Raw genomic sequence first — 56157 nt, forward strand, 5'->3', positions numbered from 1 at the left:
AAGAAGAAGCCTCCGGCCTTGGCCGTGTAGACCGGCAGCAGCGGCATGCCGACGACGTTCTTCTCGTTCCGGCCCGGACCCGCGTACTGCGTGTGCTTGTGGTAGAAGACCAGGATCAGGTGCGCCGCCACGAGGCCGAGCATGATGCCCGGCAGCAGCAGGATGTGGATCGAGTAGAACCGCGCCACGAAGTCGTGGCCCGGGAACTCGCCGCCGTAGAGGAAGTACGACAGGTACGTGCCGACGATCGGCACGGACAGGATCGCGCCCTCCATGAAGCGGACACCGGTGCCGGAGAGCAGGTCGTCCGGGAGCGAGTAACCGGTGAAGCCGGTGAACATGCCGCAGACGAACAGCGTGAAGCCGAACAGCCAGTTGACCTCACGCGGCTTGCGGAACGCGCCGGTGAAGAACACGCGCATCATGTGCACGAACATGCCGGCGAGGAAGATCAGCGCCGACCAGTGGTGGATCTGCCGGACGAGCAGACCACCGCGCACATCGAAGGAGATGTGCAGCGTCGAGCTGAACGCCTCCGACATCAGCTGACCCTGCAGCGGCACGTACGAGCCGTGGTAGACCACCTCGTTCATCGACGGGTGGAAGAACAGGGTCAGGTAGATGCCCGTGAGGATGATGATGGTGAAGCTGTAGAGGCAGACCTCACCCAACATGAACGACCAGTGGTCGGGGAAGACCTTCCGCATGTTGCTGCGGGACAGGGTGTAGAGCCCGACGCGGCCGTCGATCCAGTCGGCGACGCGCTGGCCGCCCGAGGCCTTCTCGCGCGAAGACTCAGTGGTGGTAGTACTCATCCGCGCTCCCAGAATGCAGGACCGACCGGCTCCTCGAAGTCGCCGAGCGCCTGGAGGTAACCCTCGTCGTTCACGCCGATGCGCAGCTGCGGCAGGGCGTGACCGGCGGGACCGAAGATGACTCGGGCCCCGTCGGTAAGGTCGAAGGTGGACTGGTGGCACGGGCACAGCACGTGGTGCGTCTGCTGCTCGTACAGCGAGATCGGGCAGCCGACGTGGGTGCAGATCTTCGAGAAGGCGACGATGCCCTCGTGCGACCAGTCGAGTTCCCGCTTGTCCTTGATGTTGTCCGGCTGCAGCCGGACGATCATCAGGGCCGCCTTCGCGATCTGGTTCTGGAAGTCCTCGTCGGTCTCCTCCAGGCCCTCGGGCTTGGCGAAGGTCAGCGAACCGACGGCGACGTCCTCGGGACGCAGCGGCTCGTTGGTGTTCATGTTGACGAGGAGCTTGCCCTTCGCCCACAGCGTGTGGCGCAGGGAGGTGCCGGGCAGCGGACCGAGGTCGCGCAGCAGCACGACACCGGCGAGCGGAACCACGGACAGCGCGCCGATCATCGTGTTGCGGATCAGCTTGCGCCGGCCGAGACCCGACTCCCGGGTGCCCAGCTGGAAGTCCTCGATGATCTTGGCCCGCGTCTCGGGATCGGCCTCGATCGCGTGCCGCTCGTCGGTGATCTCCACGTCGGACATCAGCGTGCGGGCCCAGTGGACCGCAGCCGCGCCGGTGCAGAACAGCGACAGCCCCAGGGTCAGACCCAGCGCGAAGTTCATCGCGCTGAGGTGACCGATCGGGAACACGAAGATCGACTTGTCCTTCGGGATCCCCACGTACGCGGCGATGAAGCCGACCGTGCCGATCATCGCCAGCGTGAACAGCATGGCGACCGTGCGCTCGGACCGCTTGGCGGCCCGCTCGTCGATGTCCTGGATCCGGTGCTCGTGCGGCGGCAGGCCCGGGTCCGCGAACGGGTTCTCCTCGTCCGCGACGGTTACCGCGACGTGCGCGTGGTCCTGCTCAGCGGGCAGGTTCTCTTCTGGAATGTCTTTGCTACTCATGACTTCTTGGCCTTTGCGGTCCGAGCGGCGATCCACACGGCGACCGCGATCAGCGCGCCGAGACCGAAGATCCAGGCGAACAGACCCTCGCTGACCGGCCCTACGCCGCCCAGCTCCAGCCCGCCGGGGTTCTCCGTCTTGTCGCCGTTGACCGCGTTCAGGTACGCGATGATGTCCTTCTTGTTCTTCGAGGACAGCGTGGTGTCCGGGAAGGACGGCATGTTCTGCGGGCCCGTCTGCATGGCCTCGTAGATGTGCTTCGGGTCGACGCCCTCAAGGCCCGGCGCGAACTTGCCGTTGGTGAGGGCACCACCCTTGCCGGTGAAGTTGTGGCACTGCGCGCAGTTGGTGCGGAACAGTTCGCCACCCTTGGCGATGTCCGCGCCGTCCGGGCCGTACTGCGCCTTCGTCGGCACGCTCGGGCCGGCGCCCAGCGACGCGATGTACGCGGCGAGCTGGTCGATCTGGGCCTGCGTGTACACGGGCTTCTTGCGCGGGATCTGGGCGCCCTGCGAGGTGGCCGCGGGCATACGGCCGGTGCCGACCTGGAAGTCGACCGCCGCAGCACCCACACCGACCAGGCTCGGCCCGTCGGAGGAGCCCTGGCCACCGGTGCCGTGGCAGCTGGCGCAGCCGACCTGGTAGAGCTTCTTGCCCTCCTTGATCGTCAGGGACTGGGCGGTTTCATCGGCCTGCGCCTTGCCCGCGGGTGCGAACACGGCGTACAGCCCCCCAGTGGCCGCCAGCGCGAAGAGTAGGACGACGACCGCCGCCAGCGGATGGCGTCGTCGTGCGGAGAGCTTTTTCACGGATTACCCCGGTGTCAGGATCTTCTGCGTCGATGCTTCTGGAATGGATCGGTGGCCGTCTGAGGCCCGCCGACTTACTTGATCAGGTAGATCGTGGCGAAGAGGCCGATCCAGACCACGTCGACGAAGTGCCAGTAGTAGGACACGACGATGGCGGCGGTCGCCTGCTCGTGCGTGAACCTCTTGGCCATGTAGGTGCGGCCGAGGACCAGCAGGAAGGCGATGAGACCGCCCGTCACGTGCAGGCCGTGGAAGCCGGTGGTCAGGTAGAACACCGAGCCGTACGGGTCGGAGGACAGGGAGATCCCGTCCTTCTTCACCAGCTCCGTGTACTCGTAGATCTGACCGCCGACGAAGATGGCACCCATGACGAAGGTGAGGATGAACCAGCCACGGAGCTTCTTCACGTCACCGCGCTCGGCCGCGAACACGCCGAGCTGGCAGGTGAGGGAGGAGAGCACCAGGATCGTGGTGTTCGTCGCGGAGAAGGGCACGTTGAGCGCGTGCGCCATCTCCTTCCAGTGATCCGGTCCGGTCACCGATCGGAGGGTGAAGTACATCGCGAAGAGGGCCGCGAAGAACATCAGCTCGGAACTCAGCCAGATGATGGTTCCGACGCTGGTGAGGTTCGGCCTGTTGACCGACGGGTGCGCGTGCCCGGTTTCTACTGTCGTTGCTGTCGCCACGACCGACATTATGTCGGTCGCTTATCTCGCGCTCACTCCGGGGGGTGCCGTTCGGAGTGTTGCTACCGTCCGAACCGGTGTTGACGTGGTGTTCATGGGAGTAACATCCGCCCCAAACGGCCCTGTCCGTACGACGCTGACGTCTCGGAGGAACAATGCAGCCGACCGCCACTGTGCTGGTCTACAGCGACGACTCCAACACCCGCGAGCAGGTACGGCTGGCCACCGGGCGCAGGCCCGCACCGGACGTGCCCCAGGTCGAGTTCGTGGAGTGCGCGACTCCGGGCGCCGTCGTCAGGGAGCTGGAGAAGGGCGGCATCGACGTCTGCGTCCTGGACGGCGAGGCCGTGCCCATGGGGGGCATGGGGGTGTGCCGGCAGATCAAGGACGAGGTGTTCAACTGCCCGCCGGTGCTTCTGCTCATCGGCCGGCCGCAGGATGCCTGGCTCGCCACGTGGAGCCGGGCCGACGCGGCGGTCACCCTGCCGGTGGAGCCGGTCGAGTTCGCCTCGGCACTGGCTTCCCTGCTGCGTCAGCAGCGGTTGCTGAGCGCCTGACAGCTCGGGGCGCGGGGGTTCGTTCCTCGCGCCCCTCAGCCTGCTACAGCGCTGCCGGCTGGAGGCGTAGCGCGTCCGTCGGGGCCGAGCCGTCCGGTTGGCCGTTGACGAGGGCCGAGCCGGAGAGCCACTTCTTCCAGTCGACGTTCCAGTCGCCGAAGCCGTTGCCGAAGGGCTCCATGGGGTCGCCGTTGGAGTTGACGACCTTGACAATGTCACCCTCATGGATGGTGTTGAAGAACCATCTGGCGTTCTCGGTGCTCATGCCCGTGCAGCCGTGGCTGACGTTCGCGTAGCCCTGGGCGCCGGTGGACCAGGGGGCGGCGTGCACGAACTCGCCGGACCAGGTGACCCGGCTGGCGTAGTAGACCGGCAGGTCGTAGGAGTCGGAGCTGCCCTCCGCGATGCCGATCGTGGTGCTGCGCATGCGTACGAAGTACTGCTTGGCCAGGACCACCTTGACGCCGGTGCGGGTCTCGAAGCCGGGCTTGCCGGTGGTGACGGGGAGCTGCCTGATCGCCTCGTCGTCCTTGTAGACCGTCATCTTGTGCGCCGAGGCGTCCGTGACGGCCACGATCTTGTCGCCCGTGGTGAGCTTCAGCGGCTTGGAGGCGCCGCCCCACAGCCGGTCGCTGATTTTGATCCCGTCCAGGTTGCTGTGCACCTGGATGGTCGCGTGGGTGGGCCAGTACTCCTGGGGCCGGTAGTGGAGTTCCTTGTCGCTCACCCAGTACCAGGAGCCCTCCACGGCCGGCGTCGAGTCCACTCTCAGGGCGCGTTCCACGACGGCCCGCTGCGCCTTGCCCTTGATTTCCTGGTTCAGTTGGGCGGTGATGGGCTGTCCGACGCCGTACTGGCCCGCGTCCGGCCCGAACGTGACGTTCAGGCGCTTCTGGGCGGTCGGCTTGCTGGTGTCGAAGCTGAGGACCTCACGGCCGGGCGCACCATCGTCGTCCTCCGTGCTCACCCGCACCGTGTAATGGGCGTTGGCGGCCAGCGGGGAGGTGCTGTGCCACTGGCTGCCGTCGGCGGAGAGTTCGCCCGCCACATAGCGCCCAGTGGCGTCCTGGGCGGTGACGTCCGTGATACGGCCCTCACCGTCGGAGGTGATCTCCAGAGGCTTGTCCGGGTCGGCCCGCTTCCCCGCACCGGTGGGGCCGTTGAACGAGATCTGGCCCGCTGCGTCGTACGGCTTGGCCGACAGGGGATTGCCGTCCGAACCGCAGGCGGTGACGCCCGCGCCGAGGGCGGTCACCAGCAGGGCGCAGCTGACGACGGTGCGGGTCCGCGGAGAGTGATTCATATGATCACGCTATGAGGCGTTGACATTATGAGCGCGTCATGTAACCCGAACGAGGGACGGACGCTGCGGCAAAGGGCTGGCGACGGCAGAGGCCGGAAACGGCAAGAGCCAGCAAAAGGCAAGAGCCCGGACGCTCCATCAGGAGGGTCCGGGCTCTTGGTGCGCTCGGCGCGTGTCACCCGCTGCCGGGTGTGCTACTGGGTGCGGTTCTCACCGTGGTAGTACTCGAACACCCAGCCGAACAGGCCCAGCACGATGAACGGGGCGGAGAAGTAGATCAGCCACCAGCCGACCGCGACGCTGAGGAAGGCGATCGCACCGCCGAAGCCCAGCATGAGCGGCTGCCAGCTGTGCGGGCTGAAGAAGCCCAGCTCGCCCGCGTCGTCCGCGACGTCGGCCTCCTTGTCGTCCTGTGCACCCGCGTCGACCCGCCGGGCCGTGAAGCCCAGGTAGAAGCCGATCATGATGCTCAGGCCGAAGGCCATGAAGAGCGCAGTGGTACCGGCCGGCTCCTTCGACCACACGCCGTAGGCGACCGCCATGGCGAGGATGAAGACGCTCAGCCACATGAACATCCGGCCCTGGATCTTCACTTGCCGGCCTCCTTGCCGCCCGTAAGTGCGTCACCGGCGAAGGCCTGCTGCTCAAGCACAGCCAGCTGCGGGTGGTGCAGGTCGAACGCCGGGGATTCGCTGCGGATCCGCGGCAGGGTGAGGAAGTTGTGCCGCGGCGGCGGGCAAGAGGTCGCCCACTCCAGCGAGCGGCCGTAGCCCCACGGGTCGTCCACGGCGACCGGCTTGCCGTACTTGGCCGTCTTCCACACGTTGTAGAGGAACGGCAGGATCGACATGCCGAGCACGAACGAGCTGATCGAGGAGACCGTGTTCAGGGCGGTGAAGCCGTCGGCCGCCAGGTAGTCGGCGTAACGACGCGGCATGCCCTCGGCACCCAGCCAGTGCTGGACCAGGAAGGTGCCGTGGAAGCCGAAGAACAGCGTCCAGAACGTGATCTTGCCGAGGCGCTCGTCGAGCATCTTGCCGGTCATCTTCGGCCACCAGAAGTGGAAGCCGGAGAACATCGCGAACACGACCGTACCGAACACCACGTAGTGGAAGTGGGCCACCACGAAGTACGAGTCGGAGACGTGGAAGTCCATCGGCGGCGAGGCCAGGATGACACCGGTCAGACCACCGAAGGTGAAGGTGATGAGGAAGCCCATCGCCCACAGCATCGGCGTCTCGAAGGACAGCGAGCCCTTCCACATGGTGCCGATCCAGTTGAAGATCTTCACACCGGTCGGGACCGCGATCAGGAACGTCATGAAGGAGAAGAACGGCAGCAGCACGCCACCGGTGACGTACATGTGGTGCGCCCACACGGTCACCGACAGACCCGCGATCGCGATGGTGGCCGCGATCAGGTTCATGTAACCGAAGATCGGGCGGCGGCTGAAGACCGGGATGACTTCACTGATGATGCCGAAGAACGGCAGGGCGATGATGTACACCTCTGGATGGCCGAAGAACCAGAAGAGGTGTTGCCACAGTAGTGAGCCACCGTTGGCTGGGTCGAACACATGGGCACCGAACTTGCGGTCCGCCTCCAGGGCGAACAGCGCGGCGGCCAGCACCGGGAAGGCGAGCAGGACCAGCACACCGGTCAGCAGCACGTTCCAGGTGAAGATCGGCATGCGGAACATGGTCATGCCCGGCGCGCGCATGCAGATGATCGTGGTGATGAAGTTGACCGAGCCGAGGATCGTGCCGAAGCCGGAGAAGGCCAGACCCATGATCCACATGTCGGAGCCGATACCCGGGCTGCGGACCGCGTCCGACAGCGGGGAGTAGGCGAACCAGCCGAAGTCGGCCGCACCCTGCGGGGTGACGAAGCCGCCCACCGCGATCGTCGAGCCGAACAGGTAGAGCCAGTAGGCGAACATGTTCAGCCGCGGGAACGCCACGTCGGGCGCACCGATCTGAAGCGGCATGATCCAGTTCGCGAAGCCGGCGAACAGCGGCGTCGCGAACATCAGCAGCATCACGGTGCCGTGCATCGTGAACGCCTGGTTGAACTGCTCGTTCGACATGATCTGCAGGCCCGGACGGGCCAGCTCGGCGCGCATGAGCAGCGCCATCACGCCGCCGATCAGGAAGAACGCGAACGACGTGACGAGGTACATCGTCCCGATCGTCTTGTGGTCGGTGGTCGTCAGCCACTTCACCACGACATTGCCGGGCTGCTTGCGCCTGACCGGCAGCTCGTTCTCGTACGAGGCCTCAGCTGCCGCGGCACCCTGGGGTTCGTTGAGGATGCTCACAGGTTGTTCGTCTCCCGGTTCTTCTCGTGGCTCGTCTGCGCGATGCCGGCGGGAATGTAACCGGTCTGCCCCTTCTTGGCGAGGTCCTTGAGGTGCTGCTCGTAGCGCTCGGGGGAGACGACCTTCACGTTGAACAGCATCCGGGAGTGGTCGACACCGCAGAGCTCCGCGCACTTGCCGAGGAAGGTGCCCTCACGGTTGGGGGTCACCTGGAAGGCGTTGGTGTGGCCCGGGATGACGTCCTGCTTCATCAGGAACGGCACCACCCAGAAGGAGTGGATGACGTCACGCGAGGTGAGGATGAAGCGGACCGTCTTGCCCTTGGGGAGCCACAGGGTCGGACCGGGGTTGCCGGTCTGCGGGTTCCGCGTGCCCGGCGTGCCGACGTCGTAGACGCCACCGGCGTTCGCCGGGAACTCCTTCAGGAACCGGTCCGGAATGGCGGCCAGGTTCTTGTCGGTCTTGGCGTCACCCGTGGAACCGGGGACGTTCTCGACGTAGTTGAAGCCCCAGCTCCACTGGAAGCCGACCACGTTGACCGTGACGTCGGGCTTCTTGTCGGTGAGGCTGAGGAGCTTCGACTCGTCCCGGGCCGTGAAGTAGAAGAGCACCGAGATGATGATGATCGGGACCACCGTGTAGAGGGCCTCGATCGGCATGTTGTACCGGGTCTGCCGGGGGACCTCGACCTTGGTACGGCTGCGCCGGTGGAAGACGACGCTCCACAGGATCAGGCCCCACACCAGCACGCCGGTGGCGAGCGCGGCAGCCCAGGAGCCCTGCCACAGGGAGAGGATCCGCGGAGCCTCTTCCGTGGTCGGGGTGGGCATGCCAAGGCGGGGGAAGTCCTTGGATGTGCAACCGGTTGCGGTCGCCAGGACCAGGCCCGCGGTCAGTGCCTGCAGCAGCTTCCGCCGCATCGGGCGCCGCGGCGAGCGGTCGGAGCCGTTGGGACTCACGTAGCGCCTTCCCGAGAGTCTCGCCCGCGCGGTTGGCTGCGGCCTGCCTTCTCGCTGGTCGGTCGCCGCCCTGCGTCGGGCAGGGGTTTGGATGTTTATGCGGACCAAACCCTAGCCGACGCTCTCCGGGGGTTCGCGGGGAGGGGGGCATACGCGCCGCGTCTCACTCCGTAGGAGTGGGATTGGGCGCCTAATAGCTTGGGTTGTCGCGGTTTGCGCTGCGGGTGCGGGTGGGTTGTGGCTGGTCGCGCCCACGCGGCGGAGCCGCATGTCAGACACAGCCCCGCGCCCCTCGGGGAGTTGCAGGGTAGATACGACTTACCGTTGCTGTGTGTCCTACTTCGACGCTGCCTCCGCCGCCCCCCTCCATCCCGTCGCCCGTCAGGCGCTGTTGGCCTCTCTGGATGACGGGTGGGCTGATCCCGCTCGGCTGTACCGGGAGGGGCGTAAGGCGCGGATGCTGCTGGATGCGGCTCGTGAGGCGGCTGCTGAGGCTGTGGGGTGTCGGGCGGACGAGGTGGTGTTCACCTCCTCCGGGACCCGGGCCGTGCACACGGGGATCGCGGGGGCGTTGGCGGGGCGGCGGCGGGTCGGGCGTCACCTGATCGTGTCAGCCGTCGAGCACTCCTCCGTACTCCATTCCGCCGAAACGCACGAGGCGGCCGGCGGCACGGTCACCCAAGTGGGCGTCAACCGGGCGGGAGCGGTGGATCCCTCGGCCTACGCCGCTGAGCTCCGGCAGGACACCGCGCTGGCCTGTCTGCAGTCGGCCAACCACGAGGTGGGCACCGTGCAGCCGGTGGCCGAGGTGGCCGAGGCGTGCCGGGCGGCCGGGGTGCCGCTGCTGGTGGACGCGGCGCAGTCGCTGGGGTGGGGGCCGGTCGAGGGTGACTGGTCGTTGCTCACGGGCAGTGCGCACAAGTGGGGCGGGCCGTCCGGGGTCGGGCTGCTCGTCGTACGCAAGGGCGTGCGGTTCGCGGCCCAAGGGCCGGTGGACGAGCGGGAGTCGGGGCGGGCCCCCGGGTTCGAGAACCTTCCGGCCATCGTGGCCGCCGTGGCGTCGCTGCGGGCGGTGCGCGCCGAGGCGGCCCAGGAGGCGGTACGGCTGCGGGAGCTGACGGCGCGGATCCGGGCGCGGGTGCCGGAGCTGGTGGCGGACGTGGAGGTCGTGGGTGACCCCGAGCGCCGGCTGCCCGGGATCGTCACCTTCTCCTGTCTCTATGTCGACGGAGAGGCGCTGCTGCACGAGCTGGACCGGGAGGGCTTCTCCGTCTCGTCCGGCTCGTCGTGCACGAGCAGCACGCTGATGCCCAGCCATGTGCTGAAGGCGATGGGAGTGCTGAGCGAGGGCAACGTCCGGGTGTCGCTGCCGGCCGGGGTGGCCGGGGAGGACGTGGAGCGCTTCCTGGAGGTGCTGCCGGGGACGGTGGCAGGGGTCCGGGAGAAGCTGGGGGCACCGGCTCCCGCGACGGAGGTGCGGGCGCGGGAGCTGGTCGTCGACTCGCTCGGCAAGCGCTGCCCGATCCCGGTCATCGAGCTGGCCAAGGTGATCGGGGATGTGCCGGTGGGCGGCACGGTCCGGGTCCTCTCCGACGACGAGGCGGCCCGCCTGGACATCCCGGCTTGGTGCGAGATGCGGGGGCAGGAGTACGTCGGAGAGGAACCGGCGGAACGGGGTACGGCGTACGTGGTACGCCGGGTGAGCTGACTCAGCCGAGGTGCGCCCGGACCTCCCGGGCCGCGTCGTCCCCGTAGGCCTTCGTGAACCGGTCCATGAAGTGCGCCCGGCGCAGCCGGTACTCCTGCGTGCCCACGGTCTCGATGACGAGCGTCGCCAGCATGCAGCCGACCTGTGCGGCGCGCTCCAGCGAGACGCCCCACGCCAGGCCCGAGAGGAACCCGGCGCGGAAGGCGTCGCCGACACCCGTGGGGTCGGCCTTGCGCTCCTCGTCCGGGCAGCCGACCTCGATCGGGTCCTCGCCGACCCGCTCGATGCGCACGCCCCGCGCACCGAGGGTGGTGACGCGGTGGCCGACCTTGGCGAGGATCTCGGTGTCGCTCAGGCCGGTCTTGGTCTCGATGAGGCCCTTCTCGTACTCGTTGGAGAAGAGGTAGGTCGCGCCCTCCAGCAGGATCCGGATCTCCTCGCCCTCCATGCGGGCGATCTGCTGGGAGAAGTCCGCGGCGAAGGAGATGTTCCGGGAGCGGCACTCCTCCGTGTGGCGGAGCATCGCCTCGGGGTCGTCGGCGCCGATGAGGACCAGGTCGAGACCGCCCACGCGGTCGGCGACGGTCTTCAGCTCGATCTGCCGGGCCTCGCTCATGGCGCCGGTGTAGAAGGAGCCGATCTGGTTGTGGTCGGAGTCGGTCGTGCACACGAAGCGGGCGGTGTGCAGGGTCTCCGAGATGCGGACCGACTCGGTGTCCACGCCGTGCCGGTCGAGCCAGGCGCGGTACTCGTCGAAGTCGAAGCCGGCGGCGCCGACCAGGATCGGCCGCGTGCCGAGCTGGCCCATGCCGAAGGCGATGTTCGCGCCTACGCCACCCCGGCGCACGTCCAGATTGTCGACCAGGAACGAGAGCGAGACCGTGTGCAGCTGGTCCGCGACGAACTGGTCGGCGAAGCGGCCGGGGAAGGTCATCAGGTGGTCGGTTGCGATGGAGCCGGTGACTGCGATGCGCACGGCGGACATTCTCCTGCGGGGAGGCGGGATTGACAGTTCACGCTACCCGCTCGGCGCGGGCTGCTGAAGCCGACAAAACTACCCGATAGTAGATCTTTCTTCGCGCACCCTGGCGTGTCTACGGTTCCGTCATGACGAACCTCAAGGTCGACTCAACCGCTCCGGCCGGCTTCGCCGGCGACTTCGAGGGCGATCTCGCCTCGCTGCGCTGCGACTGCGCCCGGATGGCTCCGCACTGGAAGGTGCCCGAGCACGCCGAGGCCCGGCCGGTGCCGCCGTCGCTGATCCACGGCGTGTCCGTGCCGGCGCGCTCCGCCCGGCTGCTGGACGCTATGTCGGACTACGGCGACTGACGCGGGAGCGCGTCCACCGGGAACCGTGCGCTCCCCTGCCGCGTCCCATCGCCGTCCCCCGTGAGGGGAGGCGGGACACGACCAGGCGAGGAGCGAAGCTGTGAACACCGAGCGACCCGAGAACGACGACGCTGCCGGGGCGGCCGAGAGCGCGGCCCCGGCGGACGGCGGCCCGGGCGAGGACGCGGGTCGGCGGTCCCGGCGCCACTCCGCCCTGGTCGTCGTCTCCGTCGCGGCGGCCGTGCTGCTGGTCGGCGGCAGCGGCGCGTACCTCGCCGCGAGCGGCGGCGGGGACGGCCGTACGAACCGCTCGGCGCCGGGGGACGGCGGCACTCCCCCGCCGCTCACCCTGGACGGCTGGGTGCCCGGGGCGCCGTACGGCGTGAAGTACGTGGCCGCGGGTGAGCTGCCGGCCGGTCCGGGTTCGGCGGCCGTCTACGCGCCCGCAGGTGAAGTCGGCAAGGCCGCGGTGGCCCGGCTGGCCAGGGCGCTCGGCGTCGCGGGGACTCCGGTGGCCGAGGGCGGGCTCTGGCGGGTCGGACACCCCGGGGACGGGCCGAGCCTCCAGGTGAACCGGGACGCACCCGGGAGCTGGACGTTCAGCCGGTACGCCCCCGGCACCGACGACTGCCGCAAGATCACCGTCTGCACGCACGACCCGGCCAACCCGGCCGGCCGCACCGTGAGCGCGGCGGCGGCGAAGAAGGCTGCGGCGCCCGTGCTGAAGGCGCTGGGGCAGGACGACGCGAAGATCGACGCGAGCCGGCTCATGGGCGCCCAGCGCGTGGTCGACGCCGATCCGGTGGTGGGCGGGCTGCCCACGTACGGCTGGACGACCGGGCTGATGGTGGACCGGCAGGGCGAGGTGGTCGGCGGCCACGGTCTGCTGAAGGCGCCGGTGAAGGGGGACACGTACCCGGTCCTGGGCGCGAAGAAGACGCTCGAACTGATGAACGCGGCCCCGAAGAGCGACCACCGGATGGGCATCGGCGGCTGCGCCGCCCCCGTGCCGCTGCAGGACCGGCTGGAGAAGCCGTGCGGCGCGTCCAAGGCGGGTACGGCCTCCACGGTCACGGTCGGCAAGGCGGTGTTCGGGCTGGCCGCGCACTCGGTCCACGGGCGGCAGACGCTGGTGCCGTCCTGGCTGTTCGACGTACGGGGGTCACAGTCCGGGGCGCTGGGCGCCTCCACGGTGACGTATCCGGCCGTCGACCCGAAGTACCTCGCGCACGCGCACGCGTCCGCGCCGGCGCCCGGGCCGACCTCGGGGCCGAAGCACGGGGAGGTGCGGCGGGACGTGAAGGCGGACGCCTACTCGGCCGACGGCCGGGAGCTGACCGTGCGCTTCTCGGGCGGGGTGTGCGAGCGCTACAAGGCTTCGGCGAAGGAGAGCGCCGGCCAGGTGACCGTCACGGTCACCGAGACCTCCCGGCCGGGCACGATCTGCGCCTTGGTCGCCGTGCTCTATGTGCAGACCGTACGGCTGGACGCGCCGCTCGACGGCCGGCAGGTGATCGGTACGGACGGCAGGCAGATCCCGAAGGCGGCGCCCAGGGCTCCGCGGGTCCCGCGCTAGAGGCCGACAGCCGGAAGCCGGTGCATACGGCAGAGGCGGCGGCCCCCCTCGCGGGGGCCGCCGCCTCTTGCGTCAGGCCTTGGCCGACTTAGCTGAAGGAGTCGCCGCAGGCGCAGGAGCCGGTCGCGTTCGGGTTGTCGATCGTGAAGCCCTGCTTCTCGATGGTGTCCACGAAGTCGACGGTGGCGCCGCCCAGGTACGGAGCGCTCATGCGGTCGGTGACGACCTTGACCCCGCCGAAGTCCTTCTCCACGTCGCCGTCGAGCGAGCGCTCGTCGAAGAAGAGCTGGTAGCGCAGGCCGGAGCAGCCGCCGGGCTGAACGGCGACGCGCAGCGCGAGGTCGTCACGGCCTTCCTGGTCGAGCAGGGCCTTGACCTTGGCCGCGGCGGCGTCGGTCAGGATGATGCCGTCGGTGACGGTGCTGGTCTCGTCCGATACGGACATCTACATCTCTCCCGGGTTGTACGGAGACTGCTTGCCGACGAGTGCAACCGGCGCTTCCGCGGATTCATTCCGGGCCGGGCCATCGCGTAGGCGCGTTCTTGCTTCTTTCTTCATGCTCGCACATGCCGGACCAGGGGCACAGTGACCCCGGGAGCGCCATCGACGAACGGGCGGCGGGATTCATGTCACATCGACGCTATGGCCGTCGTCAAACTGACGTGAAGCAGATATGATAGATAGCGTCAGTTAGACGAAAAGTAGAAAGGGTGCGTGTCGTGACGACCACCGCCCAGAGCCAGGACCTCGACGTTCAGCCGACTCCCCTCGCCCTGCTGCTGCTCGGCCGCGAGGCCGACCCGAAGAGCGAGCGGGGCGTCGAGTGCCCCGGCGACCTGCCCTCGCCGTCCGACCCCGACCTGGTCGCGCGCGCCCGTGCCGCCAAGGAGAAGCTCGGCGACAAGGTCTTCGTGCTCGGCCACCACTACCAGCGCGACGAGGTCATCCAGTTCGCCGATGTCACGGGCGACTCCTTCAAGCTGGCCCGGGACGCGGCAGCACGCCCGGAGGCCGAGTACATCGTCTTCTGCGGTGTGCACTTCATGGCCGAGTCGGCGGACATCCTGACGTCCGACGACCAGAAGGTCGTGCTGCCCGACCTCGCCGCCGGCTGCTCGATGGCCGACATGGCGACGGCCGAGCAGGTCGCGGAGTGCTGGGACGTGCTGACCGAGGCGGGCGTCGCCGACCGGGTGGTCCCGGTCTCGTACATGAACTCCTCCGCCGACATCAAGGCGTTCACCGGCAAGCACGGCGGCACCATCTGCACCTCGTCCAACGCCAAGCGCGCCCTGGACTGGGCCTTCGAGCAGGGGGAGCCCTCGACAACAAAGGTCCTGTTCCTGCCGGACCAGCACCTGGGCCGCAACACCGCCGTCCGTGACATGGGGATGTCCCTGGACGACTGCGTGGTCTACAACCCGCACAAGCCGAACGGCGGGCTGACCGCCGAGGAGCTGCGGGCCGCGAAGATGATCCTGTGGCGCGGGCACTGCTCGGTCCACGGCCGCTTCAGCCTGGACTCGGTCAACGACGTGCGCGAGCGCATCCCCGGCGTGAACGTCCTCGTCCACCCCGAGTGCAAGCACGAGGTCGTGGCCGCCGCGGACTACGTCGGCTCGACCGAGTACATCATCAAGGCCCTGGAGGCCGCCCCGGCCGGCTCGAAGTGGGCCATCGGCACGGAGCTGAACCTGGTCCGCCGCCTGGCGAACCGTTTCGCACCCGAGGGCAAGGAGATCGTCTTCCTCGACAAGACGGTCTGCTTCTGCTCCACCATGAACCGCATCGACCTCCCCCACCTGGTCTGGGCCCTGGAGTCCCTGGCCGAGGGCAAGCTCGTCAACCGCATCGAGGTCGACAAGGAGACCGAGGCGTTCGCGAAGCTCGCGCTGGAGCGGATGCTGGCGCTGCCGTAGCCTGCGCGCCTTCCGACGGAAGCTGCCCGGTCCGCGCACCCACACGCGGACCGGGCCTTTCGTGCTGACGGCCGCGCTCAGTCCACCCGCGGGCGCACCAGCCCCGACTCGTACGCGATCACGACCAGCTGGGCCCGGTCCCGCGCGCCCAGCTTGCCCATGGCCCGGTTGACGTGCGTCTTCACGGTCAGCGGGCTGACCTCTAGGCGCTCGGCGATCTCGTCGTTGGAGTGGCCGCCGGCGACGTGGACGAGGACCTCGCGCTCCCGGCCGGTGAGCGCCTCCAGCCGCGCCGAGCGGGCGGTGTCGTGGCCGTCGCCGTCGTCGCCCCGGGCCAGGAAGCGGGCGATCAGGCCCTTGGTGGCGGCCGGGGAGAGCAGGGCCTCGCCCGCCGCGGCGACCCGGATGGCGTTGAGCAGCTCCTCCGGTTCGCTGCCCTTGCCGAGGAAGCCGGAGGCACCCGCGCGCAGCGCCTCGACGACGTAGTCGTCGACCTCGAAGGTGGTCAGGATGACCACGCGGACCTGGCCGAGGGACGGGTCGGCGCTGATCAGGCGGGTGGCGGCGAGGCCGTCGGTGCCGGGCATCCGGATGTCCATGAGGACGACGTCCGCGCCCTGCTCCTTGGCCAGGCGGACCGCCTCGGCGCCGTCGCAGGCCTCCCCGACCACCTCCATGTCCGGCTCGGAGTCGACCAGCACCCGGAACGCGCTGCGCAGCAGTGTCTGGTCGTCGGCGAGCAGGACACGGATCGTCATGCGGGCTCCCCCTGGGCCGTCGTACGGGTCGTGACCGGCAGGATCGCATGGACGCGGAAGCCGCCGCCGAACCGGGGCCCGGTGGTCAGGGTGCCGCCGAGGGCGGCGACCCGCTCCCGCATGCCGAGCAGCCCGTGCCCGCCGCCGGCCTCCGGTTCACCGCCCGCGCCCGAGCCGTCGTCCAGGACCGTGACCTCGATGTCCGGTCCGACGCGTACGACGCTGACCTCGGCCTTCGCCTCCGGGCCCGCGTGCTTGCGCACGTTGGTGAGGGCCTCCTGGATGATCCGGTAGGCGGCCAGGTCGGCGGCGGCCGGGAGTGCGGTGCCCTGGTCGGCGCGGGCCACCTCGACGGGCAGGCCCGCGCTGCGGAAGGTGCCGACGAGTTCCTCCAGACGGGCGAGGCCCGGGGCGGGTTCGGTGGGGGCCGCGGGGTCGCCGGACTGGCGGAGCAGGCCGACGGTGGCCCGGAGTTCGTTCAGCGCGGAACGGCTGGCCTCGCGGACGTGGGCGAGGGCCTCCTTGGCCTGGTCGGGCCGCTTGTCCATGACGTGGGCGGCGACTCCGGCCTGCACGTTGACCAGGGCGATGTGGTGGGCGACGACGTCGTGCAGATCGCGGGCGATGCGCAGCCGCTCCTCGGCGACCCGGCGGCGCGCCTCCTCCTCGCGGGTGCGCTCGGCGCGTTCGGCGCGCTCCCGCATGGCCTGGACGACCGCGCGGCGGCTGCGCACGGCGTCCCCGGCGGTGGCGCCGATGCCGGTCCAGGCGAGCACGCCGAGGTTCTCCTGGGCGTACCAGGGCAGCGGACCGCCGAGCATGGCGGCGGTGGTCAGCACGGTCATGGTGAGCAGCCCGACCCAGAAGGTGGTGGTGCGGTCGGTGGCCGAGGCGACCGTGTACAGGGCGACGACGGCCGACATCGCGACCGGGGCGCGCGGATCGCCGGTGACGCACTCGATGAAGGAGACGGTGCCGGTGACGACGAGGACGGCCATGCAGGCACGGCGGCGCAGGACGAGCGCCGCGGCGCCGATGGCCATCAGCAGGATGCTGAACGGGGCCGGGGTGCGCATGACCCAGGTGACACCGTTCTCGCCCCGGGGATCCACGAAGGACCCGGCGACCATGCACACCAGGACGCCCGCGGCGACGGCGGCGTCCAGCGCGAGCGGGTGGGCCTTCAGACCGCACCGGGCGCGTTCGAGAGTGCTCACGCAGGGAACAGTACGGGGCGCCGGCGGTTGCCGGAATCGGCCGAGATGGACCTCGTACCTCGCCCCGGGCCGAGCCGGCTCAGCCCGGGATCAGTCCGTCGTCGCTGAGCATCTCCCGGACCTGGGCCAGGGAGGCGTCAGAGGCCGGGAGGATCAGTTCCGAGGGTTCCAGCGCGTCGTCCGGCAGCGGGGTGCCGAGCCGCCGGACGGCGTCCAGGAGCGTACCGAGCGTGCGCCGGAAGCCTGCCTCGTCGCCGCCCTCCATCTCCGCCAGCAGCTCGTCATCCAGCTTGTTCAGCTCGGCGAAGTGGGCGTCGTCCAGCCTCACCTGGCCTTCGCCCATGATCCGTACGATCACGTCGGCCTCCTCGGCTCGGGTCCCGGCGCCGGGCTACTGCTTGTCGAAGCGCGGGGTGTCCTGCGGCTGCTGCTGGGACTGCGCCTGGCCGGTGCCGCCCTCAATGGCCTGCTGCGGGGCGCCTCCGGCCAGCTCGGCCTTCATGCGCTGCAGCTCCAGCTCTACATCCGTACCACCGGAGATCCGGTCCAGCTCGGCGGCGATGTCGTCCTTGGCCATGCCGGAGGGATCGTCCAGGGCGCCGGAGGCGAGCAGCTCGTCGATGGCGCCGGCCCGGGCCTGGAGCTGGGCGGTCTTGTCCTCGGCGCGCTGGATGGCGAGACCGACGTCGCCCATCTCCTCCGAGATGCCGGAGAAGGCCTCGCCGATACGGGTCTGGGCCTGGGCGGCGGTGTAGGTGGCCTTGATGGTCTCCTTCTTCGTGCGGAAGGCGTCCACCTTGGCCTGGAGGCGCTGGGCGGCCAGGGTGAGCTTCTCCTCCTCGCCCTGGAGCGTCGCGTGCTGCGACTCCAGGTCCGTGACCTGCTGCTGCAGGGCGGCACGGCGGGACAGCGCCTCGCGGGCCAGGTCCTCGCGGCCCAGCGCGAGCGCCTTGCGGCCCTGGTCCTCCAGCTTGGAGGACTGCTGCTGCAACTGGTTGAGCTGGAGTTCCAGGCGCTTGCGGGAGGTGGCCACGTCGGCCACGCCGCGGCGCACCTTCTGGAGCAGCTCCAGCTGCTTCTGGTACGAGTAATCCAGGGTCTCGCGCGGGTCCTCGGCCCGGTCAAGGGCCTTGTTCGCCTTCGCGCGGAAGATCATCCCCATACGCTTCATGACACCGCTCATGGGCTTCGCGCGCCCCCTTCTGACGGACTCCAGCTCACAGATCCTGCGACAGAACCCACAGTACGGGCCCTGACTCCATTACCGCACTGTTCGGGGAGTGATGCGCTCATCCCCGAGGACGACTGCGGCCGGTGCGGCTCCGGCCCAGGGAGTAGGTGGTCCCCCTGCCGGAACGTCCCCTCTGTCCCCCTCCGCACGTCTGTACAGACGCCCGGTGTTGCCGGATCGTTCCCCGGCCGGCTGGGGTCCATGCCGGTGCAGCCCGTACCCTTGGGTTTTGTGTTCCGTAGCCGTGCCAAGGAAGAGAAGGCCCCCGCCGACAAGGCGCAGGTGACCGACTCCAAGCAGCCCCGTGACCCGCAGGCCAAGAAGGGCAGGCCCACGCCCAAGCGCAGTGAGGCCCAGGCCCAGCGCCGCAGTGTCGCCAGCACCCCGACGAACCGCAAGGACGCCGCCAAGCGCCAGCGCGAGGAGCGCCGCCAGGCGCTTGCCCGCCAGCGCGAGGCGCTGGCCAGCGGCGACGAGCGGTACCTGCCGGCCCGTGACAAGGGCCCGGTCCGCCGGTTCGCCCGGGACTGGGTCGACTCGCGGTTCAACGTGGCGGAGTTCTTCCTGCCGCTCGCCGTGGTGATCCTCGTGCTGACCGTCGTGCGGGTGCCCGCCATCCAGACGGTCGCGCTGCTGATGTGGCTGATCGTGATCGTGCTGATCGTGCTCGACGCGGCCTTCAGCGGCTTCCGGCTGAAGAAGCGGCTGGCCGAGCGCTTCCCGGGCCAGAACACCAAGGGCGCGGTCGCCTACGCCCTGATGCGCTCCCTCCAGGTGCGCCGGCTCCGGCTGCCGAAGCCGCAGGTCAAGCGCGGAGAGCGGCCCTGAGCGCAGACGCTTTCACGAGCGGCGCGGCCGAGTCCTGGCTGAAGAAGCTGGGCGGGCTGCGTGAGGTCGTACGGCAGGAGCTGGTCGCCCGGCAGCTGGACGAGCAGATAGCCGGGCGCTTCCCGGTCGGGCAGCGGCTGCGGGTGCTCGACGTGGGCATGGGCCAGGGCACGCAGGCGCTGCGGCTGGCCCGGCTCGGCCACCAGGTGACGGGCGTCGAGCAGGACGCGACGATGATCGCCGCCGCGCGCGAGGCCCTGGCCGCCGAGCCGGAGGGCATCCGCGAGCGGGTCCGCCTGGTGCAGAGCGACGGGCGCGACACCGGCGTGCACTTCCTGCCCGGCAGCTTCGACGTCGTGCTGTGCCACGGCGTCCTGATGTATGTCGAGGATCCCGACCTGCTGGTGGGCGGGCTGGCCCGGATGCTCGCCCCGGGCGGGCTGCTGTCCCTCCTCGTGCGCAACGGCGACGCGCTCGCCATGCGGCCGGGCCTGTCCGGGGACTGGGCGGGCGCCCTGGCCGCCTTCGACACCACTGCCTACCGCAATCGCCTCGGCCTGGACGTACGGGCCGACCGGCTGGGCACCCTCACGGCCACCCTCGCCGGAATCGGGGCGCCGCTGCACACCTGGTACGGCGTCCGTGTCTTCACCGACACGGCGGCGGACGACGCGCCGATCCCCGCCGACCTGGACACCCTGCTGGCCGCCGAGGAGCGGGCCGGACGCACGGACCCCTACCGCCGGGTGGCCGCGCTGCTGCATCTGTGCGGGGTACGCGGCTGAGCCCGTTCGCTGGGCGGGCAGTGAAGGTGCAGTGAGGAGGGGAGTGGGAAGGTGCCCCTCCTCACCTCGGTCGGCCCAGGGGCCTACGCGTCGGCGTGCAGGCTCATCGGGCCGTAGATCTCGGTGCCGTCCTCGTACAGCCGCACCTGGTCCGCGCCGCCCTCCAGCAGCGCCTTCCACTGCTCCCCGATCCAGGACTCGGCGTCCCCCTGCGTGGTGAACTCCTCCGGCTCCACCGCGGGCTGGACCTCCGTCCCGTCGGCCTTCTCGAACCGCCACGTCCATGCCGCCATGTAGGCCTCCTTGTGATCCAACTCCTGCTGAGAGCCTAGTCGGATGCGCAAGACCTGCAGGGACAGTTGAAAGGGAGGGAAAATCGGTTCGTGGAAATCACTCTGCTCGGAACCGGAGCCCCCGCGGGACTGCCTCGCCCCGACTGTCCCTGTGCCGTCTGCGCGACGACGCTCGGGCCGAACGCGCGGGCGGCCACCGCGGTGTTGGTGGACGGGGCGCTGCTGCTCGACCTGACGCCCGGGGCGGCGTTCGCGGCGGCGCGGGCCGGGCATTCGCTGGGCGGGGTGGCACAGGTGCTGCTGTCGCATCCGCACGAGGGGCCGGTGGTGGACGTGCCGGCCGGGCTGCCGCAGCCGGGCCGGGTGCCGGACGGGCGGGAGTTGGCGCTGCTGACGGGGCATCGGGTGCGGGCCGTGGCGATGGACGCCGGCGGTACCGGGTACGCGGTGACCGGCCCGGACGGGCAGCGGCTGCTGTACCTGCCGCCGGGCGGGGCGCCGGCCGGTCTGGAGGAGGCGCGCGCGGAGACGTACCACATGATCCTCGCCGATGTCGTGGACCGCCCGGACGCGCTGGCCCGGCTGCGCGAGGTCGGCTCCCTCACGCCGACCACGGACGTCGTGGCCGTCCACCTCGACCACGACGTGCCGCAGGGCACGGAGCTGAAGCGGCGGCTGGCGGCGGCCGGGGCGCGGGCGGTGTCGGACGGTACGACGCTGGTGGTGGGCGCGTACGAGGAGGTGCCGGACGTGCCGCGCCGGACGCTGGTGCTGGGCGGGGCGCGCTCGGGGAAGTCGGTGGAGGCCGAGCGGCGCCTGGAGGCCTTCCCGGACGTGCTGTACGCGGCGACCGGCGGGACGCGCGGCGGGGACGGCGAGTGGGCGGAGCGGGTGGCCGCGCACCGGGAGCGGCGGCCGGGGTCGTGGCGTACGACGGAGACGACCGACCTGGTGCCGCTGCTGGCCGAGGACGGGCCGCCGCTGCTGGTCGACTGCCTGTCGCTGTGGCTGACGGACGCCATGGACGCGGTGGGGGCGTGGGACGACGCGGAGTGGGCGGGCGGCGGGGAGAAGGCGCTGCGGGAGCGGGTGCGGGAGCTGACGGAGGCGGTACGGGCCACCCGGCGGACGGTGGTTGCGGTGTCCAACGAGGTGGGCTCGGGCATCGTGCCGGCCACGCCGTCGGGGCGGCGGTACCGGGACGAACTCGGGCGGTTGAACGCGGCGTTCGCGGCGGAGTGTGAGCAGGTGTTGCTGGTGGTCGCCGGGCAGGCGCTGGTGCTGCGCGGCTGAGAAGTCGCCGGCGGCGGCGTTACCGGGCGTCCTTGCGGGCGATGATGCGGTACGCGTTCGAGAAGCGGGTGCGGCTGAGGACGGGGGCCAGGGCGTGGTCCACGGCCGTGGCCGCGGCGAGGACCGGGGATGTCGCCCAGCGCAGCGGGCCGTGGGCCAGGGCCAGGGAGACGGCCGCCGAAAAGTCGTAGGGGATGTGCGGGGCCCTGCGGTCGGTGGTGACGATCGTGCAGCCCTGGGTCTCCAGTTCCGCGTGGAGGTTGCCCAGGGGCATCAGGTGCAGATGGCTCGGCTGGCCGTAGGGCAGCCACCACTTGCCCAGCAGGGTCGCGAACGCGCTGTGCGGGTCGGGGACTTCGACGAGGAGGTGGCCGCCGGGCCGGAGCGCGCCGAGGGCCGCGTGGAGTTCGGCGCGCGGGTCGGGGGTGTGCTCCAGGTGGTGGAACATGCTCACGACGTCGTAGCGGGAGCGCAGCCGGGCCCGCACCCGGGGGTCGGTGAGCCGGCCCTGGTGGGCCTCCTCGACGCGGCCCGCGAGCCGGGCCCTCTCGACGCGGGGGGTGAGGTCGAGGCCGTCGAAGGAGGTGTAGACGAAGACCTCTCTCGCCGTCTCGGGGAAGCGGGCGTGCCCGGTGCCGACGTCCAGCCAGCTCTCCGGCTCGCACAGCGGCAGGATCGCGCGGGCCGCGGCCCGGTGCCGGCGGCGCACCGCCCGGGTGGAGAGGATGCGTTCGGCGAAGTCCTCCAGGTGGCCCTCGTAGAAGTCCCGGTGGTGGAAGGCGAGTCCCTCCGCCGTGAGCCGGGGGTTCTGGAAGGCGTGCCCGCAGTCGCGGCACTCGTCCACGACGAAGGTGCCGGGATTGCGCCGGCCGGGGGCGGCGCCGCGCAGCCGGGTGCGCAGCTGCCCGGAGCCGCACCAGGGGCAGTCCTCGCGTCGCGGCTCGTGGAACGGGTCGGCGGCCTGCGGGACAGAGGGTGTGGGGGGCGAGGTCGGCATGGGCGGCTCCCTGTGCGACATTCCGCTGCAAAGCGGAACGTATGGGATACCGATCTTGGGTGCAAAGACGTGGCGGGTGCGTGGTGGCGATGTGGCGCGGAGGCGCCGGTCCGCTGCCGGTACTGTTCGGCGAATGAGCAGCCTTAATCTGGACGACTTCACCGATCTGATCGAGCGCCCGGACGGCGGCGTGCGCCGTGACGCCGAGATCCGGCGTGAGCACCAGATCGTGCCGCCCGGGTCGCTCGGGCGCCTCGACGAACTCGGCGAGTGGCTCTGCGCCGCACAGGGCACCGTACCGGTACGACCCGTCGAACGGCCGCGCGTGGTCCTCTTCGCCGGTGACCACGGCATCGCCTCCCTCGACGTCTCCGCGCGCCCCGCGGGCAGCGCCGGGGAGCTGGTGCGGGCGGTGCTGGAGGGCGGCAGCCCGGTGGCGGTGCTCGCGCGGCGGCTCGGCGTGCCCGTGCGGGTCGTGGACATGGCCCTGGACTGCGCGCCGGACGCCTTCCCGGAGGAGGTCGTACGGCACCGGGTGCGGCGCGGCAGCGGTCGTATCGACGTCGAGGACGCGCTGACGCTGGAGGAGGCCGAGGCGGCGTTCCGGGCGGGTGTCGCGGTCGCCGACGAGGAGGCCGACTCGGCGACCGACCTCGTGGTGCTCGGCGATGTGAGCGTGGGCGGGACGACGGCGGCTGCGGTGCTGGTCGCGGGGCTGTGCGGGACCGACGCGTCCGTGGTGACCGGGCGGGGCGGGCTCGCGATCGACGACCTGACGTGGATGCGCAAGTGTGCCGCGATCCGGGACGCGCTGCGGCGGGCCCGGCCGGTGCTCGGGGACCAGATGCAGCTGCTGGCGACGGTCGGCGGGGCGGATCTGGCCGCGATGACCGGGTTCCTGCTGCAGTGTGCGGTACGGAAGCTGCCGGTGGTCCTCGACGGGGTCGTGGCCGCCGCGTGCGCGCTGGTCGGGCAGCGGATCGCGTTCCGGGCGCCGGACTGGTGGCTGGCGGGGCACGACAGCGGGGAGCCGGGGCAGGCGAAGGCGCTGGACCGGATGGCTCTGGAGCCGCTGCTGGACCAGGGCGTGAAGGTCGGCGAGGGCGTCGGCGCGCTGCTGGCGCTGCCGCTGGTGCAGGCCGCCGCCGCGCTGGCGGCGGAGCTGCCGGAGAAGCCGGAGGCCGGGAAGGAGCCCGAGGACGAGAAGGAGCCGGAGGGGCAGGAGCAGCCGGAGGGGCAGGAGTAGAGGGGCAGGAGCGGCCGGAGGGGCGGGCGCAGCCGACGGGGACCGTAGCCCGGCAAGGCCCGCCGGGCGATTAACGCGGCTCACAACCGGGGCGCCCATATGATCGTCCCTCATGGGAGATGCCCGAATTGCCGTTGCGCAGCAAGCCGAGCCGGAGCGGTCCAGTGAGCAGGGGCGGCCGGGCGGCGGGGCCTCTCGGCGTGCCGCCACCTTCGCCGTCTGGTACTTGCGGGCCGTCGCCTTCGTCAACTTCCTCAGCGCGGCGTGGGTCTCGCTGGGCCAGGACGTGCGCCGGCACAACCAGGAGAACTACTTCACGCCGTACCTGCTGACGGCCGGCTTCGCCTCCGGAGTGTTCACCGCGTTCCTGGCGATCACCATGCGGCGCAGGAAGCGGGCCGCGTGGATTCTCAACCTCGTGCTCAGCGGGGCCTTCCTCGCGCTGTTCGCGTTCGCCATGGCGTTCCCGGAGATCCGGCAGTACGCGCAGAACTGGATCTCGCTGGTACTGACGGCCGTCTTCGTCGGCGCGCTGCTCGTCGGCCGCCGGGAGTTCTACGCCAAGGGCGACCGGTCCAACCCGCGGCTCGCCGCGTCCGTCGCCGTCGGCGGCGGGCTGCTCGCCTCGCTGCTGGCCGGGCTACTGGTGACGGTCACCAACCAGGCGCCGGACGCGGGCCGTTCGACCTTCCTGGAACGCTGGCACTACGGCACCCTGCGGCTGGTGTCGGTGGCCGCCGACGAGAACCACTTCCCCGGCATCGCCCCGCCCAACTGGGCCAACGTGGCGATCAACGTGCTCAGCACGGTCCTCGTCCTCGCCGTGCTCTACGCCGCCTTCCGCTCCCGGCGGGCCGTCGACCCGCTCACCGAGGACGACGAGAAGCGGCTGCGGGCCCTGCTGGAGCGGCACGGCGACCGGGACTCGCTCGGCTACTTCGCGCTGCGCCGGGAGAAGAGCGTGGTGTGGTCGCCGACCGGGAAGGCGGCGGTCGCCTATCGCGTCGTCGGCGGGGTCAGCCTCGCCTCCGGGGATCCGATCGGGGATCCGGAGGCCTGGCCGGGGGCGATCACGCCGTGGCTCGACCAGGCGCGGGCACACGGGTGGATCCCGGCGGTGATGGGGGCGAGCGAGGAGGCGGGGACGATCTACTGCCGGCACGGTCTCGACGCCCTGGAGCTCGGGGACGAGGCGATCGTGGAGGTCGCCGAGTTCACGCTGGAGGGGCGGGCGATGCGCACCGTCCGGCAGGCCTACAACCGGGTCAAGCGGGCCGGGTACGAGGTGCGGATCCGGCGCCACGAGGACATCCCGACCATCCCGGTCAGCCCGGAGGACGAGATGGCGTACCTCGTCAGACGCGCGGACGACTGGCGGGACGGGGCGACCGAGCGGGGCTTCAGCATGGCGCTGGGGCGGCTCGGGGAACCCGAGGACGGGCAGTGCGTGATGCTGGAGTGCTCGGACGCCGAGGGCCGGCTGCGCGCGCTGCTCTCCTTCGTGCCGTGGGGGCCGCACGGGCTCTCGCTCGACCTCATGCGGCGCGACCGGGACTCCGACAACGGGCTGATGGAGTTCATGGTCATCGAGCTGCTGCGCCGGGCACCGGAGCTCGGGATCACGCAGGTCTCGCTCAACTTCGCGATGTTCAGGTCGGTCTTCGAACGTGGCGCGCGCCTCGGTGCCGGTCCGGTGCTCAGGCTGTGGCGGTCGCTGCTCAGCTTCTTCTCGCGGTGGTGGCAGATCGAGTCGCTGTACCGTGCCAATGCCAAGTACCGGCCGATCTGGGAACCGCGGTTCCTGCTCTTCGAGAAGAGCGCGGACCTGCCGCGCATTGGCCTCGCCTCGGCCCGCGCGGAAGGCTTCCTGGAGGCGCCGGGCCTGCCGAAGTGGCTGCACCGAAGGCACCTGGACACGCACCGATGAGGAACTCCCGATGAAGACGCTCGCCCGGTGGGCCAGGGCCGAGTGGGAGCTGTGGTACGTCACGGCGCGCGAGCCCCTGGCGAAGCGGGGTCCGCAGGCGCTGCCGATGACCGTCGGGGCGGTGTGCCTGACGGCGCTGCTGCAGGTCGTGCAGAACCAGCCGTGGGGCTACCGGCCCGTGCAGGACCTGGGCGCCGTACGGGCCGCGGACCCGCTGGTGCTGGCCCTGCTGCGCACTCCCCTGTCGCTGTTCGTGCCGGCGCTGGACCTGCCGGTGTGGGGCGCGCTGGCGCAGGTCCTGGTCGTGTTCGGGATCGCCGAGCTGTGCCTGGGCTGGTGGCGGACGCTGGTCATCGCGTACGTCGCCACGCTCGCCGGGACGCTGTACGCGCGCGTGGGCATCGCCCTCGGCCCGCACGCGCCGTTCGGGCTGCCCGCCACGGACGCGCAGGTGGTGGACACCGGCCCGTCGGCGGCCGTGGTGGGGCTCGCGGTGTTCCTGGCCTGGCGGTACGGCGCCTATGTCACGGCGGGTGCGGTGACCCTGTCGATAGTGGTCGAGGTGCTGGTCAAGGAGAACCTGGCGGGCAAGGAGCACCTGGCCGCGCTGACCGCCGTGGGCGCGCTGTGCCTGGCGGCGGTGGTGCGGCACCGCCACCCGCACCGGTTCCGGCACCGGCTGCGGTCCGGTCACCGGCGGTGGGGCAGACGCACCGGGCGCGGGTCGGGTTTGCCGCCGATCCAGTCCTGAAGGGCGCGCCGCGGCCGGGCCCAGCGGCGGTCGTGGCGGTAGGCGCGCAGGGCCGCCTTGGCGCGGGCGCGCGGGCGGTTGTCGTAGAAGCGGCGGGCCCACGGGGAGCCGGGGCGGGCCAGCCGGACGGCGCCGACGAGGGCGACGAGGGGCACGACCACCCCGAAGACGGCGAGGCGGGCCTTGCCCTTGCTCAGCGCGATGACCGAGAAGAGGAAGTTCACGGCGATGTTGCTGATGACCGTGCCCCGGCTCTGGAGTTCCTCCTGCGACAGGTCGTTGACGCCGAACGGGGAGAACCCGGCGAGCAGCAGCCCGACCAGGGCCGCGGTGAGCACGACCACTTCGACGCTCTTGCGGCCCTCCTCGGTCCAGTAGACGTCGTGCAGGTGCAGGATCAGCGCGAACTCGTCCAGGACGAGGCCCGCGCCCATGCCGAAGAGGACGGCCGAGACGGCCCCGCCCACGCCCTGCCGGCCGGCGGCGACGGCCCCGAAGCCGCCGATGACGGTGAGCAGGACCCCGGGGACGACATGGTGGATGTGCAGCCCGCCCGCCTTGACGTTGCCGAACGGCCCCTTGCCGGCCCGGATCAGCCGGGTGATGACCCGGGTGACCGCGAAGGTGAGCACGAACGCGGTGAGGGCGAGCAGCAGCGGGAGCTTGCCCGGCTCGATGATGTTCCGCTGCAACCAATGCCCCATATGCGCACTGTATCCCGGCCCTTGGGGAGGGGCCCTGCGGCCCCCGGGTACCCTGCGCCGGTGACCGAGACCCCTTCGACCTCGCGTTCGACCTCGCGCTTCGACGGCCTGCGCTTCGCCTTCGGCACGCTCACCGTGCTGCCCGTCCCGGTGTACCGCTGGGACCGGGGGGCCGCACGCGGGGGCATGCTGGCCGCGCCGGTGGCCGGGCTGGTCGTGGGCGGCTGTGCGGCCGGGCTCGGGCTGCTGCTGCTCTACCTGGGCGCCGGCCCGCTGCTCGCCGCCGTCGCCTCCGCCGCCGTACCGGCCGCGCTCACCCGGGGCCTGCACCTGGACGGGCTCGCCGACACCGCCGACGGGCTGGGCAGCGGCAAGCCCGCCGAGGACGCGCTGCGGATCATGAAGCAGTCGGACATCGGCCCCTTCGGCGTGATCACCCTCGTCTTCGTGCTGCTGGCCCAGGTGGCCGCGCTGGCGCGGGCGTACGACGGCTCGTGGGCCGAGGGCGCGCTGGCCGCCGTCGTCTCGGCGGGCGCCGCCCGGCTCGCGCTGACCCTGGCCGCCCGCACCGGAGTGCCGCCCGCCCGCCCGGAGGGGCTGGGCGCGGCGGTCGCCGGGGTGGTGCCCCGGGGCGCGGCGGTGGCCGTGGCGGCCGGGGTGGTCGCGGCGGCGGGGGCGGCGGGCGCCTGCCTCGGCGGGTACGAGAGCGCGCGCGCCGCGTTCGCCGTGATCGGCGCGGTCTTCGTGGCCGAACTCCTCCTCGGGCACTGCACGCGCCGCTTCGGCGGGGTCACCGGCGATGTCTTCGGCGCCCTCGCGGAGACGGCCGCGACGACCGCGCTGGTGGTGCTCTCCTTCGGCCGTTAGGATCTTCGCCCGTACACGGACAAGACGGGTGTGATCGGGGGATTTTTCGTGCTGAAGCTGCGCCGTGCCGTGGCCTGGTTCATCGACTTCGGGCTGGTGGTGGCGGCGGCCTCGCTGATCGCCGTCCTCACCTTCCACCGGATCACCGCCCTGGTCACCGACGTGCCGGAGCTGGCCACGCGGGGCGGCTTCGACCTGCTGACCTCGCGCGGCGACGTCGTGGACGCCTCGCAGACGCTCGGTCTGTCGCTGTGGGACAAGGCGGTGCTGGACGTGGAGGAGGCCTTCGCGGCGCTGGTCGTCGTCACGTTCCTCTACCAGTGGGCCTGTCTCGGTCTGCTCGGCCGCACCCTCGGCAAGGGCCTGCTCGGTCTGCGGGTCAGCCCGCGCGTGTCCCGCCGCGCCGCGCGCCGGGCCGCCGTCACCACCGTCGCCGACGTCGCTGTGTACGCCCTGGCCTGCGTGCTGCTGATCGAGGGCCAGTTCGCGCTCTCTGCGCTGGTGTGGGCGGCGGCGGTGCTGCTGTTCCTCGGCAACGCGCTGTCGGTCCTGCTGCCCGGCCGCCGCTCCCTCGCCGACCGGCTGGCCGGCACCTCGGTCGAGGGCGCGTTTCAGCGGGCCGGGGCCACTCCGTAGGGCAGCGTGCCCCAGGGGTGGGCGCCCGCGCCGGGCACCGCGCAGTGCACGGCGGCGCCCCAGGCACGGGCCGGCCCGGCCACATCGGCGCCGGGCGGAACGCCGTACACCAGGTGGCACAGCCGGGTGCCCGGGTAGTTCCGGGGCTGCGCGGGCAGCCGGCGGTACGTCGTCCACGGGCCCTCGAAGGTGACCAGGAGCTCGGCGAGCGCCGCGTACGCCGGGTGCGGCGGGGTGCCGTGGTTGAGGGCGAGGGTGGCACAGCCCAGGGCCCGGGCCACCAGGGACAGCCGCTCGTAGTGCGGGAACTTGCCGGCGCCCGAGGCCACTTGGTCGTAGAAACAGCCCTGGGTGCCGTACCAGGCGCGGTGCCGGGCCAGGTCGCGTACGACATCGCCGTACGGCCGGTGGCCGTAGCCGGTGTCGACGTAGCCGAACAGCGTCACGCCCGCCGTCCGCAGCTGGTCGGCCGTCTCGGCGAAGGCCGGGTCGGGGCGGTCGCCGGGGCCGCTGGCCGGGTTGAGGACGACGCCGTACAGGTGGGGCGCGGCGTCACGGATCGCCGCCCATTCGGCGGGGCGGACCGACGGGTGCTCGTAGTACGGGACCAGCAGGGTGCTCATCGGTGCGCGGTCACCCTTCCCAACAGGCCCCAGACGAGGGCGGCCTGGGCGAGCGCCGCGGCGCCGTACACGGCGAGGGCGACCAGGTGCGGACCGGCCGCGTGGGTGAGCAGCGCGAGGGTCTGGGCGAGGGCCGCCGCGCAGCACACGGCGCTCGCACCGAGGACCGCGCCGAAGGACTGGAGCACCAGCCCCGTCCACAGCACCACACCGAGCGCGAGCAGCCCCGCCAGGTGTACGCCGGAGAGGGCGGGGGTGTGCGGCCACAGGGCGATGGTGGCGAGGGTGAGAGCGAGCAGGACGGCCAGGTAGCCGGAGAGGCAGCGGGCCAGGGTGGCGGCCGTGGCCCGCCGGAAGGCCCGCGCGCTGCCGCTGGCCCGCAGGGCGGCCAGACCGCCGCCGCGGAAGCGGTACAGCAGCCATTCGGCGGGGCCCATGCTGAGCGTGAGCGACACGGTCGCGGGGGCGGCGACACCGCTGCGCTCGGCTCCGGCCAGGATGTCGCCCAGGGACGCGTAGACGACCAGCGTGCCGCTGGCGAGGCCGAACATGGCGTAGGGCAGGGAGGCGAGGAGGCGTAGGCCATTCCCCTTCAGGCCATTCCCTTTCAGGGCGCTGCCGTCCCGAGCCACCTCGAGGAAACCGAGCACAGCCACTGCGGCGAGCGAGGTCAGGAGGAGGAGCAGGCGCGCGGGCATCGGGATCGGGTGGGTCAGGGCCGACAGCGCGCCCAGTGTCATCGGGAGCAGAGCCGCCAGCAGGGCCCGCTCCCGGCCCATGACCAGCAAGGTCCCGGACGCGCCCAGGTAGCAGGACTGCCCGGCGGCGAACGCGACGGCCGCCGGGTGCCCGGTGCCCGCCACGGCGAAGGCGACCAGCGTGCCGAGGAGCATGCCCGCCGGGGTGCCGAACAGCAGGCAGCGGCGGGCGGCCGGGCGGTCGCCCAGGCTCAGCCAGGAGTGGGCGCGGTGGGCGAGCCCCTGGTTCCAGGCCCAGCCGCACAGGGCACCGGCCAGCAGGGTGCGGGTGCCGGGCGGGAGACCGGAGACGTCGTGCGGGCCGGCGAGCAGCGGGGCGCCGAGGACGTAGGCGAAGCCGGGCAGGGCGAAGACCAGCCCGCGCAGCAGGCAGCCGGGCAGACCGATCCGCCAGGGGTTCGGGGGCGGGTCCTTCGGCTCGGGGTGGCGGCGCGGGGTGCGCGCGTACAACTCCTCGGCGAGCGCGAAGGAGTTGGCCACGCCGTAGCGTTCGCGGATCTGCTCGTCGGACAGGCCGTCGGACTCCAGCAGGGCCGCGATCTCGTCGGGATGGACGGCGGCCGAGACGAACTCCTCCAGTTCCCGGGCGAGTTCACCGATCGGGTCGGACTGGGCCCAGCCGGGTCCGCTGCGCCGGCGGGGGACCGCGGGCAGCGTGCGGACTGCTTCGCTCACCAGGCGGTCCCCTCCGTGGCGACGGCCGCGTACCAGGGGTCGTGCAGTTCCGCGGTCCAGTCGGCGACCGTCTCGACGCCGGGCTCGTACCGCTCGGAGAGCCCGGCGAGTTCCTGGTAGATGGTGCGGAAGTTGTCCACCGAGCGGCGCAGGGTGAACCGGTCGATCACCCGCTGCCGGGCCGACTCCCCCAGCCGCAGCCGCCGTTCGTCGTCGCGCAGCAGGGTGAGCGCGGCGGCGGCCATCTTCTCGGGCTCGCGGGGCGGGACGACGAGGCCGGTGTCGCCGACGGCCTCGCGCACCCCGCCGACGTCCGTCGAGACCGTCGTACGGCCGCAGGACATGGCCTCGATGATGGAGAACGGGAAGCCCTCCGAGACGGAGGACAGCATCACGATGTGCCCGGCCGCGTAGGCGCGCCAGACCTCGCTGATGCGGCCCTCGAAGCAGAGGCCGTCGGTGACGCCGAGTTCGGCGGCGAGCTTCTCCAGGCGGGTGTGGTAGGCCTCGCCGCCGGGCGGGACCGGGCCGAACAGGCGCAGCCGGGTCTCGGGGAGTTCGGCGCGGACCAGGGCGTAGGCGCGCAGCAGGGTCTCCAGGTCCTTGATGGGGTCGACCCGGCCGCACCAGGTGAGGGTGGGGGTGTCGGGTTCGGGTCCGGCGTGCGGGAAGGCGTACGGGTCGACGCCGTTGTAGACCGTGCGGATCCGGTCGGCGTCGGCGCCGCCACGCTCCTCCCAGCGGCGGTTGTACTGGTTGCACGGTGTGATCAGATCGGCCGCGCGGTAGCCGTGTGAATTCAGTTCACGGTAGAAGCCGAGCATGAACGCCTTCACGGGCCAGCGCTGCTGGTCGCGGCCGTAACCGAGGTAGCGCTCGCGCAGATAGATCCCGTGCTCGGTGAGCAGGAACGGTACTCCTTCGAAGTGGCGGGCGGAGAGCGCTGGCAGGGTCGCCAGCCCGCTGCTGACGGCGTGCGCCACCGAGTCCTCGGGGATCCGCACCCCCAGCGGGCGCAGGGCGTGTTCCAGCAGGTCGGTCGCGGTCAGGGCGTCGTGCACGGTGGGCCGGGCCGCCGCCGTCGGCAGATGCGGCATCGTCCAGATCCATTGCAGCGAACGCAGCGCGGACTCGCTGCGCAGGGCCGCCGCGAGGCGCCCCGCGCGGGCGAGTTCGGCCAGCTCGTACAGCGCCTCGCCGAAGTCGCAGCCCGCGGCCGGGGCGAGGAAGGACATGAGGAAGCGCTCGTAGGCGTCGGTGAAGCGGCGCCGGTCCCTGCCGTACGGGGCGCGGGCCCGGCCGGGGCGGGGGCCCCAGGTGGGCACGTTGGTGTGCCGGTAGACGTTCGGCGGCAGCTCCCAGCTCACGGGTTCCCGGCCGCTGCCGGTGAGCGAGACGACATGGAAGCGGACTTCCGGCATGCCCTTGACGAGTTGGTCGCACCAGGTGCTGACCCCGCCGTGGATGTGCGGGTAGGTGCCTTCGGTGAGCATGGTGATGTGACGGCCGTTGCGCATCGGGCGCAATCCCCCCTGTGCTGCTTCCCCCTGGCCTACGGCAGTTGCAGGGTGAGCGCGGACTGGAGGAGGCCTGGTGCCGCCCACGCCGAGCGCTCGCCGGCGTACGCCGTGCCGAACGTCGTCGCACCCAGCAGCAGTTGCTGCTCGGTGCCCTCCGGTGCCGTCACCGGGATCTGGGTGCCGGCGGGTGCGGTGACCGTCACCGTGTCGCCGATCCGGTAGGCGGTGACCTTGCCGTTCGCCAGCGCGGTCTGCCACTTGGCCCGGTTGCTCAGCTCGGTGCCGATCGCGCTCTCCCGCAGGTTCACGATCGGGGTGTCGGCGGCGAACAGCGCCTGGTAGTCGGCGAGGACGCGGTCCAGGACCGGGTAGAGGATGCGGTCCTCGGCCAGGTTGGACTGGTGGGCGTAGTGCGGGCGCGGGTCGTTGCTCAGCACGTGCCCGAGGTCGGTGTGCGCCTCGGCGGGCACGATGTGGTCGGTGTAGCCGGTGGCGGTGTCCAGCGGACGGTCCAGGCAGGTGGAGGTCGGGTTGTTCTCGCACACCCCGCTGCCGCCGTCCGCCCTGGACGTGTAGACCCAGTTGTACTCGTCGGCCATCTCGGCCCTGGTACCGGCGTTGTAGTACACGTTCATCGGATAGCGCGGCACGGTGAGCGTGCCGCTGCCCACGGCCCGCTGCTCGGGTTCGCGGGAGTTGTCCGAGCCGGTCCACTTCACGCCGTTGGCGGCCAGGGCGGGCGCGAGGTTCGGGTTGTCGTCGGGCTGCTGGGGCAGGGTCTTCAGGCCCGAGTGCTCGCCGGTGACGAGTTCGCTGCGGTCCACGGAGAGGCCGTGCCGGAGGGCCCAGGCGTAGTTGTCGTAGACCTCGGCCGAGATGTCGGAGCGGCTCACCCAGCGCGTCGAGCCGTCCGCGTTCTTCGCGCAGCTCCACGGGACGGTCGAGGTCTCCTGCACGCAGCCGAGGAACTCGTGCGTGTACGTGTGGTTCATCCAGCGGTACGCGGCCCGGTCGGCGAGCAGCTGGTCGGTCAGGGCGTCGGTGCCGCCGTGCTCGCTCTTCCACTCCTCCCCGGCGCCCGCGTTGAAGAGCAGGTCCAGGGTGAAGCCGTGGCTGCGTTCCCAGGAGGCCGCGTACCGGGCGTCGGCCGCGGTCATCCGGATCTCGGTGGTCGTGTCGGTGCCGCCGGCGGAGCAGTCGAGGTCGCCGGGCGTGCACTTGCGCACGGTGTCCCAGCGGGCGTCGGGCGCGAAGACGTCGTCCACGTGCACCGCGAAGTAGTTGCGGGCCTGGCCCAGGTGCACGCCCTGGGTCAGCCACTCGACCATGCCGCGGGCCAGCACCCGGAACTGCTGCTGGTACTGGTTGTAGGCGAAGGTCACCACCAGCTCGCGGCGCCCGTCGTGGGCGTACTCGCCGAGCAGGCTGCCGGTGCCGGTGCCGCCGGGCACCGGGGTGTCCACATAGCTGGTGAAGCCGGCGCGGGGCCGGGCGACATAGCCGTAACTCTCCTGCACCGAGGGCGAGTTGTCCTCGAAGGAGAAGGCGCCGGCGAGATACCCGAAGGGCCCTGCCTGGCCCGCGGCGGTGACGGTCGCCGTCCGCCCGTCGAGGCCGCCCGCGTAGCCGCCCGCGTCGGTGTAGTCGAGGCCGACCTCGGGGTGGGCCCAGGTGTAGGCGTCGAGCTGCGGGATGCCGTACGTCCGCTCGTACGACTCCAGGGCGGTCTGCTCGGCGGAGCCCGCGCCGAACGGGGCCTCGTCCGGCAGGACCACGCCCTGGAACTTCGCGCGGGGCCGGCCGCCCACGGTGTCGCTCAGGAAGGCGTCGGTGAGGGCGGGCCGGCCGCCGTCGCCCAGGTCGACGGTGGTGTACGGGACGCCCTCGCTCCTCAGCTGTGCCGTGATCGCGGCGACCTGGCTGCCGCCGTCGTCGACCACCAGCACCCTCAGGTCGATGCGCGGCTCGGCCGCCGCCCCCGCCCCGGGCGCGGCGAGCCCCAGGGTGATCAGGCCGGCCGCCGTCGCGGTGACGGCCGTCGTTCTCCAGCGGCGCTCGTGGTGTGCCATGACGGGTTCCTCCCCCCAGCGGGTCCCCGGGGTTGAACCCGCGCGAGACCGTGGAAATCATGCGAAACGGCGGGCGAACGGCCCACCGGAACGCGATGAGTGTGGCTCAGGGCGCCCGTGCGCCGGGGGCGGAAGTTGCGACGACGCCACGCACAAGTGAACGCCCGAAGGAATGAGCGAACGCGCGCACGCGCGTAGTCTCGTCACGGGTGTTCGCCGACAGGGTGAAGGCCCCGGTGCCACATCCCTCCAGGCCTGGACCTAGGGTCGGCTCTCGGGCCCGGTCGACCCACCCCCCATCGGCCACAGCAACTTCACATCGGAAGCGAGAATTCACCACCGTGACTGCTCTGACTCTCAGCACCGCCGCGGCGCCCGGCCTCCGGGCCGACGCGATCGTCATCGGCGTCGTCAAGGGCGCCAAGGGTCCCGTCGTCGCCCCGGGCGCCGAAGCCGTGGACAACGCGTACGACGGCAAGCTGGCCGGCGTCCTGGAGACCCTCGGCGCCTCGGGTGCCGAGGGCGAGCTGACGAAGCTGCCCGCCCCGGCCGGCTTCAAGGCGCCGCTCGTGCTGGCGGTGGGCCTGGGCGCGGAGCCCGAGAAGGACGCCGAGTACGACGCCGAGGCGCTGCGCAAGGCCGCCGGTGTGGCCGCCCGTGCCCTCGCCGGCGCCAAGAAGGCCGCGTTCGCCCTGCCCGTCGAGGGGCCCGGCGCCATCGGCGCGATCAGCGAAGGCGTGCTGCTCGGCGCGTACTCCTTCGACGCCTACAAGGAGAACGGCAAGGACGGCAAGGCCAAGAACGGCAAGGCGCCGCTCGCCGAGGCCGCGCTGCTCGGCGGCAAGCCGCGGGACGCCGCCCACAAGGCGGCCGTCGCCCGCGCCCTCGCGGTCGGCGAGGAGCTGAACCGCGCCCGCGACCTGATCAACATGCCGCCGAACGACCTCAACCCGGAGACGTTCGCCGCCGCTGCCCAGACCGCGGGCAAGGAGCACGGCATCAAGGTGCAGGTGCTCGACGAGAAGGCCCTGACCAAGGGCGGCTACGGCGGCATCCTCGGCGTCGGCGGCGGCTCGGCCGCGGGCCCGCGCCTGGTCAAGCTGTCGTACACGCACCCGGCGGCGGAGAAGCACCTGGCCTTCGTCGGCAAGGGCATCACCTACGACTCGGGCGGCATCTCCCTGAAGCCCGCCGGGCACAACGAGACGATGAAGTGCGACATGAGCGGCGCCGCCGCCGTGTTCGCCGCGGTCGTCGCCGCCGCGCGGCTCGGCCTGGAGGTCAACGTCACCGGCTGGCTGGCGCTGGCCGAGAACATGCCCTCCGGCAGCGCCACCCGTCCCGGTGACGTGCTGCGCATGTACAGCGGCAAGACCGTCGAGGTACTCAACACCGACGCCGAGGGCCGGCTGGTCCTGGCCGACGCGCTGTGGGCGGCCTCGCTGGAGAAGCCGGACGCGATCGTGGACGTCGCCACGCTGACCGGCGCGATGATGCTGGCGCTGGGCAGCCGGACGTTCGGTGTCATGGCCAACGACGACGCCTTCCGCACCGCGGTGTACGAGGCGGCGGAGGAGGTCGGCGAGCCGGCCTGGCCGATGCCGCTGCCGGAGCACCTGCGCAAGGGCATGGACTCCACGGTCGCCGACATCGCCAACATGGGCGAGCGGATGGGCGGCGGCCTGGTCGCCGGCCTCTTCCTGCGCGAGTTCATCGGCGAGGGCATCACCTGGGCGCACCTCGACATCGCGGGCCCCGCGTTCAACGAGGGCGGCGTCTTCGGGTACACGCCGAAGGGGGGCACCGGGTCGGCCGTGCGGACGCTGGTGCGGCTCGCGGAACTCACCGCGGCCGGTGACCTCGGCTGAGGTTGATTCCTTTGCCGTAACGGCTCCGGGGTGTTCTTCGCTCCGGAGCCGTTTTGTCCTGTTGCCCTCCACCAGTGCGATGTGTCACACCCTGGCCCCGCGTCTCGTCCGCCTCGAACAAGTGCAAAGATGGAGCCCGGCAGGACAGGGCCCCCACCGAAGGGCCGAAGCATCAAGCGGCCGGACACCAGCCGCCTGCCGGTCATCGGAGACCGGCTCACGGCGCACATGCATGGAGGACGTGACGTGGCGAACGACGCCAGCACCGTTTTCGACCTAGTGATCCTCGGCGGTGGTAGCGGTGGTTACGCCGCGGCCCTGCGCGGGGCGCAGCTGGGCCTGGACGTCGCCCTGATCGAGAAGGACAAGGTCGGCGGCACCTGCCTGCACCGGGGTTGCATCCCCACCAAGGCCCTGCTGCACGCGGGCGAGATCGCCGACCAGGCCCGCGAGAGCGAGCAGTTCGGTGTCAAGGCGACCTTCGAGGGCATCGACGTCCCGGCCGTCCACAAGTACAAGGACGACGTGATCTCGGGCCTCTACAAGGGTCTGCAGGGCCTCATCGCGTCCCGGAAGGTGACGTACATCGAGGGTGAGGGCCGCCTGTCCTCCCCCACCTCCGTGGACGTGAACGGCCAGCGCGTCCAGGGCCGCCACGTGCTGCTGGCGACCGGCTCCGTGCCGAAGTCGCTGCCCGGCCTGGAGATCGACGGCAACCGCATCATCTCCTCCGACCACGCCCTCGTCCTGGACCGCGTGCCGAAGTCCGCGATCATCCTCGGCGGCGGTGTCATCGGCGTCGAGTTCGCCTCGGCGTGGAAGTCCTTCGGTTCCGACGTCACGGTCATCGAGGGTCTGAAGCACCTCGTCCCGGTCGAGGACGAGAACAGCTCGAAGCTTCTTGAGCGCGCGTTCCGCAAGCGCGGGATCAAGTTCAACCTCGGCACCTTCTTCCAGAAGGCCGAGTACACCCAGGACGGCGTGAAGGTCACCCTGGCGGACGGCAAGGAGTTCGAGGCGGAGGTCCTCCTCGTCGCCGTCGGCCGCGGGCCGGTCTCCCAGGGCCTGGGCTACGAGGAGGCCGGGGTCGCGATGGACCGCGGCTACGTCCTCGTCGACGAGTACATGCGGACCAACGTCCCGACCATCTCCGCCGTCGGTGACCTCGTCCCGACGCTCCAGCTCGCGCACGTCGGCTTCGCCGAGGGCATCCTGGTGGCGGAGCGTCTGGCCGGTCTGAAGGTCGTTCCGATCGACTACGACGGTGTCCCGCGGGTGACGTACTGCCACCCGGAAGTCGCCTCCGTCGGTATCACCGAGGCCAAGGCCAAGGAGATCTACGGCGCGGACAAGGTCGTCGCTCTGAAGTACAACCTGGCGGGCAACGGAAAGAGCAAGATCCTCAAGACCGCGGGCGAGATCAAGCTCGTCCAGGTCAAGGACGGTGCCGTCGTCGGCGTCCACATGGTCGGCGACCGCATGGGTGAGCAGGTCGGCGAGGCCCAGCTGATCTACAACTGGGAGGCGCTGCCGGCCGAGGTCGCTCAGCTCATCCACGCCCACCCGACGCAGAACGAGGCGCTCGGCGAGGCCCACCTGGCGCTCGCCGGCAAGCCGCTGCACTCCCACGACTGAGCCTTCGGTCAACGGGCGCGACGACACAGACTTCCGTAATTCGTTAGGAGCAACCGAAACCATGGCGGTTTCCGTAACCCTTCCGGCGCTCGGTGAGAGCGTCACCGAGGGCACTGTCACCCGCTGGCTGAAGGCCGAGGGCGAGCGCGTCGAGGCCGACGAGCCGCTGCTGGAGGTGTCGACCGACAAGGTCGACACCGAGATCCCCTCGCCCGTCTCCGGTGTCCTGTCCTCCATCAAGGTCGCCGAGGACGAGACCGTCGAGGTCGGCGCCGAGCTGGCCGTGATCGACGACGGCACGGGTGCACCCGCTGCCGCCCCGGCCCCCGCCGCTGCCGAGGCTCCGGCCCCGGCTCCGGCCGCCGAGCCCGCCCCGGCCCCGGTCGCCGAGGCCCCCGCGGCTCCGGCCCCCGCTGCCGCCCCCGCCGCGGCCCCGGCCGGTGCCGCTGTCGGCACCGACGTGGTCCTGCCCGCGCTCGGTGAGTCCGTCACCGAGGGCACCGTCACCCGCTGGCTGAAGGCGGTCGGCGAGACCGTCGAGGCCGACGAGCCGCTGCTCGAGGTCTCCACGGACAAGGTCGACACCGAGATCCCGGCGCCCGCCTCCGGCGTGCTCCTGGAGATCGTGGTCGGCGAGGACGAGACCGCCGAGGTCGGCGCCAAGCTCGCCGTCATCGGCGCCCCGGGTGCCGCTCCGGCCGCCGCCCCGGCCCCGGCCGCTCCGGCTCCTGCCGCCGCCCCGGCCGCTCCGGCCCCGGCTCCGGCTGCCCCGGCCCCCGCCGCTCCGGCTCCGGCTCCGGCGCCCGTCGCCGCTGCCCCGGCTCCGGTGGCCCCGGCCGCTCCGGCTCCGGCCGCCCCGGCTCCGGTCACCCCGGCCCCCGCCGCCGTTCCGGCCGCCGCCCAGGCGACCGACGAGGGCGCGTACGTCACCCCGCTGGTGCGCAAGCTCGCCGCCGAGAACGGCGTCGACCTGGCCACCGTCACGGGCACCGGCGTCGGCGGCCGTATCCGCAAGCAGGACGTCATCGCCGCCGCCGAGGCCGCGAAGGCCGCCGCCGCTGCTCCGGCTCCCGCCGCTGCCGCTCCGGCTGCCGCCGCCGCCAAGAAGGCCCCGGCGCTGGAGGTCTCCCCGCTGCGCGGCCAGACCGTCAAGATGCCTCGCATCCGCAAGGTCATCGGCGACAACATGGTCAAGGCGCTGCACGAGCAGGCGCAGCTGTCGTCGGTCGTCGAGGTCGACGTCACCCGTCTGATGCGCCTGCGCGCCCAGGCCAAGGACTCCTTCGCCGCGCGCGAGGGCGTCAAGCTCTCCCCGATGCCGTTCTTCGTCAAGGCCGCCGCGCAGGCGCTGAAGGCCCACCCGGTCATCAACGCCAAGATCAACGAGGCCGAGGGGACCATCACCTACTTCGACTCCGAGAACATCGGGATCGCGGTGGACTCCGAGAAGGGCCTGATGACCCCGGTCATCAAGCACGCCGGCGACCTCAACATCGCGGGCATCGCCAAGGCCACGGCGGAGCTGGCCGGCAAGGTCCGCGCCAACAAGATCACCCCGGACGAGCTGTCCGGCGCGACCTTCACCATCTCCAACACCGGTTCGCGTGGCGCGCTGTTCGACACGATCATCGTGCCGCCGGGCCAGGTCGCGATCCTCGGTATCGGTGCCACGGTCAAGCGTCCGGCCGTCATCGAGACCGAGGAGGGCACGGTCATCGGCGTCCGCGACATGACCTACCTGACCCTCTCCTACGACCACCGCCTGGTCGACGGCGCCGACGCGGCCCGTTACCTGACGGCGGTCAAGGCGATCCTGGAGGCGGGCGAGTTCGAGGTCGAGCTGGGCCTGTAACCCGCCTGGCACCCTGTGCCTGTACGGCGCCCCGTCCGGAGCTTCTCCGGGCGGGGCGTTCGTGTTTCCCGGCATACGTTGCGTGTAAGTCTCGTCTCACCTGCAGAGAAGCACCCCCGTCGGCCCTACCCGCGGAGCGAACCGGCCTTATTGTCTAAACGTCAAAGCCCTCCCTAAGGAGCCCTCATGACCGCGCCCGTCGTCCACTCGCTGCGCGAACAGATCCGCGAGCACATCGTGGAAGGGATCGTCAGCGGGCGCTGGCAGCCGGGCGAGCGCATCGTGGAGCGGCGGATCGCCACCGAGCTGGAGGTCAGCCAGACGCCGGTGCGCGAGGCACTGCGCGAGCTGGAGTCCCTCCGCCTGATCGAGTCCGCCCCAAACAAGGGCGTCCGCGTCCGCAATCTGACCGCGGCCGACCTGGAGGAGAGCTACCCCGTCCGAGCCGGCCTGGAGGCCATCGCGGCGGAGCTGGCGGCCGACCGCCTCGCGGAGGACTGCTCGGCCCTGGAACCGCACGTCCTCGCCCTGTACGAGGCCGACCGCAAGGCCGACGGCACGGCCCAGGTCCGCCACACCGTCGGCTTCCACCGCGAGCTCGTGCGCGCCGCGCACAACTCGGTGCTGCTGCACACCTGGGAGGGCCTCGGCATCGAGGTCTTCACGGCGCTGTCCATCCGCTGGCTGGGCACGGTGCAGCAGTCGTACGCGGAGGAGCACGAGGAGCTGGTGCAGGCGTTCAAGCGGCGGGATCCCCGTATCGCCGAGCTGGTGAAGGCACACGTCCTGGGCTGTGCCCCGCGGGCTTGATTCAGTCGAGCATCCCCATGCTCACCTGCGAAAACCTCCCCAAAACACGGCACCGGGTGCCCATATCGAAGGCACTCGGTGCCCACTTTCTCCAAATCAAGAGGTTTTCCCCCTCAACCCTTTGATCGATCATCGATCAGGGGGTTACAGTCGCCGACGGACTTCCACCGAAGTCCGCTGCCCTGTCCTGCCAAAGACCAAGGGCACCCCGAAACCCTCATAGGGAACCCCCTTCGACTGAGGAAGGCGGCGACATGACCGACCCCAACGCCATCCAGCCGAGCGCGCTCGACCAGCTCCCGGACCGCGACCCGGAGGAGACCGCCGAATGGCAGGCCTCCCTGGACGCCGTGGCCAGGCAGGCCGGGCCGCACCGTGCCGCGTACCTGATGCGCCGCACGCTGGAGCGTGCCGAGGCGGGCGGCATCGCGCTGCCGAAGCTTCTGGAGACGGACTACGTCAACACCATCCCCACCTCCGCCGAGCCGGGCCTGCCCGGTGACCCGGAGATGGAGGCCCGCATCACCGCGTGGAACCGGTGGAACGCCGCCGCGATGGTGACCCGGGGCAGCAAGTACGGCGTCGGCGGCCACATCGCCACCTTCGCCTCCGCCGCCTGGCTGTACGAGACCGGCTTCAACCACTTCTTCAAGGGCAAGGAATCCCAGGATGCCGCCGGCTCCGGCGACCAGCTGTACATCCAGGGCCACGCCTCCCCGGGCATCTACGCCCGCGCCTTCCTCGACGGCCGCCTGAACGAGGCGCACCTCGACAACTTCCGCCAGGAGGCCGGCGGCAACGGCCTGCCCTCCTACCCGCACCCGCGCCGCCTGCCCTGGCTGTGGGAGTTCCCGACGGTGTCGATGGGCCTCGGCCCGCTCTCCGCGATCTACCAGGCGCGCTTCAACCGCTACCTGACCAACCGCGGCATCAAGGACGTCTCCGCCTCGCACGTGTGGGCGTTCCTCGGCGACGGCGAGATGGACGAGCCGGAGTCGACGGCGGCCCTCGCGCTCGCCGCCCGTGAGGAGCTGGACAACCTCACCTTCGTCATCAACTGCAACCTGCAGCGCCTCGACGGCCCGGTCCGCGCAAACTTCAAGATCGTGCAGGAGCTGGAGGCCCAGTTCCGCGGCGCCGGCTGGAACGTCATCAAGACGCTGTGGGGCTCGGCCTGGGACGAGCTGTTCGCCCTCGACACCACGGGCGCGCTCGTACGCCGCCTGCGCGAGGTGCCGGACGCGCAGATCCAGACGTACCAGACCCGCGACGCCGCCTACATCCGCGCCGACTTCTTCGGCAAGGACCCGGCCCTCGCCGAGATGGCGAAGCTGCTGAGCGACGACAAGATCCTCGAGTGCTTCCACCTCTCGCGCGGCGGCCACGAGGCCCGCAAGGTCTACGCCGCGTACAAGGCCGCCGTCGAGCACAAGGGCGCGCCGACCGTGATCCTGGCCCAGACGGTCAAGGGCCACACCCTGGGCGAGGGCTTCGCGTCGAAGAACGCCAACCACCAGATGAAGAAGCTGACGGTGGACGAGTTCAAGACGATGCGCGACCTGCTCGGCCTGCCGATCAAGGACAGCGAGTTCGACGGCGGCGTGGTCCCCTACGGCCACCCGGGCGCCGACTCCCCCGAGGTCCGCTACCTCCAGGAGCGCCGCGCGGCCCTCGGCGGTCCCGCCCCGGCCCGCCGTACGCACGCGCTGGCCCCGCTGCCCGCCCCCGCCGACAAGGCCTTCGCCTCCTTCGACAAGGGCTCCGGCTCCCAGAACGTGGCCACCACCATGGCCTTCGTCCGCCTGGTCAAGGACCTGGTCCGCGACAAGGAGACGGGCAAGCGCTGGGTGCCGATCGTCCCCGACGAGGCGCGCACCTTCGGCATGGAGTCGCTCTTCCCCTCCCTCGGCATCTACTCGCCCAAGGGCCAGACGTACGAGCCGGTCGACCGCGACCAGCTGATGTACTACAAGGAGGCCAAGAACGGCCAGATCCTCAACGAGGGGATCACCGAGGCCGGTTCGATGGCCGACTTCATCGCCGCGTCGACCGCGTACGCGACGCACGGCGAGGCGATGATCCCCTTCTACATCTTCTACTCGATGTTCGGCTGGCAGCGCACCGCCGACCAGATGTGGCAGCTCGGCGACCAGCTCGGCCGCGGCTTCCTCGTCGGCGCGACCGCGGGCCGTACGACCCTGACGGGCGAGGGCCTCCAGCACGCCGATGGCCACTCGCCGGTCATCGCCGCGACCAACCCGGCCGCGCTGACGTACGACCCCGCGTTCGCCTACGAGATCGCGGTCATCGTCAAGGACGGTCTGCGCCGCATGTACGGCGAGGCGGCCCCGGGTGAGGACCCGAACGTCTTCTACTACCTGACGGTCTACAACGAGCCGCTGCCGCAGCCCGCCAAGCCGGCCGGTCTCGGCATCGACGAGGGCATCGTCAAGGGCCTGTACCGCTTCAACACGGCGGAGTCCGCGGGCGTCACCGTCCCGGCCAACGCCGCGCGCATCCAGCTGCTGGGCTCCGGTACGGCGATCCACTGGGCCCTTCAGGCGCAGCAGCTGCTGGCCGAGGAGTGGGGTGTGGCCGCCGACGTGTGGTCCGCGACCTCCTGGTCGGAGCTGCGCCGGGACGCCATGGAGGCCGACGCGGCCCTGCTGCGCGGCGAGGAGCGCGTGCCGTTCGTCCGCCAGGCCCTGCAGGGCGCCGAGGGCCCGGTCCTCGCGGTGTCCGACTACATGCGCCAGGTCCCGGACCAGATCGCGCAGTGGATCGAGCAGGACTACTCCTCGCTGGGCGCCGACGGCTTCGGCCTCTCGGACACCCGCGAGGCCGCCCGCCGCCACTTCGGCGTCGACGCTCAGTCGATCGTCGTGGCGGCCCTGGCCCAGCTCGCCAAGCGCGGCGAGGCCAAGGCCACGGCGGTGAAGGAAGCCCGCGAGAAGTACGGGCTGTAAGAGCCGGCCAGTGAGGCCCCCGCTCCGGCGGGGGCCTCACTGCATGATGGCGGTATGCGCGCAGCCCGCCTCATCAAGATGGTGCTCCTCCTCCAGTCCCGCCCCGCCATGACCGCCGCCGAACTCGCGCGGGAGCTGGAGGTGTCGGAGCGGACCGTCACGCGGGACGCGCAGGCGCTGTCGGAGGCCGGGGTGCCGGTGTACGCCGACCGGGGGCGGGCCGGGGGGTACCGGCTGGTCGGCGGGTACCGGACGCGGCTGACGGGGCTGGCGCGCAGCGAGGCGGAGGCGCTGTTCCTGAGCGGGGTGCCGGGTGCGCTCAGGGAGATGGGGCTGGAGGATGCCGCCTCCGCGGCCCGGCTGAAGGTCTCCGCCGCACTGCTGCCCTCCCTGCGGGACGCCCCGGACAGCGCCGCCCAGCGCTTCCATCTGGACGCTCCGGCCTGGTTCCGGGAGCCGGAGACGCCCGCGCTGCTGCCCGTGATCGCGGAGGCGGTGTGGGACGACCGGCGGGTGCGCGCCGCATATCGGCGCGGGGACGCGGAAGTCGAGCGGGAGTTGGAGCCGTACGGGCTCGTGCTCAAGGCGGGCGTCTGGTACCTGTGCGCGCGGGCGGCCGGAGGTGACTCCTCCCGGACCTACCGGACCTACCGGATCGACCGCTTCACCTCCGCAGACGCCCTCGCCGACCGCTTCACCCGCGACCCGGAGTTCGACCTGCCCGGCCACTGGGCGGCGCAGGCCGAGCGGTTCGCCCGGTCGATCCTGCGCGCCGAGGTCGTCGTACGGCTCTCCCCCGAGGGCGTGCGCAGGCTGCCGTACACGGTCGATCCGCCGGCCGCGCGCGAGGCGCTCAGGGCTGCGGGCGAGCCGGACGCCGAGGGATGGGTGACGCTGACCCTGCCCGTGGAGTCCGAGGAGGTGGCGCACACGCAGCTCACCGCGCTGGGGCCGGAGGCCGAGGTGCTGGCGCCGGCGGGACTGCGGGAGCGGTTCGCGGCGGATGCGGCCCGGATCGCGGAGCTGTACCACCGATAACGATCTGTCGATAACGATCCGCCGTACGAAGCCGTACTTCGCCGTACTCCACGTGCGCCCCACCCGCTCAGGCCCGATGCTTGACCCGTGATGGAAGAGTCGGAGTTCTGGGAGCTGGTGGACGGCGCCCGCGAGGCCGCCGAGGGCGACCCCGAGGAGCAGGCCGACGTGCTCGTGGAGCGGCTGCTCCAGCTGGACCCCGAGTCGGTCCTGGACTTCGCCCGTCACTTCGAGTCCCGGTACAACCGCTCCTACCGCTGGGACCTGTGGGGCGCCGCCTGGGTGCTGCTGGACGGGGCGAGCGACGACGCGTTCGACTTCTTCCGGTGCTGGCTGATCGGGCAGGGCCGGGAGATCTTCGAGGGCGCCCTGCACGAACCGGACGCGCTCGCCGACCTGCTCGGCGACTTCGACGAGGAGATCGACGGCGACGGCGAGGAGCTGGGGTACGCGGCCGACGAGGCGTACGAGCAGCTGACCGGCACCGTCGCCCCCGACCTCGGCATCGCGCCGGGGCCCGCCGAACCGGAGGGCACCCCGATCGACTTCGAGAAAGAGGCGGTCCTCGCCGAGCTCTATCCCAGACTCTGGGAGCGGTTCAAGGGCTGATTCCGCCACGGAAAACGACCTCCAGGCAACGACCTCCGGCTATGACTTCGCGGCGGGCGCGCGGCCCTGGAGCCGGGCTGCCGTCTCCCTGATCTCCGGGAGGCGGGCGGTCAGGGCGGCGCCGGGACAGGTGGTCATGTAGCCGTCGTTGTGGCCCGCCACGGCGGGCAGGATGGCGGCGGTGCCCGCCGGGAAGCGGCTCAGGCTGTTGCTGGAGAGCAGACGGGCGTAGCCGCGCGGGTCCACGTCGGCGAGGCCGAGCTTCCAGGCGGCGAGGGCGGCGATCGCGTCGGTCATGGCCTGCGGCACGGTCTCCCCTTCGGTGAAGGTGCCGAGGGCGGCGATGCCGGCGGTGCGGTGGTTGAAGCCCTGGGTGTGGGCGCCGATGACGGGCCGCTCGACGCCTCCGGCACGGCCCTCGTAGATGGTGCCGCAGCGGTCGACGAGGAAGTTGTAGCCGATGTCGTCCCACTGGCGGGCGCCGGTCTGGCCCGTGTACAGGTGGCGGATGATGCTGGGCACGTCGGCGCAGTCGTAGACGTTCGGCGAGTCGGTGTGGTGGATGAAGACGGCGACCACGCGGTCGTCGTAGCGCGGCGGCGGCTGGACCTGCCGGGTGGTGCTGTCCAGCCAGACGGAGCGGGGCACGATGTGCGGCTGGGCGGCGCGGTGGGCCACCGGCGGGGCGGCGGGGGCCCGGACCGTGTCGGCGGGGCGGTCGAGGTCGACCGCGGCAACCTCTTCGACACCGCGGGTGCACAGGGCCAGCGCGAGGACGGCGGTCAGGGCGGGCAGACAGCCGAGCACCACCAGCACGGGGCGGGGTATGCGACGGGTTCTTCGAGCAACAGGCATGGTCCCACTGTCGGGCTGTCCCGCCGTGCCCGCGATGTGCACTGTGCCACCTGGCGGAACCATCATCCGGGTTCAGGACGTTTCTGGTGATACATGCTCAACACAGATGGATACAGGCTCGCGCGACTGATCGTCGGGCCCGTCCCGCCCGTATGAGGGGGCCCGAGAGAAAGGCGGCTCCGTGGACCTGCTCGACCTGTTGCTCGTCCTGGTGATGCTCGGCTACGCGGTGTCCGGCTACCGGCGCGGGCTGGTGGCAGGCTGCGTGTCACTGGCCGGGTTCGTCGGCGGCGCGGTGGTCGGTGTGTGGGTGCTGCCGTGGGTGACGGGCCTGGTGGCGCGCGGGTCGACGGCGGCGATCGTGCTCGCGGTGCTGACGGTCCTGGTGCCGGCGGTGGTGGGGCACGAGCTGGCGGGCCGGCTGGCGCTGCGGCTGCGCGGGGAGCTGGACCAGGGCCCGCTGCGGGTGGCGGACGGGCTGGGCGGGGCGGTCGCCAACTCGGTCGCGGTGCTGATCGTGGCGTGGGTGGCGGCGAGCGTACTGGGCGCGTCCGCGTCGCCGATGCTGACGACGGCGATCCGCAACTCGACGCTGCTGGGCGCGGTGCAGCAGGCGATGCCGGAGACCACGCCCGGGTGGTTCTCGCGGGCCACGTCCGCGCTGACGGAGGCGGGGTTCCCGCAGGTCTTCAACCCGTTCGAGAACGAGTCGACGGCCCGGGTGGCCCGGCCCTCCGGCGACAGCGTCACGCCCGCCGCGACGGACGCCGCCCGGCTGAGCACGGTGAAGATCGAGGGCGCGGCCGGGAACGAGGGCCGGGAGGGCAGCGGCTTCGTCTACTCCGCGGGGCATGTGATGACCAACGCGCACGTGGTGGCGGGCATCGACCGCCCGAGCGTGCGGGTGGGCGGGGCCGGCCCGTCGTACGCGGCCCGGGTGGTGCTCTTCGACCCGGACCGGGACGTGGCGGTGCTGTATGTGCCGGGGCTGCACGCGCCGGTGCTGCGCTTCGACACGAGCGCGGTGCGCGGGGACGCGGCGGTGGTCGCGGGCTACCCGCAGGACGGGAGCCTGAACCTGCAGGCGGCGACCGTGGCGAACCGGGTGCGGGCGAGCGGCCGGAACATCTACGGCGACCGCACGGTCATCCGGGAGATCTACTCGATCCGTTCGACGGTCCGGCCGGGCAACTCGGGCGGACCGCTGCTGACCACCGACGGCCGGGTGTTCGGCGTGGTCTTCGCCCGGTCCACCTCGGACGCCGAGACGGGGTACGTGCTGACGGCGGACGAGGTGGCGGGCGACGCGTCGCTCGCGGCATCGGCGACGGTGCCGGTGGACACGGGCGAGCTGGTCAGTTCATAGCGGTCGTCAGTTCGTGCGGGTCACAGGGCACGGCCCATGAAGATGTCGTCCACGTACGTGCCCTGGAGCAGGAACTCCTCCGGCAGCACGCCCTCCACCACGAAGCCCTCGGACTCGTAGAGCCTGCGCGCCGGGGTGTTGTGCCCGAGCACGCGCAGGGTGAGGCGCCGCGCGCCGCGCCTGCGCGCCTCCTCGATCGCGGCCCGGAGCAGCATGCGGCCGACGCCCTTGCCGCGGGCGTCGTCGGCGACGGCCAGGCCCTGTATCTGGCGCACGTGCGCGTTCGAGGCGAGCCGGGTCGGGTAGCCGAGGCGGATGTAGCCGACGAGGCGCCCGTGGAGTTCGGCGACCAGGAAGTCGTCCGGGGTGTGGCGCTCGTCGAAGATCGGGCTGTACGGCGGCTGCGGTTCGGGGGACACCGCGTGCAGGGTCGACCAGGTGGCCCGGTCGAGGGCGGACAGTTCCTCGTCGTCGTCGGCCACGGCGGTGCGAATGGAAGGCTGTTCGGGCATGGCGATCACCCTATGACGGCCGTTCGGGAAACCCGCCGGGATTTACGGGGATCCGGCTCGCCGGACGGCATGCTGGGCTCATGCCACTTTCACGAATCGCGGTGGCCGGGGCGTCCGGTCTGATCGGCAGCGCGCTGGTGCGGTCCCTGACCGCGGACGGACACGAGGTGGTGCGCCTGGTCCGCCGTGCGGCGCACGGAGCGCACGAGGTCTGCTGGGACCCGGAGGGGCGGTACGTGGACGCGGCCGGGCTGGCGGGCTGCGAGGTGGTGGTCGATCTGGCCGGGGCCGGGGTGGGCGACCGGCGCTGGACGGCGGAGTACAAGCGGCGGATCCGGGACAGCCGGGTGCTGGGCACGGCGGCGCTGGCCGAGGCGGTGGCCGCGCTGCCCGAGCCGCCGCGGGTCTTCGTGAGCGGCAGCGCGATCGGCATCTACGGCGACACCGGGGACCGGGCCGTGGACGAGGACGCGCCCGCGGGCGAGGGTTTCCTGCCCTCGCTGTGCGTGGAGTGGGAGGCGGCTGCGGCACCCGCGCAGGAGGCCGGCGTGCGGACGGTGTTCGCGCGGACGGGTCTGGTGGTGGCCCGCAGCGGCGGCGCCTGGGGGCGGCTGTTCCCGCTGTTCAGGGCGGGGCTCGGGGGGCAGTTGGGCAACGGGCGGCAGTACTGGTCGTACATCGCGCTGCACGACGAGGTCGCCGCGCTCCGGTATCTGATCGACAACGAGGCGCTGTCCGGGCCGTTCAACCTGACCGCGCCCGAGCCGCTGACGAACCGCCAGATCACCGAGGCGATGGGACGGGTGCTGCACCGGCCGACGCTGTGCGCGGTGCCCGCGCCGGTGCTGCGGGTGGTGCTGGGCGAGATGGCCGGGGACGTGCTGGGCAGTCAGCGGGTGCTGCCGAAGCGGCTGTTGGACTCGGGATTCGGGTTCGCGTTTCCGGGAATCGACGACGCCATTCGCGCCGCGAGTTGAGCGTGTGACCGTATGCGACCGCCATGCGACCGTGCTCTGTCGATGCGCGACTGATTATGACCGAGCACAGGCCTAACCTCGACGCGAACTGGAGTATCGCTGGAGCCCGTTGGGGGCATGACGTCTCCACCGGCCAGCGCAACCACAGGAGGGCCTCGTGCTTGAGCCCGCGAACCAGGTGGACGTCGTCATCGTGGGAGCCGGCACCGCCGGTCTCTCGGCGGCTCACCGGCTGACCAGCGCAGGAGTCACGACCGCGGTCCTGGAGGCCGCCTCCTGCCCGGGCGGACGCATGTCGACCGAGAAGATCGACGGCTTCCGGCTCGACCGCGTCGGACAGCTGCTGTCGACGTCCCATCCCGAACTCCGCCGCACTCCGGGCCTCGGCGGCCTGGTGCTGCGCCGCTTCGCCCCCGGGGTCCTGCTGCACCGCGACGGCCACCGGCAGCACGCGGGCGCTCCGGCGGGCGGAGGGAGCGCAAGGGGCGCACTCCATGTGGTGCGCGCCCTTGCGAGCGCCCCCAGGGGTACGGCGGTCTCGCCCGGCCGGTCCGCGGCCCCGCTGGGCGGCGCGGTCGACCAGGCCCGGCTCGGCGCCGCGCTGGGGAGGATCGCCGGCACGCCCGTGGAACGCCTCCTGGCCCGCCCCGAACTGCCCGCCGCGCAGGCCCTCGCGGCCCGCGGGGTGCCCGCCCGCACGGTCGACGGCTTCCTGCGCCCGCTGCTCGCCGCCCTGTTGTGCGACCCGGGGCTGACCACGTCCAGCAGGTGCGCCGACCTCGCGCTGCGCGCCTTCGCGAGCGGCCGGCTGTGCGTGCCGGAGGGCGGCGCGGAGGCGCTGCCGGAGCTGCTGGCCCGCGCGCTGCCGCCCGGCACCGTGCACACCGGGGTGCGGGTCACCTCCGTGTCCACCACGTCGGTGACCACCGCCGAGCACGGGGAGATCCGCTGCCGGGCGGTGCTGCTGGCGACCGACGCGCGCGCCGCGGCCGAGCTGCTGCCGGGCCTGCGCGTGCCGGACTTCCACCCGGTGACCGTGGTCCACCACACCACGGACGAGCCGGCGGCGGCCTTCTCGACGGGCACCTCGCTGCTGCTGGACGCGGACCGCGGCGGGCCGGTCGCGCACACGGCGGTGCTGAGCAACGTGGACCCGAGCCGGGCGCCCGCCGGCCGGGTGCTGATCTCCTCGACCGTGCTGGGCCCGCCGCAGGACGGGATCGACACCGCGGTACGCATCCACCTCTCCCGGCTCTACGGCGTCTCGACGCGCCGCTGGGAGACGCTGGCGGTGCATCACACCCCGGAGGCCGTACCGGCGATGCGCCCCCCGCACGACCTGCGCCGCCCGGTCCGCCTGCTGGCCGGCCTGTACGTCTGCGGCGACCACCGCGACACCAGCACGGTCCAGGGCGCCCTGCACTCCGCCCACCGCGCCGCGTCGGCCATCCTGGCGGACCTGGGCGCGGCGGGCTCGATGCACACCGCGGACCCGGCCCCGACCCTGCCGAGGGCGGCATGACCCGCCCGAACCCCGCTCAGCCCAGCGCCGCCACCTTCTCCCGGTAGCCCCGGGCCGGGGCCGCGTCCTTGTACGGCTCCAGGCGGCGCTCGAAGTCCCTGACGTACTCGATCGCGCGGGCGGACCGCATCTCGGCGGCCTGCCCGGCGGCTTCCGCTGCCAGCACGCAGGCCTGGTCGAGTTCGCCGAGGCCGAGCCGGGCGGTGGCGAGGACGACCCGGCAGAACAGGCGGCTACGGGCGTAGGCCGGGGCGCGCAACTGGAGGGAGCGTTCGGCGTGCTGGGCGGCTGCACGGAACTGCTGGAGGTCGCGGTGGCAGTGGCCGAGCTCGTCGGCCAGCTGGGCCTCGTCGAAGAACGCGGCCCAGTACGGCACCTCGTCCCCGGGCCGGGCCGCCTCCAGGGCGCGCTCGGCCCGCACCAGTGCGCCGGTGCACGCCCGGACCTCGCCCAGGACGCCGTGCGCCCGCGCTTCGGAGGCGTGCAGCAGCGCCTGCACGACCGGCGGGGCGCCGGTGCCGACCCCCTGCTGGGCGACCCGCGCGAGCTGGACCGCCTCCCTGCCGTGCCCGAGGTAGACGGCCTGGCGGCTCATGGTGACCAGGACGTAGGAGCCGTAGGCCCGGTCGCCGGCCGCCTGGGCGAGCCGCAGGGCCTGGACGAAGTAGCGCTGGGCGAGACCGTGCGCGGCGATGTCGTACGACGTCCAGCCGGCGAGCCGGGTGAGGTCGGCCGCGGCGGCGAACAGGCGGCGGCCGGTCTGCTCGGCATAGCTGCCGCGCAGCATCGGCTCGCACTCGTGCTCCAGGTAGCGCACGAGGGCCTGCCGGGCGTGGCCGCCGCCGAACTGGTCGTCGAGGGTGCGGAACAGCCCGCCGACCGAGCGCAGCGCCGAGATGTCGCCGGCGCTGACCCGGTGGCCGGGGGCCCGCTCGGCGTGCGGGCGCGGCCGGGGTGCGAGCACCACTGGGGGCTGCGGCAGGGTCCTGAGGCTGCCGGTGCGGCCCTGGGCGGGCACCCGGGGTACCGGTTCGCGGGCCACCTTGTCGTCGGCCTTGCCGATCAGCCAGTCCCGGCTGGGCACGACGAGCCCCGCCGGGGTGAACGCGATCTTGCGCAGCTCGGCGTGGCTGCCGGAGTCCTTGCGCCACAGCCCGCTGACGATGTCCACGGCCTCCTCGGGGGTGGCCGCGAACTCCAGCCCGGCATACACCGGCGCACAGGCGTCGAGGCCGAGATCCTGGGCCGTGAGCCGGCGCCCGAGCCGGCGTGTGAAGACCTCGGCGATCAGGGCGGGGGTCGTGCCGCGGGGCTGCTGGCCGCGCAGCCACCGGGTGACCGAGGTCTTGTCGTATCTGAGGTCCAGCCCGTGTTCCAGGCCGAGCTGGTCGACGCGACGGGCCAGACCCGCGTTGGAGAACCCAGCTTCTGCGATGAGCGCGGCGAGCTGGCGGTTGGGGGTGCGCTGCGCGGGTCGTTCCGTCATCTGCTGTGCGGTCTCCTGCCTTCCAGGCCTCTGAGGTGCCGGGATTGCCTGTGAGCAGCCCTTTCGGCCTCACGAACGGCGCGAATGTAGCGGAGAGTGAGCAGGCGGTCGCACGCTTCGACGTGTATTCATCCGATCGTGTGAGGATTGCCCACAGGGCTGACGTACCCCGACCGGACGTACAGTGGCGTGGGCGCTTTACGTGCCTGACACACCCGTCCCCGTCGCCGGGGAAGCCGAGGGAGGCGCTTGCCGTGAGTGAGTTGCGGTTCGTCCGCATGGGGTTCGGCGCGGATGCCGTGGAGTACCAGGAGGCCTGGGACGAGCAGCGCCGGGTGCACGCGGCCCGGTTCGCCGACGAGACCCCCGACACCGTGCTGCTGCTGGAGCACCCCCCGGTGTACACGGCCGGCCGCCGCACCGCGGACAACGAGCGCCCGCTGGACGGCACCCCGGTCGTCGACGTGGACCGCGGCGGCAAGATCACCTGGCACGGCCCCGGCCAGCTGGTGGGCTACCCGATCCAGAAGCTGCCCCGCCCGGTGGACGTCGTCGCGCACGTGCGGCGCCTGGAGGAGGCACTGATCCGCACCTGTGCCGAGTTCGGCCTGGAGACCACCCGGGTCGAGGGCCGCAGCGGCGTCTGGGTGCTCGGCGACCCTCTCGAACAGCGCCCCGGGCTCGGCGGACTCTCCCTCGACTTCGACCCGCGGCTCACCGACGAGGAGTTCGACCCCCGGCTGAACGGCCCCGAGTACGCCCCCTCCAACGCCGGCCAGCGGCGCGAGGACCGCAAGATCGCCGCGATCGGCATCCGGGTCGCCAAGGGCGTCACCATGCACGGCTTCGCCCTCAACGTGAACCCGGACAACGTCTGGTTCGACCGGATCATCCCGTGCGGCATCCGCGACGCCGGCGTCACCTCGCTGGCCAACGAGCTGGGCCGGGACATCACGATCGAGGAGGTCCTGCCGACGGCCGAGCGCCACCTCAGGGACATCCTGGAGAACGCGGACCTGAAGCCGCGGGTGATCGAGAAGGCGACCACCTGATCCAGGAATGCGCCCTGCGGCCGTGTGGTTGGCCTCACGAGTAGGGCTCAATTAACACGGGCGTACGCTGGTGTACGCCGAAGAATCGAAGATTACTCAAGCAATCAGCAGGGAGCCGGTCGTGTCCGCAGTCGCACCCGACGGACGCAAGATGCTGCGCCTGGAGGTCCGCAACAGCCAGACCCCCATCGAGCGCAAGCCCGAGTGGATCAAGACCCGGGCGAAAATGGGTCCCGAGTACACGGAGATGCAGAAGCTCGTGAAGAGCGAGGGTCTGCACACGGTCTGCCAGGAAGCCGGCTGTCCGAACATCTACGAGTGCTGGGAGGACCGCGAGGCGACCTTCCTCATCGGCGGTGACCAGTGCACCCGGCGCTGTGACTTCTGCCAGATCGACACCGGCAAGCCCGAGGCGCTCGACCGTGACGAGCCGCGCCGTGTCGGCGAGTCCGTGGTCACCATGGACCTGAACTACGCCACCATCACCGGCGTCGCCCGCGACGACCTGGAGGACGGCGGCGCCTGGCTGTACGCCGAGACCGTGCGCCAGATCCACCAGCAGACGGCGGAGCGGGAGGGCGGCCGTACCAAGGTCGAGCTGCTGGCCCCCGACTTCAACGCGGTCCCGGAGCAGCTTGCGGAGGTCTTCGCCTCCCGCCCCGAGGTCTTCGCGCACAACGTGGAGACCGTGCCCCGGATCTTCAAGCGCATCCGCCCCGGCTTCCGCTACGAGCGCTCCCTGAAGGTCATCACCGAGGCCCGCGACTTCGGCCTGGTCACCAAGTCCAACCTGATCCTCGGCATGGGCGAGACCCGCGAGGAGGTCAGCGAGGCGCTGAAGCAGCTGCACGACGCGGGCTGCGAGCTGGTCACCATCACCCAGTACCTGCGCCCGTCCGTGCGCCACCACCCGGTGGAGCGCTGGGTGAAGCCGCAGGAGTTCGTGGAGCTGAAGGAGGAGGCCGAGCAGATCGGCTTCTCCGGTGTGATGTCGGGCCCCCTGGTCCGCTCCTCGTACCGGGCCGGCCGCCTCTACCAGATGGCGATCGAGAAGCGGGGCACGTACGTCGCCACGCAGGCTGTGTGAATTCGCGCACAAGTGATTACCGGCCAGTAATGGCCGAGTTGACGCGGTCCTGACCGTCCTCGCTGATGAGGGCGTACGTCAGGGCCGCGTCAGTGTTTCAAGGCTCTGCCAAGGCTCGGCGTCAAGGTTTCATTGGTGTTTGACCGGTCGGACACGCCCTGGTAACACCAATCAGTGACCCTGACATCACAGGACGTACACCCGACCGAGGGGGGACCTCGATCATGCAGGCCGCGCACGTTCGCGCCACCGCCATCCCGTCCTTCACCGACGCGCTCCGCGCCGTCGAGTCGCTGCTCATGAGCGGCGGTCAGCGCACCGCCCGCCGCAACGCCTGGACCTCCGTCCTGGAGGACCGCCGCCGCGCGAAGGACCGGGTCGAGGCGCAGCGCGTCCTTGACCAGGCCGCCGCCCGCTCCTGATCCCGCCCGCTCCCGACCCCGTAGGCCAGGGCACTCGCGGGCACTGGCGTCGTCGGCACTCCCGAGGCCACGTAGACTTCGTGGCATGGCGAGGAAGGAACCCGCGGCGGACGCCGCGAACGCAGGGCGACTGAAGCAGATCGCCCTCACGTACAAGATGACCCGCAAGGCCGACAAGACGATCGGTCTTGTACTCGCGGCCGTCGGCATCGGCACGCTCGGTGTCTTCCTCGCGATCGGATTCCTGATCGGTCACCCGGTCTATCTGGGCATCTTCGGCCTGCTGGTCGCCCTGCTGACGACGGCGATCGTGTTCGGCCGCCGTGCCGAGCGGGCCGCCTTCGGCCAGATGGAGGGCCAGCCGGGCGCCGCCGCGGCCGTGCTGGACAACATCGGCCGGGGCTGGACGACGACGCCGGCGGTGGCGATGAACCGCAGCCAGGACGTGGTGCACCGCGCGGTCGGCAAGGCCGGCATCGTGCTGGTCGCCGAGGGCAACCCGAACCGGGTGAAGAGCCTGCTGGCCGCCGAGAAGAAGAAGATGAACCGCATCGTGGCGGACGTGCCGGTGCACGACGTGATCGTGGGCGACGGCGAGGGCATGGTCGAGCTGAAGAAGCTGCGCACGACCCTGCTGAAGTACCCGCGCGTGCTGACCGGCCCCCAGGTGACGGCCACCAACGACCGGCTGCGCGCCCTGGGTGACCTGATGAGCAACATGCCGCTGCCCAAGGGGCCCATGCCCAAGGGCATGCGGATGCCGAAGGGCCGCTGAGGCGTCACCGACGTCGAAACGGACGTCGGAACCGATTTCAGAGACGGCGGAACTGGGGGCCGTAGTGGCCCGGGGCGTCGGGGATCTTGATCTCCATCAGCTCCACGGCAGGGGCCTCCAGTCCGCGCATGGCGTGGATCGCCGCGCCCAGTGAGCGCCCGCCGCCGTCGCCCCAGGCCGCGTCGAGCGCGTCCAGCACGGCGTTGTACGTGCTGTCGAACTGGTCCAGCAGCCGCTGGACCCGCGCCGGCGGGTGGAGCCAGCCGCCGGCCGGAACCCGGGCCATGGGGCGCGCGGCAGGGAAGGGCACGGCCGGGCCGGTGAAGCGCCAGCCGCCGCCGCCCTCGCGCAGCCGCCGCCCGTGGTAGATCTCGCCGAAGGCGTAGTAGTGCGCCGGGTGGTCGTCCTTGAAGGCATCGTCCGGGGAGCTGCCGGTGCCCTCGCCCTGCTCCTTGATGATCTCCAGTGAGCGCTCGACGTCGTCGAGGCTCTGGACCGGCTGCAGTACGTCAGAGCCGATCTGGCTGGACAGCTGACCCCGCGTCGACAGTTCTGGCGCCACGGTCCTGAACGCCCGCAGCAGGTGGCCGTAGAAGTCGCCGATGCTGGGCGCGTCGCGCCTCGCGTCCGCCTCGCGGGTGAGCGGGATGTCGGGGGCCTCGATGGCCATCATCACGTCGTGCACGAAGGACCTGGTGAGGCCCGACAGGTACACGTTCACCCCGCGGTGCACACCGCCGGGCAGCGGTCCGGGATAGGCGAGGGCCGCGTCCTTGATCCGCGGCCGGCCGCCCACGGCCACGAGCAGGTTGCAGACGACACCCAGGTGGTACATCTCGTCGAGGACGACGCGCCGGATCAGCCGCGCGGCTTCGCAGCCGCCGTCCTTGACCGACCACAGGGCGCACAAGTACGGCGGGATGGTGGACAGTTCGAGCGCCACGGCGACCTGCAGGGCCTTCCTGAGCCAGTCGACTCCCCGGTGGTTCTCGAGTACGGCCAGCAGGTGTGCCACGGAATGGCAGCCGGGCGGGTCGGGCGGTCCGCCGGCCGGCAGCGCGGCGGCCTGCGCGGGCTCGGCGGCGGCCACCGGCGCGGTGGCCGCCAGGGCGG

General features: G+C 71.6%; 52 protein-coding genes (2 of these 52 running past the window's edge). 27 read left to right on the top strand and 25 right to left on the bottom strand.

Features of this window, described 5'->3' with window-relative positions:
• The 4 genes from qcrB to ctaE form a co-directional block, all read right to left on the bottom strand.
• On the bottom strand, positions 1-815 hold the beginning of the coding sequence (qcrB, locus tag ACWD35_RS15195; protein ID WP_451351668.1) for a cytochrome bc1 complex cytochrome b subunit. Its footprint begins 817 nt before the window's first position; the window shows 815 of its 1632 coding nt (coding positions 1-815); its start codon is at positions 813-815; its stop codon lies beyond the left edge, outside the window.
• Complete coding sequence (gene qcrA / locus ACWD35_RS15200; RefSeq protein WP_451351669.1) at positions 812-1870, bottom strand: cytochrome bc1 complex Rieske iron-sulfur subunit; 1059 nt, start codon at positions 1868-1870, stop codon at positions 812-814. The genes qcrB and qcrA overlap by 4 nt, the downstream gene beginning before the upstream one ends.
• Positions 1867-2679 carry a cytochrome bc1 complex diheme cytochrome c subunit gene (gene qcrC / locus ACWD35_RS15205; protein ID WP_451351670.1) on the bottom strand — a complete coding sequence of 271 codons (813 nt, stop codon included), beginning with the start codon at positions 2677-2679 and terminating at the stop codon, positions 1867-1869. The genes qcrA and qcrC overlap by 4 nt, the downstream gene beginning before the upstream one ends.
• Before the next feature lie 74 nt (positions 2680-2753).
• Positions 2754-3374, bottom strand: coding sequence for an aa3-type cytochrome oxidase subunit III (gene ctaE / locus ACWD35_RS15210; RefSeq protein WP_451351671.1), 621 nt, complete (start codon positions 3372-3374; stop codon positions 2754-2756).
• Between the two features lie 146 nt (positions 3375-3520).
• Between ctaE and ACWD35_RS15215 the strand changes: the two genes are divergently transcribed.
• Positions 3521-3922, top strand: coding sequence for a hypothetical protein (locus ACWD35_RS15215; protein ID WP_451351672.1), 402 nt, complete (start codon positions 3521-3523; stop codon positions 3920-3922).
• Between the two features lie 43 nt (positions 3923-3965).
• Here ACWD35_RS15215 and ACWD35_RS15220 read toward each other — a convergent pair whose 3' ends face one another.
• The 4 genes from ACWD35_RS15220 to ctaC all read right to left on the bottom strand — a co-directional run bounded on the left by ACWD35_RS15220 (position 3966) and on the right by ctaC (position 8501).
• Complete coding sequence (locus ACWD35_RS15220; protein WP_451351673.1) at positions 3966-5225, bottom strand: Ig-like domain-containing protein; 1260 nt, start codon at positions 5223-5225, stop codon at positions 3966-3968.
• A gap of 194 nt (positions 5226-5419) precedes the next feature.
• Positions 5420-5818 (bottom strand): cytochrome c oxidase subunit 4, encoded by a 399-nt coding sequence (locus tag ACWD35_RS15225; protein ID WP_451351674.1) that lies wholly within the window; start codon positions 5816-5818, stop codon positions 5420-5422.
• On the bottom strand, positions 5815-7542 hold the full coding sequence (ctaD, locus tag ACWD35_RS15230) for an aa3-type cytochrome oxidase subunit I (RefSeq protein ID WP_451351675.1): 1728 nt from the start codon (positions 7540-7542) through the stop codon (positions 5815-5817). The genes ACWD35_RS15225 and ctaD overlap by 4 nt, the downstream gene beginning before the upstream one ends.
• Entirely contained in the window at positions 7539-8501 is a 963-nt protein-coding gene (gene ctaC, locus ACWD35_RS15235) for an aa3-type cytochrome oxidase subunit II (protein WP_451351676.1), read from the bottom strand. The genes ctaD and ctaC overlap by 4 nt, the downstream gene beginning before the upstream one ends.
• Before the next feature lie 331 nt (positions 8502-8832).
• Here ctaC and ACWD35_RS15240 point away from each other — a divergent pair, with 331 nt between their 5' ends.
• Positions 8833-10209 (top strand): aminotransferase class V-fold PLP-dependent enzyme, encoded by a 1377-nt coding sequence (locus ACWD35_RS15240; RefSeq protein ID WP_451351677.1) that lies wholly within the window; start codon positions 8833-8835, stop codon positions 10207-10209.
• Position 10210: 1 nt separating this feature from the next.
• Here ACWD35_RS15240 and ACWD35_RS15245 read toward each other — a convergent pair whose 3' ends face one another.
• On the bottom strand, positions 10211-11185 hold the full coding sequence (locus tag ACWD35_RS15245; protein WP_451351678.1) for a carbohydrate kinase family protein: 975 nt from the start codon (positions 11183-11185) through the stop codon (positions 10211-10213).
• A gap of 131 nt (positions 11186-11316) precedes the next feature.
• Between ACWD35_RS15245 and ACWD35_RS15250 the strand changes: the two genes are divergently transcribed.
• On the top strand, positions 11317-11538 hold the full coding sequence (locus ACWD35_RS15250) for a hypothetical protein (RefSeq protein ID WP_451351679.1): 222 nt from the start codon (positions 11317-11319) through the stop codon (positions 11536-11538).
• A gap of 100 nt (positions 11539-11638) precedes the next feature.
• On the top strand, positions 11639-13114 hold the full coding sequence (locus tag ACWD35_RS15255) for a hypothetical protein (protein ID WP_451351680.1): 1476 nt from the start codon (positions 11639-11641) through the stop codon (positions 13112-13114).
• Between the two features lie 88 nt (positions 13115-13202).
• Here ACWD35_RS15255 and ACWD35_RS15260 read toward each other — a convergent pair whose 3' ends face one another.
• Positions 13203-13559, bottom strand: coding sequence for an iron-sulfur cluster assembly accessory protein (locus ACWD35_RS15260; RefSeq protein WP_076089244.1), 357 nt, complete (start codon positions 13557-13559; stop codon positions 13203-13205).
• 266 nt (positions 13560-13825) lie between these two features.
• Here ACWD35_RS15260 and nadA point away from each other — a divergent pair, with 266 nt between their 5' ends.
• Positions 13826-15034 (top strand): quinolinate synthase NadA, encoded by a 1209-nt coding sequence (gene nadA, locus ACWD35_RS15265; RefSeq protein WP_451351681.1) that lies wholly within the window; start codon positions 13826-13828, stop codon positions 15032-15034.
• 77 nt (positions 15035-15111) lie between these two features.
• On the opposite strand, the gene ACWD35_RS15270 is transcribed toward nadA, so the two are convergent.
• The 4 genes from ACWD35_RS15270 to ACWD35_RS15285 all read right to left on the bottom strand — a co-directional run bounded on the left by ACWD35_RS15270 (position 15112) and on the right by ACWD35_RS15285 (position 18192).
• Complete coding sequence (locus tag ACWD35_RS15270; protein WP_451351682.1) at positions 15112-15792, bottom strand: response regulator; 681 nt, start codon at positions 15790-15792, stop codon at positions 15112-15114.
• Complete coding sequence (locus tag ACWD35_RS15275) at positions 15789-17009, bottom strand: sensor histidine kinase (RefSeq protein ID WP_451351683.1); 1221 nt, start codon at positions 17007-17009, stop codon at positions 15789-15791. The genes ACWD35_RS15270 and ACWD35_RS15275 overlap by 4 nt, the downstream gene beginning before the upstream one ends.
• A 79-nt stretch (positions 17010-17088) precedes the next feature.
• Positions 17089-17367, bottom strand: coding sequence for a PspA-associated protein PspAA (gene pspAA / locus ACWD35_RS15280; RefSeq protein ID WP_451351684.1), 279 nt, complete (start codon positions 17365-17367; stop codon positions 17089-17091).
• Positions 17368-17400: 33 nt separating this feature from the next.
• Positions 17401-18192 carry a PspA/IM30 family protein gene (locus tag ACWD35_RS15285; RefSeq protein ID WP_451351685.1) on the bottom strand — a complete coding sequence of 264 codons (792 nt, stop codon included), beginning with the start codon at positions 18190-18192 and terminating at the stop codon, positions 17401-17403.
• A 279-nt stretch (positions 18193-18471) separates the two neighbouring features.
• Between ACWD35_RS15285 and ACWD35_RS15290 the strand changes: the two genes are divergently transcribed.
• Together ACWD35_RS15290 and ACWD35_RS15295 are read left to right on the top strand one after the other, a co-directional pair.
• Positions 18472-19068, top strand: coding sequence for a DUF3043 domain-containing protein (locus ACWD35_RS15290; protein WP_451351686.1), 597 nt, complete (start codon positions 18472-18474; stop codon positions 19066-19068).
• 80 nt (positions 19069-19148) lie between these two features.
• The gene (locus tag ACWD35_RS15295; protein ID WP_451351743.1) at positions 19149-19853 is read left to right on the top strand and encodes a class I SAM-dependent methyltransferase; all 705 of its coding nucleotides are present in this window, start codon (positions 19149-19151) and stop codon (positions 19851-19853) included.
• 83 nt (positions 19854-19936) lie between these two features.
• Here the strand turns inward: ACWD35_RS15295 and ACWD35_RS15300 are convergent, their stop codons facing one another.
• Complete coding sequence (locus tag ACWD35_RS15300) at positions 19937-20146, bottom strand: hypothetical protein (RefSeq protein ID WP_451351687.1); 210 nt, start codon at positions 20144-20146, stop codon at positions 19937-19939.
• Between the two features lie 90 nt (positions 20147-20236).
• Between ACWD35_RS15300 and ACWD35_RS15305 the strand changes: the two genes are divergently transcribed.
• Positions 20237-21439 carry a bifunctional adenosylcobinamide kinase/adenosylcobinamide-phosphate guanylyltransferase gene (locus ACWD35_RS15305; RefSeq protein ID WP_451351688.1) on the top strand — a complete coding sequence of 401 codons (1203 nt, stop codon included), beginning with the start codon at positions 20237-20239 and terminating at the stop codon, positions 21437-21439.
• 19 nt (positions 21440-21458) lie between these two features.
• On the opposite strand, the gene ACWD35_RS15310 is transcribed toward ACWD35_RS15305, so the two are convergent.
• On the bottom strand, positions 21459-22436 hold the full coding sequence (locus tag ACWD35_RS15310; protein WP_451351689.1) for a class I SAM-dependent methyltransferase: 978 nt from the start codon (positions 22434-22436) through the stop codon (positions 21459-21461).
• 133 nt (positions 22437-22569) lie between these two features.
• On the opposite strand from ACWD35_RS15310, the gene cobT reads away from it, so the two are divergent.
• The 3 genes from cobT to ACWD35_RS15325 all read left to right on the top strand — a co-directional run bounded on the left by cobT (position 22570) and on the right by ACWD35_RS15325 (position 26360).
• Positions 22570-23682, top strand: a complete 1113-nt coding sequence (gene cobT / locus ACWD35_RS15315; protein WP_451351690.1) for a nicotinate-nucleotide--dimethylbenzimidazole phosphoribosyltransferase — start codon at positions 22570-22572, stop codon at positions 23680-23682.
• Between the two features lie 112 nt (positions 23683-23794).
• Positions 23795-25609, top strand: coding sequence for a phosphatidylglycerol lysyltransferase domain-containing protein (locus tag ACWD35_RS15320; RefSeq protein ID WP_451351691.1), 1815 nt, complete (start codon positions 23795-23797; stop codon positions 25607-25609).
• A gap of 10 nt (positions 25610-25619) precedes the next feature.
• Complete coding sequence (locus ACWD35_RS15325; protein WP_451351692.1) at positions 25620-26360, top strand: hypothetical protein; 741 nt, start codon at positions 25620-25622, stop codon at positions 26358-26360.
• Here the strand turns inward: ACWD35_RS15325 and ACWD35_RS15330 are convergent.
• Positions 26300-27064: a hypothetical protein gene (locus ACWD35_RS15330; protein ID WP_451351693.1), complete on the bottom strand. Its 765-nt coding sequence runs from the start codon at positions 27062-27064 to the stop codon at positions 26300-26302. The genes ACWD35_RS15325 and ACWD35_RS15330 overlap by 61 nt on opposite strands.
• Positions 27065-27124: 60 nt before the next feature.
• On the opposite strand from ACWD35_RS15330, the gene ACWD35_RS15335 reads away from it, so the two are divergent.
• Positions 27125-27931 (top strand): adenosylcobinamide-GDP ribazoletransferase, encoded by an 807-nt coding sequence (locus ACWD35_RS15335; protein ID WP_451351694.1) that lies wholly within the window; start codon positions 27125-27127, stop codon positions 27929-27931.
• A gap of 48 nt (positions 27932-27979) precedes the next feature.
• Complete coding sequence (locus ACWD35_RS15340; RefSeq protein ID WP_451351695.1) at positions 27980-28567, top strand: RDD family protein; 588 nt, start codon at positions 27980-27982, stop codon at positions 28565-28567.
• On the opposite strand, the gene ACWD35_RS15345 is transcribed toward ACWD35_RS15340, so the two are convergent.
• Genes ACWD35_RS15345 through ACWD35_RS15360 form a run of 4 tightly spaced genes read right to left on the bottom strand, consistent with a single transcriptional unit; the run spans position 28543 to position 34212 of the window.
• Complete coding sequence (locus ACWD35_RS15345) at positions 28543-29190, bottom strand: spherulation-specific family 4 protein (protein ID WP_451351696.1); 648 nt, start codon at positions 29188-29190, stop codon at positions 28543-28545. The two genes, ACWD35_RS15340 and ACWD35_RS15345, sit on opposite strands and share 25 nt — an antisense overlap.
• Positions 29187-30623 carry a hypothetical protein gene (locus ACWD35_RS15350; protein ID WP_451351697.1) on the bottom strand — a complete coding sequence of 479 codons (1437 nt, stop codon included), beginning with the start codon at positions 30621-30623 and terminating at the stop codon, positions 29187-29189. The genes ACWD35_RS15345 and ACWD35_RS15350 overlap by 4 nt, the downstream gene beginning before the upstream one ends.
• Complete coding sequence (pelF, locus tag ACWD35_RS15355) at positions 30620-32140, bottom strand: GT4 family glycosyltransferase PelF (protein ID WP_451351698.1); 1521 nt, start codon at positions 32138-32140, stop codon at positions 30620-30622. The genes ACWD35_RS15350 and pelF overlap by 4 nt, the downstream gene beginning before the upstream one ends.
• A 35-nt stretch (positions 32141-32175) precedes the next feature.
• Positions 32176-34212 carry a hypothetical protein gene (locus ACWD35_RS15360; protein ID WP_451351699.1) on the bottom strand — a complete coding sequence of 679 codons (2037 nt, stop codon included), beginning with the start codon at positions 34210-34212 and terminating at the stop codon, positions 32176-32178.
• Positions 34213-34553: 341 nt separating this feature from the next.
• Between ACWD35_RS15360 and ACWD35_RS15365 the strand changes: the two genes are divergently transcribed.
• The 7 genes from ACWD35_RS15365 to ACWD35_RS15395 all read left to right on the top strand — a co-directional run bounded on the left by ACWD35_RS15365 (position 34554) and on the right by ACWD35_RS15395 (position 44990).
• A complete protein-coding gene (locus ACWD35_RS15365; protein WP_451351700.1) occupies positions 34554-36080 on the top strand; it encodes a leucyl aminopeptidase in 1527 nt (508 codons plus the stop codon).
• A gap of 246 nt (positions 36081-36326) precedes the next feature.
• Complete coding sequence (lpdA, locus tag ACWD35_RS15370; protein ID WP_053711762.1) at positions 36327-37715, top strand: dihydrolipoyl dehydrogenase; 1389 nt, start codon at positions 36327-36329, stop codon at positions 37713-37715.
• A 61-nt stretch (positions 37716-37776) separates the two neighbouring features.
• The gene (gene sucB, locus ACWD35_RS15375; RefSeq protein ID WP_451351701.1) at positions 37777-39567 is read left to right on the top strand and encodes a 2-oxoglutarate dehydrogenase, E2 component, dihydrolipoamide succinyltransferase; all 1791 of its coding nucleotides are present in this window, start codon (positions 37777-37779) and stop codon (positions 39565-39567) included.
• Between the two features lie 186 nt (positions 39568-39753).
• Positions 39754-40377 carry a GntR family transcriptional regulator gene (locus tag ACWD35_RS15380; RefSeq protein WP_094218213.1) on the top strand — a complete coding sequence of 208 codons (624 nt, stop codon included), beginning with the start codon at positions 39754-39756 and terminating at the stop codon, positions 40375-40377.
• Between the two features lie 254 nt (positions 40378-40631).
• Complete coding sequence (gene aceE, locus ACWD35_RS15385; protein WP_451351702.1) at positions 40632-43343, top strand: pyruvate dehydrogenase (acetyl-transferring), homodimeric type; 2712 nt, start codon at positions 40632-40634, stop codon at positions 43341-43343.
• Between the two features lie 54 nt (positions 43344-43397).
• Positions 43398-44381: a helix-turn-helix transcriptional regulator gene (locus tag ACWD35_RS15390; protein WP_451351703.1), complete on the top strand. Its 984-nt coding sequence runs from the start codon at positions 43398-43400 to the stop codon at positions 44379-44381.
• Positions 44382-44471: 90 nt separating this feature from the next.
• On the top strand, positions 44472-44990 hold the full coding sequence (locus ACWD35_RS15395) for a DUF4240 domain-containing protein (RefSeq protein ID WP_451351744.1): 519 nt from the start codon (positions 44472-44474) through the stop codon (positions 44988-44990).
• Between the two features lie 39 nt (positions 44991-45029).
• On the opposite strand, the gene ACWD35_RS15400 is transcribed toward ACWD35_RS15395, so the two are convergent.
• Positions 45030-45845: a peptidoglycan recognition protein family protein gene (locus ACWD35_RS15400; protein ID WP_451351704.1), complete on the bottom strand. Its 816-nt coding sequence runs from the start codon at positions 45843-45845 to the stop codon at positions 45030-45032.
• A gap of 181 nt (positions 45846-46026) precedes the next feature.
• On the opposite strand from ACWD35_RS15400, the gene ACWD35_RS15405 reads away from it, so the two are divergent.
• On the top strand, positions 46027-47211 hold the full coding sequence (locus ACWD35_RS15405) for a MarP family serine protease (protein WP_451351705.1): 1185 nt from the start codon (positions 46027-46029) through the stop codon (positions 47209-47211).
• 20 nt (positions 47212-47231) lie between these two features.
• Here the strand turns inward: ACWD35_RS15405 and ACWD35_RS15410 are convergent, their stop codons facing one another.
• Positions 47232-47723, bottom strand: coding sequence for an N-acetyltransferase family protein (locus tag ACWD35_RS15410; RefSeq protein ID WP_451351706.1), 492 nt, complete (start codon positions 47721-47723; stop codon positions 47232-47234).
• A gap of 80 nt (positions 47724-47803) precedes the next feature.
• Here ACWD35_RS15410 and ACWD35_RS15415 point away from each other — a divergent pair, with 80 nt between their 5' ends.
• Both ACWD35_RS15415 and ACWD35_RS15420 read left to right on the top strand, forming a co-directional pair.
• Positions 47804-48700, top strand: a complete 897-nt coding sequence (locus ACWD35_RS15415) for a TIGR01777 family oxidoreductase (RefSeq protein ID WP_451351707.1) — start codon at positions 47804-47806, stop codon at positions 48698-48700.
• 157 nt (positions 48701-48857) lie between these two features.
• Entirely contained in the window at positions 48858-50222 is a 1365-nt protein-coding gene (locus ACWD35_RS15420) for an NAD(P)/FAD-dependent oxidoreductase (RefSeq protein WP_451351708.1), read from the top strand.
• Between the two features lie 16 nt (positions 50223-50238).
• Here ACWD35_RS15420 and ACWD35_RS15425 read toward each other — a convergent pair whose 3' ends face one another.
• Positions 50239-51708, bottom strand: coding sequence for a regulator (locus ACWD35_RS15425; protein WP_451351709.1), 1470 nt, complete (start codon positions 51706-51708; stop codon positions 50239-50241).
• Between the two features lie 254 nt (positions 51709-51962).
• Here ACWD35_RS15425 and lipB point away from each other — a divergent pair, with 254 nt between their 5' ends.
• The 4 genes from lipB (at position 51963) to ACWD35_RS15445 (ending at position 55044) form a co-directional block, all read left to right on the top strand.
• Positions 51963-52760: a lipoyl(octanoyl) transferase LipB gene (gene lipB / locus ACWD35_RS15430; RefSeq protein ID WP_451351710.1), complete on the top strand. Its 798-nt coding sequence runs from the start codon at positions 51963-51965 to the stop codon at positions 52758-52760.
• Positions 52761-52881: 121 nt separating this feature from the next.
• Positions 52882-53847, top strand: coding sequence for a lipoyl synthase (gene lipA / locus ACWD35_RS15435; protein ID WP_451351711.1), 966 nt, complete (start codon positions 52882-52884; stop codon positions 53845-53847).
• 224 nt (positions 53848-54071) lie between these two features.
• A complete protein-coding gene (locus ACWD35_RS15440) occupies positions 54072-54269 on the top strand; it encodes an SCO2195 family GlnR-regulated protein (protein WP_451351712.1) in 198 nt (65 codons plus the stop codon).
• A gap of 85 nt (positions 54270-54354) precedes the next feature.
• Positions 54355-55044: a DUF4191 domain-containing protein gene (locus ACWD35_RS15445; protein ID WP_451351713.1), complete on the top strand. Its 690-nt coding sequence runs from the start codon at positions 54355-54357 to the stop codon at positions 55042-55044.
• 37 nt (positions 55045-55081) lie between these two features.
• Here the strand turns inward: ACWD35_RS15445 and ACWD35_RS15450 are convergent, their stop codons facing one another.
• Positions 55082-56157 carry the 3' portion of a ferritin-like domain-containing protein gene (locus ACWD35_RS15450; protein ID WP_451351714.1) on the bottom strand. 82 nt of this gene lie beyond the right edge of the window, so 1076 of the gene's 1158 nt are visible here — the last part of the coding sequence; its start codon lies off the right edge, out of view — the gene reads right to left on this strand; the stop codon is at positions 55082-55084.

Source organism: Streptomyces sp. NPDC002671 (assembly GCF_053592475.1).

Excerpts from the sequence above, each read along its gene's own strand:
- qcrA (WP_451351669.1), bottom strand. The coding sequence starts at position 1,870 with ATGAGTAGCAAAGACATTCCAGAAGAGAACCTGCCCGCTGAGCAGGAC.
- ctaE (WP_451351671.1), bottom strand. The coding sequence starts at position 3,374 with ATGTCGGTCGTGGCGACAGCAACGACAGTAGAAACCGGGCACGCGCAC.
- ACWD35_RS15215 (WP_451351672.1), top strand. The coding sequence starts at position 3,521 with ATGCAGCCGACCGCCACTGTGCTGGTCTACAGCGACGACTCCAACACC.
- ACWD35_RS15220 (WP_451351673.1), bottom strand. The coding sequence starts at position 5,225 with ATGAATCACTCTCCGCGGACCCGCACCGTCGTCAGCTGCGCCCTGCTG.
- ACWD35_RS15250 (WP_451351679.1), top strand. The coding sequence starts at position 11,317 with ATGACGAACCTCAAGGTCGACTCAACCGCTCCGGCCGGCTTCGCCGGC.
- ACWD35_RS15260 (WP_076089244.1), bottom strand. The coding sequence starts at position 13,559 with ATGTCCGTATCGGACGAGACCAGCACCGTCACCGACGGCATCATCCTG.
- ACWD35_RS15270 (WP_451351682.1), bottom strand. The coding sequence starts at position 15,792 with ATGACGATCCGTGTCCTGCTCGCCGACGACCAGACACTGCTGCGCAGC.
- ACWD35_RS15285 (WP_451351685.1), bottom strand. The coding sequence starts at position 18,192 with ATGAGCGGTGTCATGAAGCGTATGGGGATGATCTTCCGCGCGAAGGCG.
- ACWD35_RS15300 (WP_451351687.1), bottom strand. The coding sequence starts at position 20,146 with ATGGCGGCATGGACGTGGCGGTTCGAGAAGGCCGACGGGACGGAGGTC.
- ACWD35_RS15310 (WP_451351689.1), bottom strand. The coding sequence starts at position 22,436 with ATGCCGACCTCGCCCCCCACACCCTCTGTCCCGCAGGCCGCCGACCCG.
- cobT (WP_451351690.1), top strand. The coding sequence starts at position 22,570 with ATGAGCAGCCTTAATCTGGACGACTTCACCGATCTGATCGAGCGCCCG.
- ACWD35_RS15320 (WP_451351691.1), top strand. The coding sequence starts at position 23,795 with ATGGGAGATGCCCGAATTGCCGTTGCGCAGCAAGCCGAGCCGGAGCGG.
- ACWD35_RS15325 (WP_451351692.1), top strand. The coding sequence starts at position 25,620 with ATGAAGACGCTCGCCCGGTGGGCCAGGGCCGAGTGGGAGCTGTGGTAC.
- ACWD35_RS15330 (WP_451351693.1), bottom strand. The coding sequence starts at position 27,064 with ATGGGGCATTGGTTGCAGCGGAACATCATCGAGCCGGGCAAGCTCCCG.
- ACWD35_RS15345 (WP_451351696.1), bottom strand. The coding sequence starts at position 29,190 with ATGAGCACCCTGCTGGTCCCGTACTACGAGCACCCGTCGGTCCGCCCC.
- pelF (WP_451351698.1), bottom strand. The coding sequence starts at position 32,140 with ATGCGCAACGGCCGTCACATCACCATGCTCACCGAAGGCACCTACCCG.
- ACWD35_RS15360 (WP_451351699.1), bottom strand. The coding sequence starts at position 34,212 with ATGGCACACCACGAGCGCCGCTGGAGAACGACGGCCGTCACCGCGACG.
- sucB (WP_451351701.1), top strand. The coding sequence starts at position 37,777 with ATGGCGGTTTCCGTAACCCTTCCGGCGCTCGGTGAGAGCGTCACCGAG.
- ACWD35_RS15380 (WP_094218213.1), top strand. The coding sequence starts at position 39,754 with ATGACCGCGCCCGTCGTCCACTCGCTGCGCGAACAGATCCGCGAGCAC.
- aceE (WP_451351702.1), top strand. The coding sequence starts at position 40,632 with ATGACCGACCCCAACGCCATCCAGCCGAGCGCGCTCGACCAGCTCCCG.
- ACWD35_RS15390 (WP_451351703.1), top strand. The coding sequence starts at position 43,398 with ATGCGCGCAGCCCGCCTCATCAAGATGGTGCTCCTCCTCCAGTCCCGC.
- ACWD35_RS15395 (WP_451351744.1), top strand. The coding sequence starts at position 44,472 with ATGGAAGAGTCGGAGTTCTGGGAGCTGGTGGACGGCGCCCGCGAGGCC.
- ACWD35_RS15400 (WP_451351704.1), bottom strand. The coding sequence starts at position 45,845 with ATGCCTGTTGCTCGAAGAACCCGTCGCATACCCCGCCCCGTGCTGGTG.
- ACWD35_RS15410 (WP_451351706.1), bottom strand. The coding sequence starts at position 47,723 with ATGCCCGAACAGCCTTCCATTCGCACCGCCGTGGCCGACGACGACGAG.
- ACWD35_RS15415 (WP_451351707.1), top strand. The coding sequence starts at position 47,804 with ATGCCACTTTCACGAATCGCGGTGGCCGGGGCGTCCGGTCTGATCGGC.
- ACWD35_RS15425 (WP_451351709.1), bottom strand. The coding sequence starts at position 51,708 with ATGACGGAACGACCCGCGCAGCGCACCCCCAACCGCCAGCTCGCCGCG.
- ACWD35_RS15440 (WP_451351712.1), top strand. The coding sequence starts at position 54,072 with ATGCAGGCCGCGCACGTTCGCGCCACCGCCATCCCGTCCTTCACCGAC.
- ACWD35_RS15445 (WP_451351713.1), top strand. The coding sequence starts at position 54,355 with ATGGCGAGGAAGGAACCCGCGGCGGACGCCGCGAACGCAGGGCGACTG.